General features: G+C 47.0%; 52 protein-coding genes, 1 pseudogene and 1 other annotated feature (1 of these 54 running past the window's edge). Of the genes and pseudogenes, 3 read left to right on the top strand and 50 right to left on the bottom strand.

The features are described from left to right. The 34 genes from aspS to CHK_RS13630 all read right to left on the bottom strand — a co-directional run. Window positions 1–700 carry the start of an aspartate--tRNA ligase gene (aspS, locus tag CHK_RS13800; RefSeq protein WP_046444657.1) on the bottom strand. Its footprint begins 1,085 nt before the window's first position, so the window shows 700 of its 1,785 coding nt (coding positions 1–700); the start codon lies at window positions 698–700; its stop codon lies beyond the left edge, outside the window. Window positions 701–730: 30 nt separating this feature from the next. Further along, a complete protein-coding gene (gene hisS / locus CHK_RS13795; RefSeq protein ID WP_046444656.1) occupies window positions 731–1,981 on the bottom strand; it encodes a histidine--tRNA ligase in 1,251 nt (416 codons plus the stop codon). A gap of 49 nt (window positions 1,982–2,030) precedes the next feature. Beyond that, window positions 2,031–2,259, bottom strand: a binding site (T-box leader). A gap of 50 nt (window positions 2,260–2,309) precedes the next feature. Continuing rightward, on the bottom strand, window positions 2,310–3,806 hold the full coding sequence (gene hemZ, locus CHK_RS13790; RefSeq protein ID WP_046444655.1) for a coproporphyrinogen dehydrogenase HemZ: 1,497 nt from the start codon (window positions 3,804–3,806) through the stop codon (window positions 2,310–2,312). Window positions 3,807–3,810: 4 nt separating this feature from the next. Then, the gene (locus CHK_RS13785; RefSeq protein WP_046444654.1) at window positions 3,811–4,431 is read right to left on the bottom strand and encodes an MBL fold metallo-hydrolase; all 621 of its coding nucleotides are present in this window, start codon (window positions 4,429–4,431) and stop codon (window positions 3,811–3,813) included. Window positions 4,432–4,441: 10 nt separating this feature from the next. After that, a complete protein-coding gene (gene dtd / locus CHK_RS13780) occupies window positions 4,442–4,891 on the bottom strand; it encodes a D-aminoacyl-tRNA deacylase (protein ID WP_046444653.1) in 450 nt (149 codons plus the stop codon). Between the two features lie 10 nt (window positions 4,892–4,901). Beyond that, window positions 4,902–7,037 carry a RelA/SpoT family protein gene (locus CHK_RS13775; RefSeq protein ID WP_330379283.1) on the bottom strand — a complete coding sequence of 712 codons (2,136 nt, stop codon included), beginning with the start codon at window positions 7,035–7,037 and terminating at the stop codon, window positions 4,902–4,904. Window positions 7,038–7,061: 24 nt separating this feature from the next. Continuing rightward, window positions 7,062–7,574, bottom strand: coding sequence for an adenine phosphoribosyltransferase (locus CHK_RS13770; protein ID WP_046444652.1), 513 nt, complete (start codon window positions 7,572–7,574; stop codon window positions 7,062–7,064). Next, window positions 7,558–9,603, bottom strand: a complete 2,046-nt coding sequence (gene recJ / locus CHK_RS15880; RefSeq protein WP_052740615.1) for a single-stranded-DNA-specific exonuclease RecJ — start codon at window positions 9,601–9,603, stop codon at window positions 7,558–7,560. Before recJ ends, CHK_RS13770 begins: the two co-directional genes overlap by 17 nt. Window positions 9,604–9,696: 93 nt before the next feature. After that, on the bottom strand, window positions 9,697–10,644 hold the full coding sequence (secF, locus tag CHK_RS13760) for a protein translocase subunit SecF (RefSeq protein WP_046444651.1): 948 nt from the start codon (window positions 10,642–10,644) through the stop codon (window positions 9,697–9,699). Beyond that, window positions 10,644–11,945: a protein translocase subunit SecD gene (secD, locus tag CHK_RS13755; RefSeq protein WP_046444650.1), complete on the bottom strand. Its 1,302-nt coding sequence runs from the start codon at window positions 11,943–11,945 to the stop codon at window positions 10,644–10,646. Before secD ends, secF begins: the two co-directional genes overlap by 1 nt. 208 nt (window positions 11,946–12,153) lie before the next feature. Continuing rightward, window positions 12,154–16,491 carry a PolC-type DNA polymerase III gene (locus CHK_RS13750; protein WP_052740614.1) on the bottom strand — a complete coding sequence of 1,446 codons (4,338 nt, stop codon included), beginning with the start codon at window positions 16,489–16,491 and terminating at the stop codon, window positions 12,154–12,156. After that, window positions 16,488–17,552, bottom strand: coding sequence for a flavodoxin-dependent (E)-4-hydroxy-3-methylbut-2-enyl-diphosphate synthase (ispG, locus tag CHK_RS13745; RefSeq protein WP_046444649.1), 1,065 nt, complete (start codon window positions 17,550–17,552; stop codon window positions 16,488–16,490). The genes CHK_RS13750 and ispG overlap by 4 nt, the downstream gene beginning before the upstream one ends. A 20-nt stretch (window positions 17,553–17,572) precedes the next feature. Next, window positions 17,573–18,604: a M50 family metallopeptidase gene (locus CHK_RS13740; RefSeq protein ID WP_046444648.1), complete on the bottom strand. Its 1,032-nt coding sequence runs from the start codon at window positions 18,602–18,604 to the stop codon at window positions 17,573–17,575. Beyond that, window positions 18,605–19,771 (bottom strand): 1-deoxy-D-xylulose-5-phosphate reductoisomerase, encoded by a 1,167-nt coding sequence (dxr, locus tag CHK_RS13735; RefSeq protein ID WP_046444647.1) that lies wholly within the window; start codon window positions 19,769–19,771, stop codon window positions 18,605–18,607. Between the two features lie 17 nt (window positions 19,772–19,788). Next, a complete protein-coding gene (locus tag CHK_RS15875; protein WP_052740613.1) occupies window positions 19,789–20,703 on the bottom strand; it encodes a phosphatidate cytidylyltransferase in 915 nt (304 codons plus the stop codon). A gap of 9 nt (window positions 20,704–20,712) precedes the next feature. Continuing rightward, the gene (locus CHK_RS13725) at window positions 20,713–21,462 is read right to left on the bottom strand and encodes an isoprenyl transferase (RefSeq protein WP_059108599.1); all 750 of its coding nucleotides are present in this window, start codon (window positions 21,460–21,462) and stop codon (window positions 20,713–20,715) included. A 47-nt stretch (window positions 21,463–21,509) separates the two neighbouring features. Beyond that, window positions 21,510–21,719: a hypothetical protein gene (locus CHK_RS13720; protein WP_046444645.1), complete on the bottom strand. Its 210-nt coding sequence runs from the start codon at window positions 21,717–21,719 to the stop codon at window positions 21,510–21,512. Next, window positions 21,716–22,279, bottom strand: a complete 564-nt coding sequence (frr, locus tag CHK_RS13715) for a ribosome recycling factor (RefSeq protein ID WP_046444644.1) — start codon at window positions 22,277–22,279, stop codon at window positions 21,716–21,718. Before frr ends, CHK_RS13720 begins: the two co-directional genes overlap by 4 nt. Window positions 22,280–22,400: 121 nt before the next feature. Beyond that, complete coding sequence (gene pyrH, locus CHK_RS13710; RefSeq protein ID WP_046444643.1) at window positions 22,401–23,108, bottom strand: UMP kinase; 708 nt, start codon at window positions 23,106–23,108, stop codon at window positions 22,401–22,403. A 653-nt stretch (window positions 23,109–23,761) separates the two neighbouring features. Further along, complete coding sequence (locus CHK_RS13700) at window positions 23,762–24,274, bottom strand: DUF5626 family protein (RefSeq protein ID WP_046444641.1); 513 nt, start codon at window positions 24,272–24,274, stop codon at window positions 23,762–23,764. 488 nt (window positions 24,275–24,762) lie between these two features. Then, window positions 24,763–25,239: an RNA polymerase sigma factor gene (locus CHK_RS13695; RefSeq protein ID WP_046444640.1), complete on the bottom strand. Its 477-nt coding sequence runs from the start codon at window positions 25,237–25,239 to the stop codon at window positions 24,763–24,765. A 439-nt stretch (window positions 25,240–25,678) separates the two neighbouring features. Beyond that, complete coding sequence (gene tsf, locus CHK_RS13690) at window positions 25,679–26,326, bottom strand: translation elongation factor Ts (RefSeq protein WP_046444639.1); 648 nt, start codon at window positions 26,324–26,326, stop codon at window positions 25,679–25,681. A gap of 21 nt (window positions 26,327–26,347) precedes the next feature. Further along, window positions 26,348–27,181: a 30S ribosomal protein S2 gene (gene rpsB, locus CHK_RS13685; RefSeq protein ID WP_046444638.1), complete on the bottom strand. Its 834-nt coding sequence runs from the start codon at window positions 27,179–27,181 to the stop codon at window positions 26,348–26,350. Between the two features lie 149 nt (window positions 27,182–27,330). Then, window positions 27,331–27,933, bottom strand: coding sequence for a bifunctional phosphoribosyl-AMP cyclohydrolase/phosphoribosyl-ATP diphosphatase HisIE (gene hisIE / locus CHK_RS13680; protein WP_046444637.1), 603 nt, complete (start codon window positions 27,931–27,933; stop codon window positions 27,331–27,333). 4 nt (window positions 27,934–27,937) lie between these two features. Beyond that, window positions 27,938–28,699, bottom strand: a complete 762-nt coding sequence (gene hisF, locus CHK_RS13675) for an imidazole glycerol phosphate synthase subunit HisF (protein WP_046444636.1) — start codon at window positions 28,697–28,699, stop codon at window positions 27,938–27,940. After that, complete coding sequence (hisA, locus tag CHK_RS13670) at window positions 28,699–29,412, bottom strand: 1-(5-phosphoribosyl)-5-[(5-phosphoribosylamino)methylideneamino]imidazole-4-carboxamide isomerase (RefSeq protein WP_046444635.1); 714 nt, start codon at window positions 29,410–29,412, stop codon at window positions 28,699–28,701. The genes hisF and hisA overlap by 1 nt, the downstream gene beginning before the upstream one ends. Then, on the bottom strand, window positions 29,409–30,014 hold the full coding sequence (gene hisH / locus CHK_RS13665; RefSeq protein WP_046444634.1) for an imidazole glycerol phosphate synthase subunit HisH: 606 nt from the start codon (window positions 30,012–30,014) through the stop codon (window positions 29,409–29,411). The genes hisA and hisH overlap by 4 nt, the downstream gene beginning before the upstream one ends. Continuing rightward, a complete protein-coding gene (hisB, locus tag CHK_RS13660; RefSeq protein ID WP_046444633.1) occupies window positions 30,011–30,595 on the bottom strand; it encodes an imidazoleglycerol-phosphate dehydratase HisB in 585 nt (194 codons plus the stop codon). Before hisB ends, hisH begins: the two co-directional genes overlap by 4 nt. A gap of 12 nt (window positions 30,596–30,607) precedes the next feature. Next, window positions 30,608–31,894 carry a histidinol dehydrogenase gene (gene hisD, locus CHK_RS13655; protein WP_046444632.1) on the bottom strand — a complete coding sequence of 429 codons (1,287 nt, stop codon included), beginning with the start codon at window positions 31,892–31,894 and terminating at the stop codon, window positions 30,608–30,610. After that, window positions 31,895–32,530, bottom strand: a complete 636-nt coding sequence (gene hisG / locus CHK_RS13650; RefSeq protein WP_131924964.1) for an ATP phosphoribosyltransferase — start codon at window positions 32,528–32,530, stop codon at window positions 31,895–31,897. It lies immediately after the preceding gene. Further along, a complete protein-coding gene (hisZ, locus tag CHK_RS13645; protein ID WP_046444630.1) occupies window positions 32,527–33,699 on the bottom strand; it encodes an ATP phosphoribosyltransferase regulatory subunit in 1,173 nt (390 codons plus the stop codon). Before hisZ ends, hisG begins: the two co-directional genes overlap by 4 nt. 93 nt (window positions 33,700–33,792) lie before the next feature. Next, window positions 33,793–35,808: an ATP-dependent DNA helicase RecG gene (gene recG / locus CHK_RS13640; protein WP_046444629.1), complete on the bottom strand. Its 2,016-nt coding sequence runs from the start codon at window positions 35,806–35,808 to the stop codon at window positions 33,793–33,795. A gap of 111 nt (window positions 35,809–35,919) precedes the next feature. Continuing rightward, on the bottom strand, window positions 35,920–37,578 hold the full coding sequence (locus CHK_RS13635; RefSeq protein ID WP_052740612.1) for a DAK2 domain-containing protein: 1,659 nt from the start codon (window positions 37,576–37,578) through the stop codon (window positions 35,920–35,922). A gap of 13 nt (window positions 37,579–37,591) precedes the next feature. Beyond that, on the bottom strand, window positions 37,592–37,945 hold the full coding sequence (locus CHK_RS13630) for an Asp23/Gls24 family envelope stress response protein (RefSeq protein WP_046444628.1): 354 nt from the start codon (window positions 37,943–37,945) through the stop codon (window positions 37,592–37,594). A gap of 197 nt (window positions 37,946–38,142) precedes the next feature. Between CHK_RS13630 and rpmB the strand changes: the two genes are divergently transcribed. Then, window positions 38,143–38,334: a 50S ribosomal protein L28 gene (gene rpmB / locus CHK_RS16225; RefSeq protein ID WP_082103577.1), complete on the top strand. Its 192-nt coding sequence runs from the start codon at window positions 38,143–38,145 to the stop codon at window positions 38,332–38,334. Window positions 38,335–38,368: 34 nt separating this feature from the next. Here rpmB and CHK_RS13625 read toward each other — a convergent pair whose 3' ends face one another. From CHK_RS13625 to CHK_RS13605, 5 genes are read right to left on the bottom strand one after another with little or no spacing between them, the layout of a single operon-like run. Beyond that, complete coding sequence (locus CHK_RS13625; protein ID WP_046444627.1) at window positions 38,369–39,007, bottom strand: thiamine diphosphokinase; 639 nt, start codon at window positions 39,005–39,007, stop codon at window positions 38,369–38,371. A gap of 2 nt (window positions 39,008–39,009) precedes the next feature. Then, complete coding sequence (rpe, locus tag CHK_RS13620; RefSeq protein ID WP_046444626.1) at window positions 39,010–39,660, bottom strand: ribulose-phosphate 3-epimerase; 651 nt, start codon at window positions 39,658–39,660, stop codon at window positions 39,010–39,012. A gap of 5 nt (window positions 39,661–39,665) precedes the next feature. Then, the gene (gene rsgA / locus CHK_RS13615; RefSeq protein ID WP_052740611.1) at window positions 39,666–40,550 is read right to left on the bottom strand and encodes a ribosome small subunit-dependent GTPase A; all 885 of its coding nucleotides are present in this window, start codon (window positions 40,548–40,550) and stop codon (window positions 39,666–39,668) included. Continuing rightward, window positions 40,528–42,423, bottom strand: coding sequence for a Stk1 family PASTA domain-containing Ser/Thr kinase (gene pknB, locus CHK_RS13610; protein ID WP_046444625.1), 1,896 nt, complete (start codon window positions 42,421–42,423; stop codon window positions 40,528–40,530). Before pknB ends, rsgA begins: the two co-directional genes overlap by 23 nt. Continuing rightward, window positions 42,416–43,156, bottom strand: coding sequence for a Stp1/IreP family PP2C-type Ser/Thr phosphatase (locus tag CHK_RS13605; protein ID WP_046444709.1), 741 nt, complete (start codon window positions 43,154–43,156; stop codon window positions 42,416–42,418). The genes pknB and CHK_RS13605 overlap by 8 nt, the downstream gene beginning before the upstream one ends. 469 nt (window positions 43,157–43,625) lie before the next feature. Between CHK_RS13605 and CHK_RS13600 the strand changes: the two genes are divergently transcribed. Both CHK_RS13600 and CHK_RS13595 read left to right on the top strand, forming a co-directional pair. Further along, window positions 43,626–45,179 (top strand): response regulator transcription factor, encoded by a 1,554-nt coding sequence (locus CHK_RS13600; RefSeq protein WP_046444624.1) that lies wholly within the window; start codon window positions 43,626–43,628, stop codon window positions 45,177–45,179. 13 nt (window positions 45,180–45,192) lie between these two features. After that, window positions 45,193–46,218, top strand: coding sequence for a zinc-dependent alcohol dehydrogenase (locus CHK_RS13595; protein ID WP_046444623.1), 1,026 nt, complete (start codon window positions 45,193–45,195; stop codon window positions 46,216–46,218). A gap of 166 nt (window positions 46,219–46,384) precedes the next feature. On the opposite strand, the gene CHK_RS13590 is transcribed toward CHK_RS13595, so the two are convergent. The 11 genes and pseudogenes from CHK_RS13590 to CHK_RS16955 all read right to left on the bottom strand — a co-directional run. After that, window positions 46,385–47,050: a dihydrolipoamide acetyltransferase family protein gene (locus tag CHK_RS13590; protein WP_046444622.1), complete on the bottom strand. Its 666-nt coding sequence runs from the start codon at window positions 47,048–47,050 to the stop codon at window positions 46,385–46,387. Beyond that, window positions 47,043–47,285 carry a biotin/lipoyl-containing protein gene (locus CHK_RS13585; protein WP_046444621.1) on the bottom strand — a complete coding sequence of 81 codons (243 nt, stop codon included), beginning with the start codon at window positions 47,283–47,285 and terminating at the stop codon, window positions 47,043–47,045. The genes CHK_RS13590 and CHK_RS13585 overlap by 8 nt, the downstream gene beginning before the upstream one ends. Window positions 47,286–47,304: 19 nt before the next feature. Continuing rightward, window positions 47,305–48,795: an FGGY-family carbohydrate kinase gene (locus CHK_RS13580; protein WP_046444620.1), complete on the bottom strand. Its 1,491-nt coding sequence runs from the start codon at window positions 48,793–48,795 to the stop codon at window positions 47,305–47,307. Window positions 48,796–48,840: 45 nt separating this feature from the next. Then, window positions 48,841–49,890, bottom strand: a complete 1,050-nt coding sequence (locus CHK_RS13575; protein WP_046444619.1) for a 2-hydroxyacid dehydrogenase — start codon at window positions 49,888–49,890, stop codon at window positions 48,841–48,843. Between the two features lie 17 nt (window positions 49,891–49,907). Then, entirely contained in the window at window positions 49,908–50,882 is a 975-nt protein-coding gene (locus CHK_RS13570) for an alpha-ketoacid dehydrogenase subunit beta (RefSeq protein WP_046444618.1), read from the bottom strand. Between the two features lie 33 nt (window positions 50,883–50,915). Further along, entirely contained in the window at window positions 50,916–51,929 is a 1,014-nt protein-coding gene (locus CHK_RS13565; RefSeq protein WP_046444617.1) for a thiamine pyrophosphate-dependent dehydrogenase E1 component subunit alpha, read from the bottom strand. A gap of 10 nt (window positions 51,930–51,939) precedes the next feature. Continuing rightward, the gene (locus tag CHK_RS13560) at window positions 51,940–53,175 is read right to left on the bottom strand and encodes a RuBisCO large subunit C-terminal-like domain-containing protein (protein ID WP_046444616.1); all 1,236 of its coding nucleotides are present in this window, start codon (window positions 53,173–53,175) and stop codon (window positions 51,940–51,942) included. Window positions 53,176–53,371: 196 nt separating this feature from the next. Further along, window positions 53,372–54,370, bottom strand: coding sequence for an ABC transporter permease (locus tag CHK_RS13555; protein WP_235811552.1), 999 nt, complete (start codon window positions 54,368–54,370; stop codon window positions 53,372–53,374). Next, window positions 54,370–55,866 (bottom strand): sugar ABC transporter ATP-binding protein, encoded by a 1,497-nt coding sequence (locus CHK_RS13550; protein ID WP_046444615.1) that lies wholly within the window; start codon window positions 55,864–55,866, stop codon window positions 54,370–54,372. The genes CHK_RS13555 and CHK_RS13550 overlap by 1 nt, the downstream gene beginning before the upstream one ends. A 92-nt stretch (window positions 55,867–55,958) precedes the next feature. After that, complete coding sequence (locus CHK_RS13545) at window positions 55,959–57,068, bottom strand: sugar ABC transporter substrate-binding protein (protein WP_046444614.1); 1,110 nt, start codon at window positions 57,066–57,068, stop codon at window positions 55,959–55,961. A gap of 463 nt (window positions 57,069–57,531) precedes the next feature. Further along, window positions 57,532–57,671 (bottom strand): annotated as a pseudogene (locus CHK_RS16955) (IS200/IS605 family transposase); the annotation flags it as partial.

The raw sequence follows: 57,671 nt of genomic DNA, 5'->3' as shown, positions 1-57,671 counted from the left end.
CACGCAGGTCTTCGTCGCGGAAGCATTTTGTGATCTGGAAATATCTGTCATAGCCGGAAACCATCAATATTTGTTTGAAAAGCTGCGGAGACTGCGGCAACGCATAAAACGCGCCCGGATGAATACGGGACGGTACAAGATAGTCCCTTGCGCCTTCCGGCGTACTCTTTTGCAGCATAGGCGTTTCTATATCAAGGAATCCGTTATCTGAAAGATAAGCACGCGCTGAGTTGGCTATTTTGTTACGCAGGATAAGATTCTTTTGCATATCCGGCCTGCGCAGGTCAAGAAAGCGGTATTTAAGCCGCAGCTCTTCACGGACCTTGGAGCCGTCTTCGATCTCAAACGGGGGCGTTTCCGCCTTGCTGAGTATCTTCATTTCGCGAACCTTTACCTCAATAAGGCCCGTAGGGATTTTCGGATTGACCGTATCCTCGGACCGCTCCATGATTTTACCCTTTACGGCAAGAACAAATTCGCTGCGGATGCTCCCTACTTTATCAAAATCGCCCTCAAACACCGATTCGTCAAATACAACCTGCATAATTCCCGAACGGTCACGCAGGTCAACGAATACAAGCCCGCCAAGGTCCCGGCGCGTATCCGCCCAACCCATAAGCGTAACTTCCCTGCCAACGTCGTCTTTTGTAAACTCTGCGCACAGCGCGGTTCTTTTCCAATCGCCTAATAATTCTCCCATTTCACTCTTCTCCCGATGATATAAAATTGATTATAAATATAACTTGATATCCTTTTGATGCACAACGCGTTCCTCGCCTGTTTCCATTGTTTTGAGGACAACCGTTGCGTTTTCCATTTCGCTTTCGCCGATCACGCCTACTGTTTTCGCGCCGATTTTATCCGCATATTTAAACTGCGCTTTGATACTGCGCGCGCAGTGATCCATATCGGCCTTGATTCCGGCATTGCGCAAATCGCGCACCAATACTGCCGCTGTAAGCCTCGCCTGTTCCCCGTGCGTAACAATAAACACATCCGTAAGCGCTGGTTTTGGAATCTCTATTCCTTCGCTTTCCATTACAAGTAAAAGCCGCTCAATCCCAAGTCCAAAGCCAATACCCGCCATATCCGGGCCGCCAACCTGCTTAATCAGTTTGTCATAACGTCCTCCTCCGCACACCGTTCCCTGCGCGCCGATGCTGTCCGATATGATCTCAAATACTGTTTTTGTGTAATAATCCAATCCCCGTACGATGAGCGGGTTGACCTTATATTCGATTCCAAGTACGCTAAGATACTTTTTCAATTCTTCAAAATGCGCGCTGCATTCATCGCATAGGTGGTCGATCATCAGCGGCGCTTTTTCGATCACGCCCCTGCAGCCTTCCTCTTTGCAATCGAGTACGCGCAACGGATTGCGCTCCACGCGGTCTTTACAGGTTTCGCAGAGCGAATCGATATTGCTGTTCAGATAGTCCTTCAAAAGCGCGTTATACTGCGGCCTGCACTGATCGCAACCGATACTGTTTATATTAAGCTTAAGCTGTTTAAGGCCTGCCTCACCCAAAAGCGTGAGCGCAATATTGATCACTTCCGCGTCTATGCTCGCGTCCGGCGCGCCAAACACTTCCACACCAAACTGGTGGTGCTCCCGCAGCCTTCCGGACTGCGGCTTTTCGTAGCGGAACACCGGCGTGGAAAGATAATACATTTTAGTAGGCTGTGGGTTGGACGGAAGGCCTCCTTCAATAAAAGCACGCACAACACCAGCCGTCCCCTCCGGCTTCAGCGTAACAGAGCGGTTTCCTTTATCCGTGAAGGTATACATCTCCTTCTGGACAATATCCGTCGTATCTCCTACGCCGCGCAAAAACAGCTCCGTATGCTCAAAAACCGGCGTCCGTATCTCCCGGTATCCTGCAAGCGACGTAATCTGCCGTACCAGCTGCTCAATATAATGCCATTTATAGCTCTCCTGTGGAAGAACATCCTTTGTGCCTTTTGGAGCTTTTATTGCCACTTCCTTCTACCTCCGATAATTCTTTTCAAATAAAAAAACGTCGTCCTGAACAAGGGACGAAGTTTCAAAAAATCCGCGGTACCACCCACTTTGAGAAAATAAATTCTCCACTCTCGCCCATAACGCCGGCCCGCGCCCGATACTACCGGCTTTACGCTTTCGCACCGGAAACTCCATGGTGTTCTTCGCCATATCTTAAACGCACAGCCGCTTCCAGCCGCGACGGCCGCTCTCTTTTGCGTAAGGCATACGGTTACTCTCCATATCATCGTATTTCCATTAGGTTTATTATACCCATGAAACGTTTGCCTGTCAACAAACGCAGCGGTTAATTTCCTTGCCCAAACAGTTCCTTTTTCCGCGCGACCATTTCATCCGTCCGCTCGGTATAATGCTTCAAATCCTTCACATTTGCCGCCCGCTCGATACGGTTTTGCGCGCCAAACACCCGTTTGGATATCCCGCCCGCTCCAAATGCCATGTTACTCACGGTTTCTTCCATGATATCTATATTATAAACGCATTCCCTCCCGGGCTTTGCAAAACCAACATTTTCGAGGTTTCCGTTCATATATTTTTGCCGGTAAAGATAATATGGCTCGTATCCATGCGCCAGCAAAAACTCTTGTGCAAAATCCACCATTTCTTCCGCTTCCTGTGCGGAAGGCAGGTCCGATTGCCGTTCGAGCGCAAACTCTGAGGATCTTTTCAGCGCAAGCGTATGCACCGTCACATTTTCCGGTTCAAAACGCATCACATCGCAAAGCGTATGTTCAAGGTCATGGATATCCTCCTTCGGCAAGCCCAGGATAATATCCGTATTAATGCTTTTGAAGCCGGCTTCCTTTGCATATTCAAACGCATGAAAAAAATCGGCAGCCGTATGCCTGCGGCCGATCAGCTCCAGGGTTTCGTCTTTTGTCGTCTGCGGATTGATACTGATGCGTTCTACGCCCGCCTCCTGTAAAAGCGCAAACTTTTCCGGCGTAATCGTATCCGGCCTTCCTGCTTCCACCGTAAATTCACGCTTCTGCGGAAACAATGTATTTACCCTGTAAAGCAATGCTTCCAGTTCCCTTTCACCGAGCGCCGTCGGCGTGCCGCCGCCGATATAAACAGTACGCACGCTGTAGCTGCCCAGCGTCCCGCGCAGCTTCTCCATTTCATAAAAAAGCTTTTGCAAATACACGTCCCGCAGCTGCTCGCTTTGCCTTACGTCCCGCGAAATAAAGGAACAGTATTTGCACCGGGACACGCAAAATGGAATTCCCACATAAATATCCACGTCGTTTTCCGCCACATCTGCAAAAAAAGGCTCCTGCACTTTTGTGATCCTCGCAGCCAGATCGGTTTTTTCCGGCGACACATGATAGGTGTCGAGAAATACCCTGCGCGCCTGCTCCAAGCCGTCCGCAGCCGCAAGCTCGCGCAGGAGTTTTGTGGGACGTATCCCCGTGAGCGAACCCCAGGGCATATGCCGCTCGTAATATTCCTGCAAAAGCTCATAAACCGCCAGCTTCACATGATGCTTTCTCATCTTTTTTGACAGAAGCGTATTGCGTTTGATGTCAATGTCCTGTCCTGTTTTTTGGTCTGCAAATACAGGGTTTGCTTCCTTTTCCAGTACCAATACGCCATCGATATAATATTCCAGTCTTGTATGCCAGCCCGCTTCGTCATGCCAAAAAAAATGCCGAAGCATTTTGCCGGCATCCATTTCATTTTTGTCATCCAACTGCCGGATATGCTTCTCCGGCAAAAACAAGCGGATCTCATCGCAGATATCCTGAAAAAATTCAGGTGTGTCCGTATAAAGTGAAAACATTTTTTTATTCCCTCATAAAAGGATTGTAAGCTTTCTCCCGTTGCAATGTGGTTGCTGCGCCGTGCCCGGGATATACTGTATAATCTCCTTCAAGTCCTGCAAGCCTTGCAAGGGATTCCTGCATCGCCTGTGGACTGCTGTCCGGAAAATCCGTCCTTCCAATCGACTGTGCAAAGAGCGTATCACCAGAAAAAATAACATCGCCAGCTATATAGCATACGCTGCCCTGGGAATGTCCCGGCGTATGCAGTACCAAAAAGTGCATGGAATCCACATCGACCGTTTCGCCGTTCTTTAACACCACATCCGCCGCAGATAAACTGACCGGGCTACCCATAAAATAGGACAGGTTTTTCATGGGAACCCTGAGCATTTCTGCATCGTCTTCATGAATTGCAACCTTACAGTTGAGCGATTCCTTCAATTCATCCACACCGCCAATGTGGTCGGCATGCCCGTGCGTCAGGAGAATATATTGAACCTGCAACCCCAAAGCGCGTACTTTTTCCAATATTACAGCACTGTCGTCTCCGGGATCAATGATGACTGCGTTATTCGTAGCCTCGTCATACGCAATATAAGCATTTTCCTGTAACCCGCCGGTTACTATCGTTATAATTTTCATTGCTACCGTCCTAAAATTCTTTTCTGCTGTCAAGCAGGATCGTAACAGGCCCGTCGTTTACAAGCGCAACGTCCATATCAGCCTGAAACGTCCCGGTCTGCAGCCTGTCGCACCGTTCGCGGAATATATAAATGCACTGTTCAAAAAGATCCCGCGCATCCTCAGGCGGCGCGGCTTTGATATAGCTTGGGCGCCTTCCCTTTCGCGCGTCCCCATAAAGCGTAAACTGTGATACAAGCAACAGCTCCGCGCCGATATCCTTAAGAGAAAGGTTCATTACGTCCTGTCCATCCTCAAATATCCGTAGATTGACACACTTGTCCGCAATATATTCCATATCTTTTACCGTATCGTCCTGCGCGATGCCAAGAAGCACCACAATACCTGCATCTATTTTTGCGACAATGTCGCCGTCCACCGATACGGACGCATTTTTCACACGCTGCACAACCGCTCTCATCTACAGCCCCTCAATAATTCACACGCGATACTTCATGCACGCCTTTCAGGCTCTTCAACTTGTTTATCAGATCGCCTAAGTCCTGCACAGACGTAATATTCGAACGCAACGAGATCGTCGCGCTGCCATTTTTTGCCGAATGTGCATTGATTGCCGTAATATCCCTGCCGGTATTATACATAGCCTGCGATATTTCTACCATAAGGCCCGGCCTGTCGTCCGCGACAATCTGTACTTCGACATTATATGAGGTCGTCTGGTCTCCGGCCCATGCAACGTCGATCAGGCGTTCCTTATCAACATCATGTAAATTTTTACATTCTTTTGTGTGTACGCACACACCCCGCCCACGCGTGATATATCCAATGATATCATCCCCCGGCACCGGATTACAGCACTTTGCAAAGCGCACGGCAAGCCCTGTGCTGCCTTTTACTTTGATATCATCCTCCGAACCTTTGCCCGTGCGTTTGACAATTTTCAGTTCTTCCGTTCCCGTGTCGATATTATTCGCGATCTTATATTGTTCGATCAACTTTAAAAGAATCTGGTTGACCGAAATCGCGCCGTAACCGACTGCGGCAAACATATCGTCCTGCGAATTGAGCGTAAACCGTTTGTATAAAACAGAGAGCCAATCCGGCTTGAGCAGGTCATGGAGCGCATAACCCTGCCGCTTTGCTTCTTTTTCAAGCATTTCGCGGCCTTTTACAATATTTTCTTCCTTCAGCTGCTTTTTAAACCATTGTTTGATCTTGCTGCGCGCCTGCGCTGTTTTAACAAATTTGAGCCAGTCCCTGCTTGGCGTAGCCGAATTAGAGGTAATGATATCGACGATATCGCCCGTCTGCAGCTGATAATCAAGCGGTACAATCTTTCCGTTTACCTTCGCGCCAACGCATTTGTTTCCGATCGCACTATGGATGCTGTACGCAAAATCAAGCGGCGTAGCGCCATTCACAAAATCTTTTACGTCGCCCTTTGGAGTAAACACAAAAACAGTATCGGCAAAAATGTTCACCTTCAGGGTTTCCATGAATTCCTTGGAATCCTTAAGGTCGTTCTGCCACTCCATCAGTTCCCTGAGCCACGCCAGCTTGGAGTCCATCTGGTCTCCCTTGCCGCCTTCTTTATATTTCCAGTGTGCGGCGATACCGTATTCTGCCGTACGGTGCATATTGTAGGTGCGAATCTGTACCTCAAAGGGTTTTCCATCCTCACCCAGCAACGTCGTATGCAGCGACTGATACATATTCTGCTTGGGTACTGCAATATAATCTTTAAAACGCAACGGGATTGGTTTCCACATCGTGTGGACCGTTCCCAAAACTCCGTAACAATCCTTGATGCTGGATACGATGATCCTGATTGCAATCAGGTCGTAAACCTCCTCAAAGACCTTGTGCTTTTCCTTCATCTTTTTATAGATGCTGTAAATATGTTTGGGGCGGCCTTCGATCTCCGCTTTGATTTTCATTTCCGAGAGCTTATCCTCAAGCTTTACAATAACAGAATTGATTTGCTTTTCGCGCTCTGCGCGCGTCGAGGCAATCTTATTGGCAATCTCAAAATATTCGTCCGGATGCAGGAATTTCAAAGATAAATCTTCTAACTCCCACTTAATCGTGCTGATTCCAAGCCGGTGTGCAAGCGGCGCATATATTTCCAGCGTTTCCGTTGCTTTTTCAATCTGTTTGTTTTCCGACTGGTATTTGAGCGTACGCATATTGTGCAGCCTGTCGGCAAGCTTGATAATGACCACGCGAATATCCGACGCCATGGCAAGGAACATTTTGCGTAAGCTCTCCCATTGCTGTTCCTCGCGCGTCTTAAAATCATAATTTTTGAGCTTTGTCACGCCGTCAACGAGCTTTACAATCTCAGGATTGAACTCGCGCGCAATGTCCTCGTTGGTGATAACGGTATCCTCAACCGAATCATGCAGGATGCCCGCAATAATCGTGGTGTTGTCGAGGCCCAAATCCGCAATAATATCCGCGACTGCAAGAGGATGCGTAAAAAAGGGCTCGCCGGAATGGCGCAGCTGGCCTTCATGCGCCTTCTCCGCCATCTGGAACGCTTTTTCCACCATAGGATCATATTCTAATTTATGCCGCCTGATAAAATCCTTATAAAAGTCCGACACCCAATTCTCCCCTGCCTGTCCCGCTTAATATTCCAACAAAGAAAAAAGCTGATAACCTTCGAGTTTTTCCCGTCCGCGTAAATCCTTCAGTTCAATTACAAAATTAAGGGACGCAACCTGCGCTCCCGCCTTTTCCACAAGCTCGCACGCAGCCTTTGCAGTGCCGCCTGTGGCCAGCAAATCGTCAAAAATAGCAACGCGCATTCCTTTTTCCAATGCGTCTTTGTGCATTTCGAGACTACCTGTGCCATACTCAAGCGCGTATTCCACCTGATAAGTTTCCGCCGGAAGTTTATCCTTCTTACGCACAGGTACAACGCCCTTTTTCAGTAGATACGCAACCGGCGATCCAAACAGGAATCCGCGCGCATCAAGCACCACAATCATATCGATATCCTGTCCGCTTACCTGTTCCGCCATTGTTTCCGTCACATACGCGAATGCTTCCGCATCCTTGATGAGTGTTGTGATGTCCCGAAATATAACGCCCTTTTCCGGAAAATCGTTGATATTTCTGATTTTAGATTTCAGGTCCATTATGAGCTCTCCCTAAAAGAAACTTTTGATACGTTCCGCTTTCGCTTAAATCACGCTTTCCAGAGCGTATCATAATGTGTATTCTATCATTTTTTTTGATATCTAGCAAACTTATTTCCTCAAAAACAAGCAAGGCAAAACAAATATTGGGGATTGTGATACCCTGCACATACTTTTGCAGAAAAGCAGTCATCGCTCCTTCGTCCGCAAAAGAAATTTTCTGGTCGCTGATTCCCTTTAAAACCACATAGACCTGAAGCAGCCTGTCTCGTTCCATAAAGTATGTATCAATATCCTGCTGTTTCGCCTTTTTTATGCCCAGCAGGTGCTTTTTCATCGTCCTGACGAGCTCGCCTGCTGTCTCCTGATAAGAAAACGTATTCACGATCATCTGTGGTTTATTGTCGTATGTATTGATGTTAAGCGTTCCCACCGCGTCAGCGCATTCCGGCACATCCACCGCCTGCGTTCCAAAAATAACGCCGTTCACACTTTTGCCACCTTTTCCAAGCAAAAATTTCGCGTGCTTATCCTCGCCGATCGAACGGATATCACTGACTCTGGCATTTCGAATCAGCACCTCCACCTGCTCGTTCTTGAAACCAAACGGCCTTAAACAATCAAATTCCCGAATGAGTGAGTTTGAAATATCTGCCGGAACAATTTCGAGATCGTAAGTCTTTAAAGGCCGGAAAACCTCTTCGTTATAGTGCTCCTTCATATATTCATTCAGCCGATGGCGCAAAACCGGTAAATTTTCTTCTTTAAGCGTAAGCCCCGCCGCGCCGGCATGGCCGCCAAATTTTTCAAATAGTTTTCCCTGCGAGCTCATGGCTTCATATATATTCACCCCAGGGATACTGCGTGCAGAACCGGTATAGACTCCCGGTTCGGATTCGCCAAGCAAAATCGTTGGCCTCGTGTATCTTTCCGATACCTTGGACGCCGCAAGTCCTACGATTCCAATATCCCAGTCCTTTTGATACAGAAGAATCAACCAGTCCTGTTCGTCGCCTTCTTCCTCCTGCATGCCGAGCGCCTCACTCACAACCTTTTCCTGGCGCTGCTGCCGATCCGCATTCAGGCTGCAAAGCTCTTCAGCAAGCCGATCAAGCGTATTCCCGTCTTTTTCCGTTAATAACTCAAAGGCAATCCTTGCCGTTGATATCCGCCCTGCAGCATTGATACGCGGTGCTAAAACAAACGACACAGTCTGTGCGTCCACTTCACCCGCGCGCTTCGCACACGCCTGTTTTATCAGTGCGGCAATCCCCGGATTCGGCTCTTCGTTGATACGTTTTAGCCCCAGCGATGCAATCACACGATTTTCACCGACAAGCGGTACGATATCCGCGATTGTAGCAAGCGCCGCAATATCGATCATTCTGAGCGCGTCATCGCCGATCAGCGCCTGAGACAGTTTAAACGCAACCCCCGCGCCGCACAACGAATCAACAGGATACTTTTCCTTCGGATTTTTAGGGTTGATGATATAATCAGCTCTTGGCAGCACATGCGGGCACTCGTGATGGTCGGTAACGATTGTCTTCATTCCCATTTCGTGCGCGAGGGCGATCTCTTCCACATTGGTGATGCCGCAATCCACCGTGATCAGCAGTGAAATATCCGTAAGGTTTTTAATGTTTTCCGTCGATAGTCCGTATCCATGCTCCATCCTGTTGGGAAGGAACACCTCTACGTTCGCGCCCATTTGAATCAACGTCTGGTATAAAATCGCGCTTGCTGAAATACCATCCGCGTCGTAATCTCCATAAACGCATATTCTGCCGCCAGTTGCAATCATATGCTTAATTGTACTGACCGCATCGCGCATATCGTGAAACAAATATGGATCGTTCAACTGGCTGATGTCCGGATTTAAAAATTCGCGCGCCTGCCCGACATCACAAATACCGCGCGCACACAAAAGCCTTGCTGTAATCTTCGAAATTTTGAGCGCACCGCACAACTCTTTCACAGCATTCTCCTGCGTATTCAGTTGTTCCTTTTGTTTCAGGATATATCGCATACGTTTTCCTTTTAAAAAAGACCTCCTTTTGAGAGAAGGTCTTTTTGTTATCCAATTACGTTTACTTGTTGATATACAAGCAAATCCGCAGAATCATGCTTTCGCAGGCTTTTTCTGCGCCTTTTTCTTTTTCTTGTTTCCGCTTGCCTTTGCCTGATTTTGTTTTTTATCAAAACGGTCTGCCATAAGCGCCCACATCGGAGCCGCGAGGAATACGGACGAATAAACGCCTGCCAACAGTCCGACGATGATCGGGAAGGAAAATTCCTTGATGGCCGGTACGCCAAAAATATAAAGGCATACGATCATAATCAGCGTCGTTATGGAGGTGTTCATTGTCCTCGTGAGCGTCTCCTTGATGCTGATGTCCGCTATCTCCGGCCTTGGCAGCTTTTTTACACCTGCTATTGTCAGATTATCACGCACCCTGTCAAAAATAACAATCGTATTGTTAATCGAATAGCCGACGATTGTAAGGCACGCCGCAATAAACGCACTGTTGATCTGTATTTGCATAATGCACATGATCGCAATCATGATTCCCACGTCATGAATCAGCATAATAACTGCGCTGATACCATTGTAAAGCTGGAACCTGATCCAAATATAAATCAGCATCAATCCACATGCTACTGCAACCGCAAGAAATGCGTTTCGTACAAGTTCGCTGCTTGCCACGCCGCCCACCTTATCTACCGTTACGATTTCCGCGTCAGGATAAGTGGTTTGCAGATCCGCAAGGATTGCGTCGTTTGTCGTGGACTGGAGCTCTTCATCGTTTAAGTCACGCATACGGATTTCCGCCTGCGTATAGCCGTCGCCGGCTTTTACAATCGGCGAATCTCCCATTCCGTTATTTTTAAGCGCATCCTCAACCACATTGGTATCGAATTCGCCCTTCATGTCAATGGTGATTATGCTGCCGCCCGTAAAGTCAATACCGAGGTTAAGGCCTCCATTCACAAAGCCAAACACGATACCCAGTACAATGATCGCAATCGGAAGGATCAGGAATTTTTTGAAATGTTTCGTGATTTTCATTACGCATTTCCCCCTTCCCTGGCAGCCTTTGCCGCTTCCCTGATTTGCTTTGCTTTCGCCATAAACACATTTGGATTTTTGATGTTAAGGTTGATAAACATCTTAAGTATTCCTTTGGTAATCAAGAGCGCCGATATCATTGATACGATGATACTGATAATCAGCGTGTAAGCGAAGCTCTTAAGCGTACCCGTTCCAAATACGGCAAGCACAATCGCGCAGATGAGCGTCGTAACGTTCGAATCGAGGATTGTCACAAACGCTTTTTGGAAACCCGCGTTAAACGAAGTCCTCAAGGTCTTGCCTGTCCGGAATTCTTCTTTAAAGCGCTCGAATATAATGACGTTCGCATCGACCGCCATACCGATACCAAGTATGATACCCGCAATGCCCGGGAGCGTAAGCTGCACGCCCGGAACGCTTGCCAAAAGCAGCATTACAAAGCAAATATATACCAAAAGCGCCATACATGCCGTAAGTCCCGGCAACCTGTAATAGATCAATATAAACGCAAACAGTATGATCAGACCGATGATACCCGCATAAATGCTGTTTTGCAGCGCGCCATATCCAAGCGTTGCACTGATGGAACGCACCTCGATTTCATTCATTTCAAGAGGCAACGCGCCACTTTCAATTTGCATCGCAAGGTTTTGCGCTTCTTCCAGGGTAAAGTTGCCTGAAATCTGGCCCTTCCCGCCTGCAATGATGGACTGCACGGTTGCCGTGGAAATCGTTTCTCCATCAACCGTAATCGAAATATTCTGCCCTAAAAATGTTGTGGTTGCATCCGCAAAAAGCTTCGCGCCTTCTTCGTCCAGTTCAAAGCTGACGATATATTTCTGGGTTTGCGAGTCCTGTCCGGCCTGTGCGCTTTTGATCTTGCTTCCATCAAAAATCGTATCGCCGTTCGGATCTACAAACTCCAGCTTTGCCGGTGTACCAATAAATGCGGCCACCTCATTCGGATCCTGCATCTCACTTGTGGCGTTGATCGGGATTTCCACACGAATCTTATCGTTTCCCTGTTTGGTTACGGTCGCCTCCGTAAATCCCTTCGCATCAAGGCGGTCCCTGAAAATAAGCATCGCACCATCCATCTTGCTGTCAAAATCATCTACAGACGTATCCTGCGCCTGATAGACGGTATAAACTCCGCCGGTTAAGTCCAGTCCCTGTTGGATACCATTCAGTGGCCTGATTTCATAAATCCCAACATCGAAACCGTTGATGACAACAAAACACAACAAAGCGATCAGTATGAACGTAACGATAATTCCAACTAAGCTTCGTTTCTTCATCAATTGTTCCCTCCTATTTTGATTGTCAGACAAAAATCAAGCCTTTGCCCGCAGTGAAAATTCAGCTACACGCGCGCCTTTTGCGCACAGGCAGCTGAATGCTTACGCAATAATAAAAAACAACGTTTCCCCTCTATTGCAGCTAAAAACTCACTTATATATTATATAGCCGCATCGGCGAATAGTCAATTACAACTGTTTTATTCGATTAAAAATCAAACAAACTCAGCTGGTTGGTCTGCGATAATCCGGTAAGCGTTCCCATTTTCTGCATTTCTTCGATGACGGAGGACGAAAGCTTTGCGCGTTTGCGAAGGTCTTCTATCGATAAAAATGCGCCCCGCTCGCGTTCTTCCACAACCTTCGCGGCAGCGTTACCGCCAAGCTTTGGAATGGAAAGGAACGGAAGCCGCAGCCCCCCTTCTTCAATCAAAAATTTCTCCGCGTCGGATTTTTCGAGATCTACCGGCAAAAAGTGAATGCCCCTCAGATACATCTCGCACGCTACTTCAAGCATGGTCGCCATATTCTTTTCATTCGCGGTCGCATTTCCATTGCTTTCCAGCATCTGCCAGTTTTTCTTAATATCATCGAGCCCGCCGGCGACGTAAGACGCGTCAAAATCGCCTGAACGAACTGTGAAATAAGAGGAATAGAAGGCTTGCGGATAATGCACCTTACAATATGCGATGCGGTAAGCCATAATGACATAAGCAACCGCATGCGCTTTTGGGAACATGTATTTGATCTTTTTACATGATTCCACAAACCAGTCTGCGATATGCGCGTCGTCAAGCGCTTTTTGCATATCCTCTGAAAAACCGTTCTTTGCGATCTTTCCTTTTCTGGTCGCCTCCATAATGAAAAATGCCATGCGCTTTTCCACGCCCCTGTCCACCAGATAGTTCATAATATCATCGCGGGTACAAATGGCTTCCTTCAGGGTGCATGTGCCCGCCTTAATCAGGTCCTGCGCGTTTCCCAGCCATACGTCCGTACCATGGGAGAGCCCGCTGATACGAACGATTTCCGACATTGTCGTTGGCTTGGTATCCATCAGCATTTGCCGTACGAACTTTGTGCCAAATTCCGGAATGCCCAGCGTACCCGTCTGGATCCCAAGCAAATCCTTTGATTTGAGGCCAAGCGGCTCCAGCCCGGAGAAAAGCTTCATCGTGGGCTGGTCGTCAAGCGGTATTGTCAGCGGATCGATACCGGTAGCGTCCTGCAACAGCCTTATGATGGTAGGAACATCATGGCCGAGGATATCCAGCTTGATCAGGATGTCGTGCATGGAGTTGAAATCAAAATGCGTCGTAACCCACTCGGCATCCGCGGAATCCGCAGGCTTTTGCACCGGCGTAAAATCATATACTTCCATTTCTTTGGGGACAATAACAATGCCTCCCGGATGCTGCCCTGTGGTCTTTTTTACACCGGAAACGCCTTGCACCAAGCGGTTTATTTCCGCTTCATTCGCATAAGTGCCCGTTTGCTCCAGAAATTTTTTGACGTAGCCATAGGCAATTTTATCTTTGACCGCGCTGATCGTTCCCGCCCGGAAGACGTGGCCTTTTCCAAACAAAACCTCCGTGTATTTATGCGCGACAGGCTGATATTCGCCGGAAAAGTTCAGGTCAATATCAGGCACCTTGTCTGCGTCGATTCCAAGGAATACCTCAAACGGGATATCATATCCGTCTTTCAAATACTGCGTCCCGCACTTCGGGCACTTCGCATCCGGCAAATCAACGCCTGAAGGATACTTTTCCTTATCGACATTGAAATCCGAATGCTTGCAGTTCGGGCATACATAATGCGGCGGCAATGGATTTACCTCCGTAATACCCGTCATGGTTGCCGCAAGGCTGGAACCAACCGATCCCCTTGAACCAACCAGATAACCGTCTTCGTTTGATTTTTTTACAAGCCTGTGGGCGCTGTAATAAAGGACGGAAAATCCATGTCCAACGATTGAGTCCAGTTCGCGTTTTAGCCTTGCCTCAATCATCTCCGGGAGAGGATCACCATATTTTTCCTTTGCCGTTTTAAACGCAAGCTCCGTTATTTTTTCAGATGCGCCTTCAATGCTCGGCATTGCCGTCTCCGACTGAAAAAGTTCGATTTCTTCCGTCATGTCCGCAATCTTATTGGAGTTCTCTACAACAACTTCAAAGGCCGTTTCTTCTCCCAGATAGGCAAACTCCTTGAGCATTTCATCTGTCGTACGCAAATAAAGCGGGGCCTGCTGTGTATCGTCATAGCCCTGTATCTGGAAAATAATACGGCGAAAATATTCTTCGTGCGGATCCAGAAAGTGAACGTCGCAGGTCGCCACAACAAGCTTGCCAAGCTTTTTCCCCAGCTCCACAATCCGCTTATTGCACTGGCGTATGTCCTGCGTGCTTGCAAGGATTCCCTGCTTAACCATAAACTCGTTGTTTGCGACGGGTTGTATTTCCAAATAATCATAAAAGGACGCGATTTGCTCGAGCTTCTTCTCGCCCGCTCCCGCAAGAAGCGCCTGGTAAAGCTCGCCAGCCTCACAGGCAGAGCCGATTATAAGGCCCTCCCTGTGCTCTTCAATCAGGCTTTTTGGCATTCGGGGTTTGCGGTAAAAATAATCCAGATGCGCATGGGATATCAATTTATACAGATTGCGCAGTCCCCGCTTATTTTTACACAATATAATCGTGTGGTAAGTCTTGGCACTTTTGCCATTGCTGTTCTCCAAAAAGAGGTTGTTTACCCCCTGCATATCCTCCGCGCCGAGCTTACGGAATTCATCAAAGCATTCCAGCATTATTTTTGCCGTACAAATTGCGTCGTTTACAGCCCTGTGATGCTCAAGCGGAATACGAAGATGTGCCGCTACCGTATTGAGTTTATGGTTTTTCAGCCGTGGAAAAGCAAGCCTGCACAACGCAAGCGAATCCACTACCTTGTTCTGATAGGTTATCCCAAACGCCTTTGATTTATGGAATATGAACTTCGTATCAAAATCAGAATTGTGCGCCACCAATACGGAGTCGTCCCCGCAAAATTCTTTCAATTCGGCCAGAGCCTGCTCGGGAAGCGGCGCGTCCTTTACCATATCGTCCGTGATTCCCGTCAATGAAACGATTTTAGGCGGAATCGGCTTTGACGGTTTTACAAACGTCTGGAAACGGTCCGTAATTTCGCCGTTTTGCACACGCACAGCACCGATTTCAGTGATATCGCAGTTAATATGGGAAAGTCCGGTCGTCTCAATATCAAATACGACGTACTCGTCTTCAAATTTTTTTGCCTGGTTGGAGTCATATATTTTTTTCGTATCGTCGATCATATACGCTTCTACGCCATATATGAGATGTATTCCATTCGCCTTTGCTGCGTTGGCAGCGTCCGGAAAAGCCTGCACCACGCCGTGATCCGTAATTGCGATTGCTTTGTGCCCCCATTGCGCCGCACGCGCTACAATCTTTTTCACGTCCGAAACACCATCCTGCGCAGACATCTGCGTATGCGTATGGAGCTCAACGCGCTTCACCTCGGCATTATCCTGCCTGTCCTTGTGGTTGGATTTTTCGATTTTTTGTGCTTTGACCGTTTTTTCATGTTCGAAGGTGTCATCCGCACAAAGTCCTGTAACAACAACCCACTGGCCTTTTTTGGGTGCGGTAAGCTTGGTTCTGTATTTGCTGCTTTCAAGGAAAAAACAGGTAATGCTTGATGTATAATCGCTCAATACAAATTTATGTTTTATAAGCTCGCCGTTTTTGAGTTCCTTGTCCTCAGTAAAAACGACCTCGCCCTCAATCGTGCTGCGGGTATCCACCTGTAAATCGCAAATCTTTGTAAGCGCAGCAGTTCCTGCGCTTCGCTCCATGCGTGCGGCAGGCCTCGCCGTACTTTCCGGAATGCCGCCTGTCGCATCCGCTTCTGTCTCCGGAGGCGCCTCGTCCGGCGGCGGCGCGGAAAACATAACAGGCTGTTTTGCATGCCTGCTCTCAGACGCTACGGGAGTTGCAATCGCGTCCTGCACTTCACCGGACGGCTCATACTCACTCTTTGCTTCCCCTGACACCGTCGTCCGGGCAGCAACCTGAATTCCGTAGGTATCGCAAAGAAACCTTTCCGCCAATCGTCCCAGATTCATCACACCGAAAATATTCTCGCCCATTTCTGTCTCAAAAACAATTTCAAGAAGGTTATCCTTAAGCGTAATCTGCGCGCCCTTTACAAAGGGCATGACCGTTGGCTCTGAAAGGATCAAAAAGTCCTTCAAATGCTGCTCGAGAGACACGCTGTTTTCACGCAGCTCCTGCGCATATCCGGACTGGTCAAGGGATATTTTTACTTTTTTGTTGCATTCTTTTGAAAGCTCTTCCCTTATTTTTATAAACTCAACGGGGGAAAGATGTTTTGAGGTTTTGAAAAATGCTTCCAAGGCTCCCTCGTCTGAAAGTAATTCAACCCTGTCAAATTCAATCAAATCCTGAAAACGATTGTTTTTTTTGATTTTGTCCAGCACTTTTGTCAAATCGTTTATGAGAGCGTTCACTTTTCGTTTTTCCTTTCGTCAACCAGTTCCAGAATCATACGCCTAAGCTCTGGAAGTATATCGAATTCATCTACTTTTTTGATAACCTTTCCGTGCGAAAACAGGAGCCCTTCTCCTCTTCCGCCAGCGATGCCAATGTCTGCCTCGCGCGCCTCGCCCGGGCCGTTCACAGCGCACCCCATTACTGCAATTTTAATGGGGATATCTATATTCTGCGTAAAACGTTCCACATTTGCGGCAATTTTTTCAATATCTATCGTGCATCTTCCGCAGGTCGGGCATGATATAATCTCCACGCCTGTTTCCCGCAGTCCGCAGCTTTTCAAAATATCCTTTGCAGCATAAATTTCCTGCACTGGATCGCCTGTGATCGATACCCTGATCGTATCCCCAATTCCATCCAGAATCAACGCGCCAAGCGCAATCGACGATTTAATAACCGCCATTTTATAGGTTCCGGCTTCTGTTACTCCAAGATGCAGCGGATAGTTCACTTTTCTTGAAATACTGCGATAGGCCTCCACGCATACCGGAACATTCGATGATTTTATAGAAACCACAATGTCCTCAAAATGCGCCCGCTCCAAAATGCGGATATTGTTAATCGCACTTTCCACAAGCGCCTGCGCGGTAGGGCCTCCAAAGCGCTCCAGCATTTCTTTTGAGAGCGAGCCTGCATTCGCTCCTACCCTGATCGGAATATGATGCGCTTTTGCAGCGTCCACGACAAGCGCAATTTTATCTGCTCCTCCAATATTGCCCGGGTTGATACGGATTTTGTCGACGCCATTCTCAATCGCTGCGACTGCCACCATAGCATCAAAATGCACATCCGCTACCAGCGGAATAGAAATCTGCTCTCTGACCTCTCTGAGCGCAGCCGCGCACTCTTCGTCGTATACGGCGCACCGTACGATCTCACATCCTGCTTTTTCGAGTTCCTTAATCTGCGCTATCGTCGCGCGGGCGTCCTTTGTGTCCGTATTTGTCATGGATTGGATCGCAATCGGATTTTTCCCGCCGATACAAACGCCGCCGACATTGACTTCCCTTGTTTTCATCGTCTCATTCCTTTCACCAGCTAAACCAGCATTCGGTGTATATCCTGAAACACCAGGAAAATTGCAAGTCCAAATATCAGGACCATTCCAATCATATTCAGTGCGCCTTCCACCTTTGGAGAAGCAGGCTTTTTCCGAACTCCTTCCACAGCGTAAAGCACGATCTTTCCTCCATCGAGCGCAGGAATCGGCAAAAGATTGACGATTGCAAGATTCACGCTCAAAAGGGCAGATAACGACAGCACGCTGTAAAAACCGCCTGATATGGCGACGGTTCCCACCATTTGTGTCACTCCGACGATACCCGCCATGTTTTCAATCCCCTGCCCCATGAAGAACAACTGGCCCAGGGACTGCAGCATCTCCCTCGTCACCATGAAAAGCCACTTAAAACTGAGACCTATCGCTTCAAAAAAATTGAAGGTTTTAATTGGTCCATAAGGATTCACCTCAATCCCGATGAGCTTCTGTCCATCTTCATTTTGCATGTATGGAACATTGAGCGACATTTCCTTTCCATCCCGCTCGATAACAAGCGGCAGGCTGTCGCCCGTTTTTTGTTTTCCAATCGCATCCTGCCAATCGTACTGTAATTGGATATCCACGCCATTGTAGCTTTTTACGATATCGCCTTCCTGTATTCCTGCCTGCGCCGCAGGAGAATCTGCGCTCACGCTGTGAACGGCAATCTGGTTCGTCCCGGCAGCCATCAGTACAACAACCGACAGGATAACCGCTACAATTACATTCATTGCCGGCCCCGCGATGATTGTCAGGAAACGGCTCTTCAGCGAAGCCGCACGAAAATCTCCCGGAACAGGATCCTTTTCCTCATCATCTGCAAACCGGTTAAATCCTCCGATAAAAAAAGGTCGAATCGAAAACTCTGTTTCATTCCGGCGCCATTTAATTAGTTTGGGCCCAAAGCCAATCGCAAATTCTGCGACCTTAATTCCACGTTTTTTCGCAACAATATAGTGTCCGAACTCATGCGCTACAACAAGCCCTGTCAGCACCAATAATGTTACGACAATGCTGATTACAATCTGCAACTATTTTCCTCCCGAATCGTCCGCAAGCATACTTTGCGCATACTTTCGGACGTCTGTATCAAGCTCCATGATTTCCGCAACGCTTTGCGGCCGGATACCACAAAATTTCTGCATACTCTCGTGGATAATCTCATAAATCCTGTAAAATTCCATGCGTCCCCGCAGGAAATAATCCACTGCCACTTCATTTGCCGTATTATAAACTGCCGTCGTCGACGTTTCGATTGCGTCGTATGCAAGCCTTAAACACGGAAACCGCTCAAAATCCGGCTTGATAAACTCCAGCTTGCTGATTTCGTAAAAATCAAGAGGCTCGATGGTTGGATTTTCAAACATCTGCGGGTACAAAAGCGCTTTTTGGATAGGCATACGCATATCCACCGGTCCAAGCTGCGCCGTCACAGAACCGTCTTTCCATTCAACCATGGAATGTATCAGGCTTTGCGGATGTACAAGCACCTTGATTCGATCCACAGGCATCCGGTACATAAAATGCGCTTCAATCACTTCCAGCCCTTTATTTGCAAGGGACGCGGAATCAATCGTTATTTTCTGCCCCATCGACCACTTGGGATGCCTGAGGGCTTTTTCAAGCGGCGCATGATCTATTTGTTCCTTTGTCCAATTCAAAAACGGCCCGCCAGACGCCGTAATCCATAGCTTACTTACCTCAGAGACATCATAACAATTATTCAGACATTGAAAAATTGCCGAATGCTCGCTATCCACAGGCAATACGAGCGTTCCCGTACGGTCGATCATATTCCTTACGACCTGCCCGCCGCAAACAAGCGATTCCTTGTTGGAAAGCGCCACCGGTATCTTCTTTTTCAGGCACTCTTCAAATGCCGGCAGCCCTGCAATCCCAAGCACGGAAAGAGCCACCATGTCAGGCTCCCCTGCTGTGCAGGCATCCACAAGCGCAGTTTTCCCACTAAGCACCTTCGCGTCATAGCACAGCATTGCCTCAAGCTCAGCGGTGCCAGCAACCGTTCCGGTGATCGCCACATACTCCGGCTGCAGCTCGTTTGCTATCCTTGCAAGCTGCTCTATATCCCTGTGTGCAGAGATACAAACAACTTTCATTTCATCCTGATATTGCCTCACCGTGTCCACAGTCTGCTGTCCCACAGAACCGGTCACGCCGAGTATCGATAATTTCTTCAACCTATAAACTCCTAAAGTCAGATAAACATCATCGTTGAAATCAAAAATACGACGGGAATGCAAAACAATACGCTATCCATCCTGTCTACTATACCACCGTGCCCCGGCAAAATCTTGCCAAAATCCTTAATATTCAGTGAACGCTTTATGAACGAAGCGGAAAGATCACCAAACTGGGAAATAATCGCAAGCACCGCGCCGGAGATTGCATAATTGATAAACGGTTGCAGTTCAATATAATGCCCCGCAATATAGACCATATTATCAAAAATCAGCCAGATCAGCACCGCTGCAATTACCCCGCCAACAATTCCCGCGACGCACCCGGCCACAGTTTTTTTCGGACTGATAGACGGACAAAGCTTTGTCTTCCCAAAAGCTTTCCCAATAAAATATGCAACCGTATCCGAAAACATTGCCGGAAGGAACACCATCAGCAAAAGGATTAATGTGCGAATATACCGGTCTGTCAGCATCACCCCCGGAAACCATTCCGCTCCCGTTTGCTGGGCAGGGACATTCAGAATCAAAAAATAGAATAAAATAAAAAACATTTGCGGATACACAAACGTAAAAATCGTATTCGATACGCTTTCTATCGTGTGCTTTTTGGAAAACATTGCCACAATGAAAGTCGCCATAATAAGGATCACGAACAAAGCAATTACAACCGTCGGCGTCAGCCATGTAAAGCTGTAATATTCAAAATTCTGCTGATAAGTCAGCAGGAAAAGCAACGCCAAAATGCCCGTAAAAATGAAACTCATTGTTTTAACGACAGGCTTTCCATTCGAGTCCATTGCCCGTACGATTTCATACTGGCACATACATGCAAGAGCCGCCACAAAAACGGCAAGCACCCACCCCTGTAAAAAAACGGCGAGGGCAACAATGATTACGATTGGGATTGCAACAAGTATCCTTTTTCCCATATATTCTCCTTACAGTCCGCCATAACGGCGCTGTCTGTTTTGATATTCGATCAAAGCGGTTTCATATTCTTTTTCATCGAAGTCCGGCCAATAAACCGGCGTAAAATAAAACTCTGCATAAGCCAGCTGGTAAAGCAGATAATTGGATAGCCGCTCTTCGCCGCTCGTGCGGATCATAAAGTCCGGATCCGGCTGTCCTGAGGTTTCCAGATGATCAGAAATCATTTGCTCATCAATCTCATCAACAGCAATTTTTCCGTCCTTTGTTTCCTGCGCTATGCTTCTCACTGCCTGTGCTATTTCTGTGCGCGAACCATAATTCAGCGCAATATTAAGCGTAAGCCCGGTATTGTTTTTCGTCTTTTTTTTCGCGTTTTCAAGCACTTCGATCACCGGCTGCGGGAGTTTGGTGATATCGCCAATCGTATTAAAAATAACGTTTCGTTCGTGCATCTCGTCAAGCTCGCGCTGTAAATACTCGATCAACAGCCCCATAAGAGCGCCGACTTCCTCCTTGGGCCGCTTCCAGTTCTCTGTAGAAAACGCATAAAGAGTCAGATATTTGATTCCGATATCGCTGCTCATGCGGATGATTGTTTTAACCTTGCTCATGCCCGCGCGATGCCCGGCTACCCTCGGCATCATGCGCTTTTTTGCCCACCTGCCATTCCCATCCATGATGACGGCAACATGCCTTGGCAGCTTATGTAAATCAAGCTCTGTCAATTCAGCCGAACGTTTTTTCGAAAACAACCCCAATGTAATTTCTCCTCAAAATCTCTTTTTAAAAATTGCGTCCCAAGGCATCAGCCCTGAGACGTCTTATTCACCTTTGTCTTAAATTCACTCACAACAAGCTCATAAACCCCGCCTGTTTCCTTCACACGGATAACCCGCCGAGAATCCACATCATCCGAAGGCTTATAGGAATAATACATTTTGACATCATATGGCTGATGTTTCCTTTCCAATATGGATACCGCCTCATTGAGCGGCAGGCCAAGAAGCTCCGTCATATTTCTGTGATTTCCTTTTCCTTCGCCGCGAGTATTTCATCCGCTTCCTTGATTTTCTTATCCGTCAGCGTCTGTATTTCTTTCTCCAGAATATCAAAATCATCCTCGGTTACAACACTGGCCTTTTTGTCTTTTTTAAACGCTTCATTTGCGTCACGGCGAATGGAACGGATCGCTATTTTGGCTTCCTCCGCCCGTTTCTTTGCCAGTTTGACAAGCTCCTGGCGTTTTTCGCCTGTAATCTCCGGGAAAGCAAGACGGATGATCTTTCCGTCATTGGCCGGATTGATTCCAAGGTCAGAAGCCTGGATTGCTTTTTCAACCTCGTGAAGCATGCTCGCATCCCAAAGCGAAATTGTCAAAAGCCTTGGCTCTGGCGCAGCAATATTTCCGACCTGGTTGATCGGTGTCGGCGTACCGTAATAATCGACCATAATTCCGTCGAGAAGCTGTGCGTTCGCCCTCCCCGCACGGATACTAACCAACTCTTTTCTTAAAACGCCCAGCGTTTTATCCATCTTTGTTTCGGCCACTTCCAAAGCCTCATGTTTAATTTGCATAACCACTCATTCCTTTCATCATTTTCAGATTTTTATAAAAATGGCTGCATTCTTAATCTACCATATATTGTATAGCAAAATACTTCAAAACTCAATCCTTACTTCGCCTTATTTTGACGAACTATTTGATCAGCGTGCCGATTTCCTCACCGTTTACAACGCGCCTGATACTGTTTTGTTCATTTACGCCAAATACGATGATCGGTATCTTATTATCCATGCAAAGTGTAATCGCAGTGTTGTCCATAACGCTCAGCCCTTTGTTAATTACGTCCATGTAGCTGATATACTCAAACCGCTTTGCATTCGGATTCACCTTCGGATCACTGTCATACACAGCATCCACATTCTTTGCAAGCATAATGAGGTCCACTTCCATCTCTGCCGCGCGCAGTGCCGCCGCCGTATCTGTGGAGAAGTAAGGGTTTCCCGTACCACATGCAAAAATAACAACCCTTCCCTTTTCCAGATGCTTCATTGCTTTCCTTCGAATATACGGCTCCGCAATCTGGCGCATTTCAATCGCTGTCTGCACGCGCGTTTGCAGCCCCTTTTCTTCCAGAGAATCCTGCAGGGCAAGGGCGTTGATTACCGTTGCCATCATACCCATATAGTCCGCTGTCGTCCGATCCATGTGCTTGCCAACGCGCGCACCGCGCCAGATGTTGCCGCCGCCTACGATAATACCAACCTCGACGCCCTGCTGCGCTACCTCGATGATCTGCTCCGTCACATTGCTGATAATGTCAAAATCAAGCGGCCTGTTTTCCGGGGAGCAAAGCGCTTCCCCACTGATTTTCATAATGACACGTTTATATTTCGGTTCCATGTTATTCCTCCATATGGTTTATTTACCTAAAAAAAAGAGAACACGAATGTGTTCCCTCCATGTGCAAATCTAGTCATCCACAGAATTGAGGCAAATAAATCCAATCATCCTACATTGAATCCATATCATTCTGTCAGTCATAAATCACCTGCTCCTCTGCCTAATAAAGAATATTGGATGCTTTCTGGCAAGCAAAGCCTTCTTTCAGATATCTGCTAGAAACTCCTGACAGATTAAACAGATTATTCTACCTGATTCACTGTAAGACTGCTTTGTTTGCTTTTAAAATTATACCAAATAAAGAATCGTTCTTCAACACTTTTATGTTCTGCGATTCCTGATAAGCAACTTTTAAAATTGTACTATAAAATCCGGCAATCGCGATCAGATAACCTATTTGGTTGCGCCCTAAACTATTTAATTTTTTGCACTTATTCATGTTCTCTTCGCAATACTATTAGTCATTTTTATATCTCAATTCGATATTAGGGAAGAGCAACCATTTGCTCTTCCCTAATAATAATCGTTTATTTTTTATTTAGCAGCTTTAGAATTCGTATTAGGATAACTAAAATAGCTATAACAATCGCAAATCCTAATATGCCGATGAGTGAAGCCAACCACATAATTATCTCCTTTCCTATTCACGATGCTTAAGAGTGCGTCACCTTTATTGCATTGTCTCTTCCTGTTGGCACTGCTCTAACCCAGCATCGCATCATACCAATACCTGTGTATCCAGTATAATCAAATGTTAATTCTGCTTTTTTTGAGTTGCACGTCAAATTAACATTTGAATAAGTACCAAATATTGTTGCTATCCACCAATCATTTGCCCAGACTAATTGATTACTCATGACCAGTACATCATAAGAGCAATTTATAGCTCCACAGTATGCTGTCACATGATGACGGAGTGAGCCTTGAGGACCACTTCGCGTCATCAGAGGAGTGATATCATCAGTAATTACAAATGGAATGCCGTCTTTATTTATCCCGATATCAACAATATTTGCATTATCCGGTACCCTTGACATAACATCTTCTAAAGTAATATCTTGGGGTGACACATTCCCTTGTTGATTTTCCGGGGCTGCCATACCTAACGTTGCAAAAGATAATACTAACCCAACTACCAGAATCATAGACAAAACTTTCTTTTTCATAATCAAACCTTCTTTCGCATAGAAGTATAAGAGATTTAAGTAAGAGAGTTATCGGGTTGAGTTGTGCAAATATTTAGAGAATAATGTGGTTTTTAAATACTTCATATACTTAACTTCACAGAACACATAAATGGGGGATAATTTTTTAAAAAAGATAAATTAGAATCATAACTGCGCGTTGAACGCACAGTTTGCACTCCCCCTGCAAGGGTATCTTGCTCTCACAGCACCTTAAGAAGCTTAGTAGCCGACTTCTATACTAATTACCAGGCGGCTGTTTTATCATTGACATTGACACAATTCACATGCGCTGGTAATGTTCGACTCTTGGTTTTTTTACGAAGCTCCGTCAGGATGAAAACATTGCTGATTCTTTCTAGCTTGTAATTCCCCAAACTCCTTCAAAATGAAACTCTGTATCTGGCTCCCTCTCTACTGCAAATGCCAATACAAGGGTATTGACATACAAAGCACAACTGCCAAGATCATCAATACAATTTTTTTATGGCTTTCTCTAAATATTTTTTCCAGTATCGCATTTTGTCTCTTGGAATACCATATTTCTTGCATATTTGTCTCATAGAAGTCCCATGAAGTATTAGTCCCTTGAAATACGGAATCAATTCTTGTGGTATACCTTTCAGTTGCTCCTCAACTATAATTGTGAAAACAGAGTCTTCTTCTACATTCTTAATTGATACGTTATCGAGCGCATACTGTTGTTCCCGGGCCTTATCCTTTTCCCGTTTTATAACAAATGTAATTGCCGTATTTTTACAGACGGTAATAAACCAACGCTTCATATCCTCGTTTTTTATTTTCTGTTTATCAGTTGTAAATGCTTTGAGAAATGCAGTTTGCAAGATATCTTCAGCATCTGTTATATTTTGGGCAATACTAAATACAATAGCAAAATAATATCTGTAATTATTCTCAAAAAGATTGATTAAATCATCATTTGTCATAAAAATTACCACCCAATCAATCAAGAGAACGTTAATAGCTTTAATTTGATTTTAACACAGAAAATCATATTAAGCTCATATATTTATCACGATAATCTATTGTTTGTTGATAGCATTTTTAAAGCCCCCATTTTTCTTCCCAGCAAAGTTATATAAGTAGATTGACATTATAGAATAGAAAATCTTTAGAGGGGAGTGGTGTCAATAGCGGAGTAAAAATGTATGTTTATGGCGGATAAATATTATAGGTAAAAGGCAAACGGGAGTTCAACCGAACTCCTAATGAATGAATAAATTACTCATTGAAATAAATCAATATTTTCGCTTTATTATACCGTTTTTTAGTCATCCAGCCACTTAACTAATACAAAAAAAGAGTGCTTAAATGCTTTTGCAAATAAACACTCTTTGACTAACTTTTTTGACCGATTTTAACGAATCAAAGGCCAGCCTGTTCCATAACTTCCTTCTGGAAATCGTCTTCCCTCTTCTGGAGGCCTTCGCCCATTTCATATCTCGTAAATCTGCGAATCGAAATCTTTTCGCCAATCGTGCCAACCTGATCGTTCACAAGGTCTGCAACCGTCTTGTCCGGATCCTTTACAAAAGGCTGGTCAAGCAGGCAAATCTCTTTTTTGAACTTCTTGATCCTGCCTTCGACCATTTTTTCCACGACGTTCGCAGGCTTTCCTTCATTCAACGCCTGCGCCATCAGGATTTCACGCTCTTTTTCCAGTACGGCGGGATCTACTTCCTCTTCGGAAACATACAGCGGATTTGCAGCTGCAATGTGCATTGCAATATCCTTAACAAACGCCTGGAAAGCGTCTGTCTTTGCCACAAAGTCTGTCTCGCAGTTCACTTCCACCAAAACGCCGATTTTTCCACCCATGTGGATATAGGAACCAACGACGCCTTCCGCAGCAATTCTGCCGGCTTTTTTCACAGCGGCAGCAAGGCCTTTTTCTCTCAAAAGCTCGCTTGCCTTCTCAATATTTCCATCCGCTTCCTGAAGCGCTTTTTTACAATCCATCATCCCCGCGCCGGAACGTTCGCGCAGGGCTTTTACATCACTTGCTGAAACCATGAATTCTTACCTCCGAATGATTTAATTTTCTTCTACAGCAGCAACAACTTCCACTGTTTCGCCCGGCATCATTTCTTTTGCGATATCTTCCGCAATTTCTTCCGCCGCAGCTACTTCAACTTCCGCCTCAGTGAGCTCAGCAACAGCTTCTTCTGCCGCTTCTTCCATCTGCTCACCCTGTTTTCCTTCAAGGACCGCATCCGCCATTTTGGATGTGATCAGCTTCACGGCGCGAATCGCGTCGTCATTGCCCGGAATCGGGTATTCCACTTCGTCGGGATCGCAGTTGGTATCTACGATTGCAACAACCGGAATGCCAAGGTTCCTTGCTTCGGCGATTGCAATTCTTTCTTTTCTGGGATCAACGATAAAGAGCGCTCCCGGCAGGTCCTTCATCTCGCGGATGCCGCCAAGGTTCTTCAACAGCTTCTCTTTCTCGTGCATGAGCTGGATTACTTCCTTCTTGGGCAGTAAATCCATATCGCCGTTCTGCTCCATATCTTCAATTTTGTTCAGGCGCGCAACACGGCTCCTGATCGTCTTAAAGTTTGTGAGCATACCGCCAAGCCATCTGTTGGATACATAATACATTCCACAGCGTTTTGCTTCTGCCTCGATGGAATCCTGCGCCTGTTTTTTTGTACCGACAAAAAGCACCGTTTTGTTATCCATAGCGATGTCGCGGATGAAATAATATGCTTTTTCTACTTCTTTGACTGTTTTCTGAAGATCAATAATGTAGATGCCATTTCTCTCCGTGAAGATAAAACGCTTCATCTTCGGATTCCAACGGCGTGTTTGGTGTCCGAAATGAACACCTGCTTCTAAAAGTTGTTTCATTGAAATAACTGACATAGTAAATATACCTCCTCGTTATATGCCTCCCCGCGCTTCTTACTTTTGACAGAACCCAAATTTGGGCACGAGTATCAAAATCTGCGCGAGTGCGTTATCGGTTGATATTATAGCACATCCCCACTGCCGATGCAAGAATATTCTTTGACTTATCTCCTGCTTTGAAGCTCTGTAAAAAGCTCTGTCAGGCTCAGGCCCTTTTCGTTCATCAGAACCAGCAGATGGTAAATGAGATCGGCAGCTTCGTAGCGCAGTTCATCCGTACCCGGATTCTTTGACGCAATGATCACCTCTGCGTTCTCTTCGCCAACCTTTTTTAGTATTTTGTCAATCCCTTTCTCAAACAGATAGTTTGTGTAAGAACCTTCCTTCGGATTTATTTTCCGGTCGGCAATTACATCGTACAGCTCATAAAGCAGGGATGAATTTGCAATACGTTCCTTTTCCTGTACCGTATTAAAAAAGCAGGAGTATTCTCCCGTATGGCATGCTACGCCTGTCTGCTCTACCTGCAAAAGAACGCTGTCCCCGTCGCAGTCCAAACTCACGCTTACAATCTTTTGCACATTTCCGGAGGTTTCTCCTTTTTTCCACAGCTTCTGACGCGAACGGGAGTAATAATGCGCATATCCCGTTTCGAGGGTTAAATCATATGCTTCCTTGTTCATGTAGGCCTGCATCAGCACTTTTCCTGTGCGCGCATCCTGCGCGATCGCGGGCACAAGCCCGTGGCTGTTAAATTTCACTTCCATTTTTTTATTTACTCCTTACCGCAATTCCATTTTCTTTCAGATAATCCTTTACCTGTTTTATCGTCAATTCCTTATAGTGGAACAAAGACGCCACCAGCACGGCGCTCGCATCCGCTTCCCGGATGACTTCCACAAAATGTTCCAGTCTTCCCGCGCCTCCTGATGCGATCACCGGAACATTTACGCTTTCTGACACAAGCTTCGTAAGCTCAATATTATATCCTGCCTTCGTTCCATCCGCATCCATGCTCGTGAGCAATATTTCGCCCGCTCCGCGCTTCACTGCTTCCCTGGCCCATGCTACCGCATCGATCCCTGTATTGACGCGTCCCCCGTTCAGGTAAACGTCATACCTGCCCTCCGGATTTTTTTTCGCGTCGATCGCTACCACGACGCATTGGCTTCCGAATCTTACCGCCGCGTCGCTGATCAGCTTCGGATTTTGAAGCGCTGACGAATTGACCGATATTTTATCCGCCCCCGCCTTGAGGATACGCCGAAAATCTTCCACCGTGCGAATGCCGCCGCCTACTGTGAGTGGAATAAACACCTGCTCAGCCGTACGCGCAACGACCTCCTCCATAATTCCCCTGCCATCCGAGGAGGCTGTAATGTCGAGGAACGTCAATTCATCCGCACCCTGTTCGTTGTATGCTTTTGCAATTTCAACGGGATCGCCCGCGTCCTTCAAATCGACAAAATTAACCCCCTTTACCACGCGTCCGGCATGGACGTCCAGACAGGGGATGATTCTTCTTGTCAACATTATTTTGCCGCCTTCATCGCATCCTGAAGCGTAAACGCGCCGTCATAGATCGCCCTTCCGACAATACAGCCGCACGCGCCTGTCGCGCGAACCTTTTTGATATCGTCTACGCTGCTGATGCCGCCGGAAGCAATCAGGTTCATCCATGTTTCCTTCACGATGTGCTCTGTAATGTCAAGATTTGGTCCTTCCATCATGCCATCTTTGGAAATATCCGTATAGATGATATTCGCAACACCCATTTTGTGCATTTTGTGTGCCAGCTCCACCGGATCGATATCCGTATTGTCGGCCCATCCCTTAATCGCTACTTTGCCGTTTTTCGCATCGATGCCAACTGCAATGCGGTCTTTATATCTGGATACGGCCCATTTCACAAGATCCGGATCTTCGACTGCCGCCGTTCCAAGAATCACACGGGAAATACCAACATCGTCAAGACGCACGCTGATGTCTTCCCTGGTTCTCACGCCGCCGCCCATTTGTACTGGAATCTTGATCGATTGAACGAGCCTAGCAATGACATCCTTGTTGACAAACTCACCGGAAAAGGCCGCATCAAGGTCTACGATATGTAAATAATGAGCCCCTTCTGCCTCCCAGCGCTTTGCCATTTCAATCGGATCTCCAAAATCTGTAGAACGCTGCAGCTCTCCCTGCATTAAGCGTACACACCTACCATCCCTGATATCAATCGCAGGATAAATCTTCATAGTTTCAAACCTCCAAAAGATTGCAGCATTGCAAGTCCTGTTTTCCCGCTCTTTTCGGGATGAAACTGCAAGCCGTATATATTTTCCTTCTGAACCGCGGAAACAAAATCATATCCATAATTTGTTTTCGCGATAATGTATTCCTCCGGTACGTTGTCGGCGTGATAGGAATGTACAAAATACACGTATTTCTCTTTTCCAGCATCTACAAACAACCGGTTATCATTGACAATAAGTGAATTCCACCCCATATGCGGAACGCGCATATCTGCAAGTTCAAACGGCTTTACCTCGCCCGGTATCAGTCCAAGAGCGTCATATTCACCGTTTTCATAGCTCTTATCAAACAAAAGCTGCATGCCAAGGCAAATCCCCAAAAAAGGTTTTCCTGATGCGGCCTGTTTTTGTATTTCTTCAACGAATCCGCGTTCTTTAAGGTGCCTTACAGCATCGGCAATCGCGCCAACGCCCGGCAGTACAATATGGCTTGCATCACGTAATATCTGTTTATCGGCAGTTACCCGCGCGTCAAATCCGAGGAACGTAAACGCCTTTTCTACGCTGCGCAGATTGCCCATGCCATAATCGACCACTGCAATCATAGCACGCCCTTTGTGGACATCACGCCCGTAAGCTCCGGATCGATCGAAGCCGCTTCCCGCAACGCTTGTCCAAACGCTTTAAAGCACGCTTCAATGATGTGGTGCGTATTTTTACCATACTGCATGTTTAGGTGCAGCGTAAGCCCCGCGTTCACTGTAACCGCACGAAAAAATTCCTCGCATAACTCCGCGTCAAAATTACCCGTCCTGCCTTGTACGAATTCAACGTTATAAACAAAGTGCGGCCGTCCGCTGATATCAAGGTTTGCCATTACGAGCGCTTCGTCCATCGGCACAAATTTTGTGGAGTACCGCCTGATTTTTTCTTTCTTGCCAAGCGCAATCCTGATTGCCTCGCCAAGCGCAATCCCGCAATCCTCAACGCTGTGGTGAGCATCTACATAAGTATCCCCTTCACAGGACAGCGTCAGGTCTATCATTGCATGTTTGGCAAACAAATCAAGCATGTGGTCAAAAAAACCAACGCCTGTTTCAATCTTATAGGCGCCTTTTCCGTCAAGGTTTAACTGCAGTTTGATATCTGTTTCATTTGTTTTTCGTGCAACTGTGCTTTTACGCATCTTTTTACCCCTTTAATCTTCAAAACGGATCGCCGCAGACCGCGCATGGGCAGTAAGCCCTTCCGCCGCCGCGAATGATTCCACCTTTTTGTAGACCTTTTCAAATTCTTCCTTGGAATAGTATATCACACTGGATTTCTTTTGAAAATCGTCAACATTGAGCGGTGACGAAAACCGCGCCGTACCATTTGTTGGCAGCACGTGGTTCGTCCCTGCAAAATAATCGCCCAAGGGCTCCGGGGAATATTCTCCCAAAAAGATCGAACCCGCATTACGGATTTCAGGCAATACCTTTTCCGCATCCCGCACACATATTTCAAGATGCTCAGGAGCAATCATGTTTGAGATGCGAACCGCTTCCCGCATATCCTCCGCCAAAATGATCGTCCCATAATTCTCAAGCGATTTCTGAACGATATTTTTCTTGGGCAGCAACTCAGCCTGCCGCAAAATCTCCGCTCTTACCGCTTCCGCCATTTCCCTGCTCGTAGTCACCAGCATACAGGCCGCCATTTCGTCGTGCTCCGCCTGTGAAAGAAAATCCGCCGCAATAAATCGTTCATTTGCCGTTTCATCAGCGATCACAAGCACCTCGGAAGGTCCTGCGATCATGTCGATTCCCACTTGACCATACACGCTCTTTTTGGCAAGCGCCACATAAATATTTCCCGGGCCGGTAATTTTGTCCATTTTAGGCACTGTCTGCGTACCGTATGCAAAAGCGGCGATTGCCTGTGCTCCGCCCATTTTATATATATTGTGCGCTCCTGCAATTTTTGCCGCCGCAATCGTTACCGGGTTAACCGCGCCGCCCTGCGCCGGAGTTGCCACCGAAATATCAGGCACTCCCGCACATTTCGCTGGAATGATGTTCATCAGTACGCTTGAAGGATAGGCCGCCTTTCCGCCCGGTACATATACTCCCGCATGCTCTACCGGCAAATACAGCTGTCCCAGATATTTCCCACCGCTTTCCATAAACCAGTTTTCACGCTTCTGGTGATTGTGGAACGCTTCTATATTTTCCGCAGCCTCACGCATCACCGAAAGCAATCCTTCGTCAACCGATGAAAACGCTTCCTCGATTTCCTGTTCCGTCACAAGCAGGTTTTGTGCATTCGCAGGATATCCGTCAAACCTCGCTATGTAAGAAAAAAGCGCTTCATCCTTTTTCTCACGGACGCTTTTTATGATCTCATCCACAGTCTTTTGCTGCTTGGTGTAGTCGGTATCCGCGCGCTCTAAAAGCCGCTTTTTGATCGTTTCTGTTTCCTTTGAAGATAAAATTGGAAGTAACATCTACATCTCCTCCAGAGCAAGTTTCATTTTTTCGATCAACGGCTGAATTTTCTCCGCTTTTGTTTTCAGGCTGACCTGGTTTACAACAAGGCGCGCGCTGATATCACAAATTTCTTCCAGTACCGTAAGCCCGTTTTCACGGATCGTCGCACCGCTCTCCACAATATCCACGATCACATCCGAAAGATCGAGAATCGGCGCAAGCTCTATACTTCCATGCAGCTTGATGATTTCTATTCCCTCGCCCTTTTCATCGTAATACATCTTTGCAACGCGCGGATATTTTGTCGCAACGCGCGTTATATTGGACGTGATGCGTTCCTTTGGCTTTTCATAGCCCGCTACGCATATTTTACATTTTCCGCATCTGAGGTCCAGCATTTCATAAAGCGGCAGCCCTTCCTCGAGCAGCGTATCTTTGCCGGCAATTCCAATATCCGCAACGCCGCGGTATACGTATACGGGAACATCGGAGGGCTTTACCAGCACAAACCGCAGTTCATTCTTTTTGTCGTATACTACAAGCTTTCGCGTATCTTCTTTCAGCTCGGATACGTCAATCCCGCATTTTGAAAATAATTCTATGGCAAATTTCGCAAGCCGCCCTTTTGCAAGCGCTATCGTAAGTTCCATTATACGTTCATCCCTTCGTCAAATTCCACAACGTCATATCTTGCGCGGTCGTAACCCCGGTAGCCATTCAGCTCGAGAATCACTTTATTCCCTGATTTCCGCAGCTTTTCGGCATAAGCGAACGCATTTGCCCTGCCTGCCGGGCTGCAACAGATGACGGTTGCCTTTTCACCGGAAACGGGCAGCTTCTGTAGCTGCTCCAGAACCACCAAAAGCTCTTTTATTCCAATCGCAAACCCTGTTGCCGGCGTATCTGAGCCAAACTCACGCAACAGCTCGTCATACCTCCCGCCGGAAAGGATCGCAGTACCAATTCCGTCTGAAATTCCGCGGAATATAATTCCTGAATAGTAATTAAAATTGTTCAGGATACCAAAATCGATCGAAAGATACTTTTCATATCCAAAATCACAAAGAATATCATACACCTCGCGGATATTGTCTACCGCAGCCGCGCAAAGCTCATTCTGCGCCATTTCGCTTGCCCTTACAAGCGTTTCGCGCCCGCCAAACAGAGTTCCGAGGGCAAGGAGCGCTTCCTTTGTATCGTCATCCATATTAAGGCGGGATAACTCATATTCAAGCTCTACATTATTTTTGGTATCGATCAGCAGCCTTATTTTTTCAACCTGCTCTTCTGTGAGGTCCATGCTGCCAATCAGCCCTTTGAAGTACGCCACCTGCCCAAGATCAATCTTAAAGCCAGTCAGGCCAATTTCAAGCAATGATCGTATCGCAAGGGCAATTACCTCTGCGTCCGCATCCGCTCCCCGCTTGCCGATCAATTCTACGCCAGCCTGCGTAAATTCTGTTTTTCCTGCAATTCCCCGTTCCAGGAAGCCAAACGCATTCTGGATATAGCAAAGCCGCAGTACGCTTTCGCCGGAAAGCAGCTTCGTCGCCGCCGCTCTCGCAATCGGTCCGGTAAGGTCCGGCCTCAAAGCCAGTATCCTTCCCTTCTGGTCAAAAAATTTCATCATGTTTTCCTGCACGTACGGCACGGAATCGTGCATAAAAACTTCGTAATATTCAAACGACGGCGTTTCAATTTCCAGATAGCCGTTTTTGGTAAAACATTTTCTGATTTCTTCTTCGATCTTTCTTTTTGCCGCGCATTCCTCCGGCAAATAATCCCATGCGCCGGCGGGAACCTGTAATTTTAATTTTTCCATTTCAGTACTCACTCAAAAAATAATTTAGCGTAGTAAATCGCTATCACATTACCATAATAATACACATGTTTGCTTCCTGTCAAGCATTCTGTTTTAATTAAGCGCTATTTCAATCAATTTTTCCTTCAGGTTTTCTTCAGCAATCCGCGTAATGGAAGCGTATTCCAAAGCAAACCGCTCTGTTTGCTTCATTGCCTGCAATACATCTCTCGTCGCTATGAGCAGCTCCATGTCCGCAATCAGGTTCGCAACCTTTAACGTGCCCATTCCGTGCTGCCTTGTACCAAGCATATCGCCCGTTCCGCGAAGCTGCATATCCTTTTCTGCGATTACAAATCCGTCGTTCGTCTTTACAAGCTCGCGCAGGCGTTCGTAGGCGTTCTGGTTATCTGAAACAAGGAAACAATACGCTTGCTCCCTGCCGCGCCCCACACGGCCCCTGAGCTGGTGAAGCTGGGCAAGCCCAAAACGCTCTGCGTTCATCACCGCCATCACCGTCGTATTCGGAACATTGATGCCCACCTCGATTACCGTCGTCGAAACCAGAATATGAATCTTTCCCTCGGCAAAGCCCTCCATGACCGCCTGCTTTTCAGCATTTTTCATCTTGCCATGAATCAGCGCCATCTCGAAGCCCGGATAGCATTCTTTGAGCTCCTCAAACATCTGCTTTGCAGATTTTGCATCCATTCCCTCGCTGTCCTCAATCAGCGGACAAACGATATAAGCCTGCCTTCCCTTACGCAGCTCGTTTTGGATAAAGCCGATCATATCCTTATATTTATTGTCATGGATCAGGTAAGTCTTTACCGGCTTGCGCCCTGCCGGAAGCTCGTCGACAATCGAAATATCCGTCTGCCCAAAAAGCACAAGCGAAAGCGATCTTGGGATCGGCGTTGCCGACATAATCAGCGTATGCACATCGTTTCCCGCTCCCGAAAGGGCAGCTCGCTGCTTCACGCCAAAGCGGTGCTGCTCATCCGTAATAATAAGGCCCAGGTTTTGGCAGGCGATATCTCCATATAACAGCGCATGCGTGCCAATGATAATGCGGGCTTTTCCGCTTTCGATCAATTCACGCTGTTGCGCCTTTTTTTTGGCTGTACCCGCTCCCGTAAGGCATACGATTTCTTCTTCGTCAAAAAGTTCCCGCGCCGTCTCGTAATGCTGCTTTGCCAATATCTCTGTCGGCGCCATCAAAATGCTTTGATATCCATTTTCGCGCATACAATTCATCGCATAAAACGCGATCACAGTTTTTCCGCTTCCCACATCCCCCTGCACCAAACGGTTCATATAAACTGTTCCCTGCAAATCATCCCTGATTTCGCGCATAACCCGTTCCTGCGCGCGTGTCGGCGTAAAGCCCAGCTTCCGGGTAAAACAATCGCTCTCCCCCGGTTTAATGATCACCCTGCTTTCCTGCCGCTGCTCTTGTCCAAGCAAATCCAGCATACGGTTAAATACCAGAAGCTCATCAAATACCACGCGTTTACGTGCCTTTTCCACCACTGACAGCTCCGAAGGAAAATGAACTGCCTGAAGCGCGCTTTTCAGGTCATACAGCTTAAACTCACGCAAAAAAGCATCGGAATACGGCTCGTTCACTTCCATATGGCGCAATGCCTCTTTGGAAAATTTACGCATCATATTCTGATTGAGGCCCGCCGTCAGCGGATAGATCGGCAAAAAATTGTCCTCCGGCTTTTTGAAATAAATTTCAGGTGAAGAGAGCTTCATCTTTCCGTATTTAAATTCCAGCTTTCCATAAAGATACAAAGTCTTTCCCTGTACGATATTATTTTTGATATAAATCTGATTGAATATATCGACTGTAACGATACCCGTTGCATCTGTTACCTGAAATGAAGTAATTTCAAGCCCCCTGCGTATCCTCTTTACCTGTGGCGGTGTAAAAACCTTAACCTCAAAAAAAGCGGTCTCGCCAAACTTAACGTCCCCTATTTTCTTACAAACCGAAAAATCCTTATATGCGCGCGGCAAATAATAGACCAGATCGCGAATCGTGCCTATTTCTACCTTTTTTAATGTTTTCGCCGTTTTCTCCCCAATGCCTGTGAGGCTCGTAACCGGCTCCGATAATTTCATATAATACTCCTGGTCAATATGATCCCAAACCTTTTTTGACCGCCGCATAAGCGAATGCCGCGTATGAAAAAGCCGACACGTTTTTCATGCCGGCTTTTGTCGCGATTTTGATTATTCCACCGATAAAATATACGGATAAACCGGTTGGCCTCCATAGTGCATTTCTACATCGCACCCGTCAAACAGTTCTTCCGCTTTTTCCGCAAGCCCCTGTGCCTGTCCTTCATCCGTGCCATCGCCATAATAGAGCGTGATAAGCTCAGAATCCTCATCCGTCATTTTTTGTAACAGCTGCTCAAATACCTTAGGAAGCTCTTTGCCGTTCGCTACGATATCGCTTTCATAAATACCAATCAAATCATCCTTTTTGATGCTGTTTCCGTTCATTTTGGTATCGCGTACAGCATTTGTAATCAGGCCGGTTTTAACCTGCCCCGTCACGCGCTCCATCTTTTTTACGTTGACGTCGATATCGGCGTCCGGATCATAAGCGACAGCTGCTGCAATACCCTGTGGGATTGATTTCGTTTTAATAACCTTTACATTTTTGTCGCTCATTTCAGCCGCTTGATCCGCAGCCAGAATAATATTTTTATTATTTGGCAAAACGATTACATTGCGGGACGGCGCATTTTTAATTGCATGCAGAATATCGTCCGTCGACGGATTCATCGACTGTCCGCCCTCTACAAACGCTTCAATTTGCCAATCGCTGAAAATCGTCCTGATGCCATCGCCCGCTACAACGGCTACTACAGCCACATCCCGTTCCGGTATATCCGCAGGGATCGCCACCGCCTCTGCGGCCGCCTGCGGATCGATTTCCGAAAGTTCCCTGTGCTGCTCGCGCATATTATCGATCTTAATATGACTGAGTTCTCCCAAAATCTGCGCATATTGAAGCGCAAGCCCGGGTTCATTGGTATGCACGTGCGTTTTCACCAGGGAAAGATCGCCCACCACAAGTACGCAATCCCCAATTTTTGCGAGATTACCCCTGTACGCGTCGATATCACGTTCCTTCACATCAGGGTAAAGGTTTTTAATAAAAAATTCAGTGCAATATCCAAATTGTATATCGTCCTTTGAGTTGTCAAGATTTGAAAAATCCACGACAACCTTTTGTTCGTCAAGGATTGCACCGCTATCGATCACATTCCCGTCCAGGACAGCCTTCAGTCCAACCATAATGACAAGGAACCCTGCGCCGCCAGCATCTACCACCCCTGCTTCCTTCAGCACGGGAAGCTGCTCAGGCGTTTCCTTAAGCGCTTTTTCGCCCTCCTGAATCACATAGTCGATCTGCTTGTACAAATCGTCAGATTTGGTGGCAATGAGCTCCGCCGCGTCTGCCATCTTGGTTGCAACGGTGAGAATCGTACCCTCCTTGGGTTTCATCACGGCTTTATACGCATAATCCACGCCATTTCGCAAAGCACCTGCAAAAATAACCGTGTCTATATGGTCTGCCTTTGCCATCGCATCCGCAAAACCGGCAAATATCTGCGACAGGATAACGCCGGAATTACCCCGCGCACCCTTAAGTGCCCCAAGACTCAGCGCCTTCACAACAGAGTTGATACTGTCGTCCTGCACAGCCGCCACTTCTTTTGCGGCAGTGATCATCGTAAGAGACATATTTGTTCCCGTATCCCCATCAGGAACGGGAAATACGTTGAGCGCATCAAGTGCGTCCTTGTTTTTTTCGAGTGTCGCGGCAGCGCCGAGGATCATCTCCTTCAGCCGCTGACCGTCAAGCGCTTCAATCAATCACTAAACCCCCTTAGATCTGAATGCCCTGCACAATAATGTCTACGCTCTGCACATTCAGTCCGGTTTCTTTTTCAATAGAATATTTTACTTTATCAATGATGTTTTCCGCTACCGCAGCAAGGGAAACGCCATATTTTACAGTAATGTACAGCTCAACGATCACATTTTCCGAGCCGTCTGTCTTTATTTTTACGCCCTTTTTGAGATTGTCGCCTTTAAAAAGGTTCGAGATCATTTCCGTTATATTTTTTTGCGACATTCCAACCAGTCCATAACACTCTAATGCGCTGTATCCCGCGATTGACGCAATATAGGGTTCGTTATACTCGATTTTTCCTAAATCAGTTTTTAAAGTTGCACTCATGGAATGAACCTCCTAATGGTTTATTATAAGTATTATATAACATATTTATTACAATATCAAACGAATATCCATGTCCGGCCTCATAAAAAATACTTACAGGCAATCTGAATTGTTTCAAAAAAACTCTTGCGCGCGGTTCCCTTTCATGGTAAAATAAATGCTGTTTGAACGTATACACCAAGAGGGAGGTGTTTTAGATGGCAAGATATTGTGAAATTTGTTCCAAAGGCGTTTCTTCCGGCAACAAGGTCAGTCACTCACACAGAACGTCAAAGAGAATTTGGGCTCCAAACGTACAGCGCGTCAGAGTCATTGAAAATGGTACTCCTACCAGAAAATATGTTTGTACACGTTGCTTGCGTTCTGGAAAAGTAGAGCGTTACGTATAATTTTGAAAACAAAAGGACAGATTTTGTATCTGTCCTATTTTTTTATCTCTTTATCCCTCATGATAAATACAAAATCGCTGCTCTGTATCTGTGCGCGCGGTCTTGTAAAAATATTACTCACGCCCCTTGGTTTATCATTGCGAAGCTCGAGCTCATCCAACGGATAATAAAGCCCGCTTGCATTTACGACGGCTTTTTCATTCACCGGAATGATTGATACGGTTTGTCCCACCTGCCCGCATATTTCAAAACGGCCTGTATAAAGTTCTATTTCCTGCAGATCGTCCTCAATCGTAAGCGGCACACTTTTTTCATAAGCACGCTTAAGCAGCATCAGATTGGAAAGCAAATGATCAATTCTGCCTCCTGTCGCGCCCAGAAATATAATTTCCGATGCGCCACGCCCGATTGCCTCATCAAGAGCAAGCATTGCGTCTGTTTCGTTTTTCTCCTCCTGTGCGGTCAGGAACTCACACTCCATACGCCGGTATTGGAAAACCAGCTCCTGATCAACCGAATCCAGGTCTCCTACAATAAGCTGCGGCAGAATTCCTGCGTCATGAAGCGCATGGAGCCCTCCGTCGATTGCAACCACATAGTCTGTTTCCGCAGCCCTTTTAAGCAATAAGCCGCGCCCGGGCCGCTGCCCGGACGCAACCATCAATACCTTCATTACTATTTGCTCTCCCGCAATCTTTTTACGGCCAACGCCGGATCCGGATCATTAAATACGCTGCTGCCCGCAACAAGCACATTTGCGCCCGCCTCGATAAGCTTTGGAGCATTTTCAAAGTTTACCCCGCCGTCGATTTCAATATCAATCTCCTTGCCATGCGCGTCGATCATCGCTTTCAGGTCTCTTACCTTCTGCAGAACGACAGGAATAAAGCCCTGTCCGCCATAACCAGGGTTCACGGACATCAAAAGAACCATATCCACATCGTCAAGCACATATTGAATCATGTCAAGAGGAGTCGCCGGATTCAGAACCACGGCCGGTTTCCTGCCGCATTGTTCAATTTGTTTCAGCACTCTTTGCAGGTGCTTTGTTGCCTCTGCATGCACGGTAATGATATCCGATCCCGCCTGCGCAAACCGCTCGATATAACGCTCTGGCTGGGTAATCATCAGATGAACGTCAAGCGGGATATCCGTAATCTTTTTGAGTCCTTCAATCATCTGGAAGCCAAACGAATAATTTGGTACAAATACGCCGTCCATGACGTCGCAGTGCAAATAATCCGCGCCCGCCTCTTCCATTTTCCGTACGCCTTTTTCCATGTTACAGAAATCGGCTGCCAATAACGATGGTGCTACTTTGATCATGTCTCTTATCTCTCCTTCAGTGAATGTATAATCCGTAAATAACGGTCATATCTCTCTTTGTTTATTTCTCCCGCCTCTACCGCATCCTTTACGGCGCAATCCGGCTCCCTGTCGTGCAGGCAAGAAGTGAAGCGGCAATTTCCGGCAAACTTTTGAAGCTCCGGATAATGTGCGGATATTTCATTTTTCTGCATCCCTTCGATTTCATACATCGAGAAACCCGGGGTGTCGACCACATATCCATGAATTGCAGGAACATACAAAAGCTCAGCCTGGCGGGTTGTATGCTTTCCCCTGTCTGTTTTTTTACTGAGTCCGCCGGTCTCCTGTTCAAAATCCGGATCAATCGCATTGATAATCGATGATTTCCCCACGGCAGACTGGCCTGCAAAGCATACGCATAATCCGGAAATCATTTTCTTGAGCGCTTCAATGCCCGCTCCCGTGCGTGCCGATACCACGAACGTATCATAATAACCACAGTATTGATTTGCCAGACGATCGATTCCCGCTGTATTCTCATCCGATTTATTGATCACCACTACAGGTTTAATTCCGGCGCAACCGGCCTGAATCAACAGCTTATCGCACAAAAAAAGGTCCGGCGCGGGTTTTCCCGCAGAAATCACCAGCAGCATACTGTCTACATTCGCTACTGCGGGACGGAGTAAAAAATTGCGGCGTGGTAAAATCTGTTCAATCGAGCTATAACCTTCAAGCTCGACAAACTCCACAATGTCGCCCACCATCGGCGTCATCTTTTCCTTTCGGAATTTTCCGCGTGCTTTACATTCATGTACGCGCCCATCCTGATCGCTTACATAATAAAAGCCGCTAATTCCTTTTACGATCCTGCCCTGAATGTTCTTAACCTCCCCTGGTAAATTCAACGGTTTCCGATTTCAGTTGAATATCGTTCAAAAATATAATCAGCTCAGTTTCCACCGATTCTTCATCCGAATCGATTACAATCTGCGTCGCCTTTTTCAGGTCTATCTCCTGCTCGCCTGATTGTACAATCGTATCATAAATAATATAATAAACCGGAATCCCGTCAATTTCTCCCTTTACACCGACCTTTAATTTCGTCCCATCCTTGGGGATAACAAGGTCCAGCGCTTCTCCGTTGTAGGAATAACGCGTTCCGCTGCTTCTTGAAACGGTCAGCGTCATGGGTTTGTTCACTGCAAGTTCAATGTTTTCCTGTGGAGATTGTGAAATCACAGTACCCTTTTTTTCGTCAGAGCTCTTTTCGTAAAGGAAAAACGTTGTAAGCCCCTGTGCCTTAAGGCTTTCAAGCGCAGTGGAAACATCGTCGCCCTGCACATTCGCCACCTTTACCTTTTCAACATTTGGCGACGCCTTCACCGTAAGCCATACGCTTCCGCTTGCGGAAATCGATTCCCCCGGAAGCGGATATTGGCTGATTACATAGTTGATAGGCTGCTCACCGTTAATATCATCTACAATCTGGTTGACCTCAATGCCATTTTCTGCAAGAATTTTCTGTGCCTGCGTAATATCAATATTCGTCACATCCGGCATTGTATCCGTACCCGTTCCATTGCTCACAACAATACTCAGCGGATCGCCCGGTTTGACCTGCACGCCCGGTTCCGGTTCCTGACCTATTACAATTCCCTGCTCTGCCTGCGAGGAATACTCGTATGTGACCGTAGTCGTGGGCGTTATGTCCTTAACCGCCTCCTGCGCGCTTTTTTGTGTCATCCCAACAAGGCTTGGCATAGAGATCGGCTTTTCCGCATTATAATTGATCACAGCGCTTGCGACCGCAATAATCGCAAAAACGATCACGGCAGCAATCCCAAACATGATAAACAGCCGTTTCAGGCTCCTTTTGGAGCGTTTGGCCTGTTGCTCCTCCATATGCTGCTGCACGCGCTTGCTTTCCGTATATCTGATATATTCCCCATCCGGCTCCGAAAGGCAACGCTGCAGATCTTCGTACATATTGAATGCCGATTTGTACCTGAAATGCTTATCCTTTTGCGTCGCTTTCTGAATGATTTTATTGATACTCTCAGGAATATCCGGCATTTCATCCCGCACGTCAGGCATGAGCTCATTGATATGCTTTAATGCAATCGCAACGGAAGTGTCCGCGTCGAAGGGAACGTGTCCCGTCAGCATTTCATAAATCAGTATCCCCAGTGAATAAATATCCGAACGCTTATCTACGCGCTCTCCGCGCGCCTGCTCCGGTGAAAAATAATGCACCGAGCCCATCACGTTGTTATCTTCCACTGTAATTGTATTCTGTGCGATATTGCGCGCAATCCCAAAATCCGCGATAAACGGCTCGCCTGTCATGTCGATCATAACATTATGCGGCTTGATATCCCTGTGGACAAAACCTTTAACGTGCGCGTATTCAAGCGCCAGACAAAGTTTTTTGGCCACATTGACCACATACTTTAATGGCAGCGGCCCATTGATATTGATCAAATGCTTGAGCGTTTTACCATGGATCAGATCCATCACAATGTAATAGGTCCCGTCGTCCAGACCGGCGTCATATGCCCGGATGATATTGGCATGACGAAGCTTCAGCGAGGCCTGCACTTCCTTTTTAAAGCGTTGGACAAACTCCTCGTTTTGAGTCAGCTCCGGCTTTAATATTTTGACGGCAACCTCCTGCTTGGTGCGCTCGTCAATCGCTTTATATATGTATGCAGATCCGCCGGCGTCAATCTGTTCAATCAGGCGGTACCTGCCCGCGAGTAAACGGTTGGGCTCAATCATCCGGCAGCCCTCCATCCCCTGAATACTGTGCGAGAATCACTGAAATATTATCCTTGCCCCCACCCGAAAGCGCAATCTCCACAAGCTCTTTCGCCTTATCTTCAAGGCTTATCTCTTTGGAAAGCACACGGTTGAGCAAATCCTCGTTTGTATAGTTTGAGAGTCCGTCTGAGCACAGCAGGATAATATCGTCTTTTTCCCATTTTTCAGTAAAAAAATCCACACTGATTTCTTTCATTCCAACGGCGCGCGTAATAATGTTTTTAAAAGGATAATCTTCAGCAGCTCCCTTTTTGATTACGCCGCTGTCAATCAGGTGCTGGACGTACGTATGATCCTTGGTCACCTTCCTGATCGATCCGTTTTGTTTATGGTATGCACGGGAATCCCCTACCTGTGCAAAAGTAATCACATCGCCGCAAAAAGCCGCGAGCGTCAGGGTTGTTCCCATCCCCTCCAGCTCAGAGTTTTTCTCCATTTCGTCACGCAATCTCTTGTTGGCAAATTCAACCGCCTTGCGAATCTGTTCTTCATTGAGCTCGTTAACACCAAGCCTGTCAATATACTCTTGGATTGCGCTGCACGCCGTCCCGCTTGCAACCTCTCCCGCCGCGTGGCCGCCCATTCCATCCGCAACCAGCATATAGACCGGAGCACTTTTTTCGTGCACCAGTACAGAATCCTCATTGACTGTCCTGACTTTGCCCACATGGCTCAACGCCGCAACTTTCATCTTTTCACCTTCACAGTAGCTTGTTTTTGTTTTTACGCAGCGTTTCTGTTTTTTGATACAACGCCGCGCGTCCTGCAAAACGGTTATTTGCTCACATTCCACAAACCTGTCTTGCGTGATGCAAATTTATTATACAATATTTACAGAATAAAAAGTAGGTGCTATCCATATTCAGATACAAATTTTTTTATATCTTTTATATCGTAATATGCGAGCAGGCGCAATTCCAGGATGTTTCCCGGCATTTGCAGCAGGTTTTAATTATGATCAAAATGCACTTTACTTCCCGGGTTTTGCTTGTACCTTTTTCCGGTTCGTGATAATCTATAAATATACTTTTTTATTGGCATTCTGCCTTGTTGTGTTGGATTTTCGTTCAATGAAAAAACAAAAAGAGCCATGCGGGTAAAAATGCTCCTGAAACGGCTGGACGAAAGTCTTAAGATTTTTAAGATACCGGAGAACTATAATGCTGAAATTACAGATTCTGATGAATAATTATAGCGCTGTTTCCTTGCTATGCGATATGATCTCCCGTTGCGGTCTTCCAATCGACATTGTAGGCGCAGAATATAACGGAGCTCTTGGCCTGGAACAGTTAAAACTGTACAAGCCACAAATTATTATTCTGGACCGTTCCCTTCCCGTTATTGGCGTTGAACGGTATCTGACGCTGATTGGCGAAATCTACAATCATTCCAATGAATTTGTTGTCCTTCTTGTCGAGCCTGACGCTCGCTGCCTTCCCATGCAATACCAGTATGTATTTAATACGGTTTGTTTCAACGACATCTCACAGGAATATCTGAAAAGCACTTTTTCCGATATCCTCGGCATCCTGCAAAGGCAATCGGCACCATCCCCGTCGAAGGATGACGCTGATTATAAACTCAGCGCACAGCTTTTGGGCGACGGCTCTTTTTCCCCTGCTGCGCTGGACTATCTGCGCGGGAAATACGGATTTCATTCCGAATCCAAAATCAGCCTGCTTCTCCCACGTCCTTTCCGGCCTTTTTTGCAGTTTGATACGTCCTTTAAAAAATCTCTGCTCTGGCAAATTGAAGATATTTTAAAACAATATGGTAGAGGCGCGGCGTTTTTTATAAACGACGGCCCACTCTGCATCATGCTCGACCATGCAGAGCAAATCGATCAAGCATCCAGAGAAAAGCTTTTATTCGAGATTAAATATCTTCTGGAGGGTAAAAGCAACGTGTCATTCACTTTTTTCCTGAGCAATCCTTCAGCGCCAAATGTCTTAGGCAGTAAATACCGCCAAATTATGAAACAATACCGGTATGGCTATTTTGTCGGCAATCTGGACCTTATTACGGAAGCCGACCTTGTGGTAAAATGCTCTGATTCCATTTCTTCAACCGATGGTTTGCTTGCAGAGCAATTTCACGCCATTCGCATCTTACGCCTTTTTCCTGCGGATGTAGATTCTGCCGCACAGTTGCTAAACGAGCTTTATATCTGGAATTTAAAGCCTTCCCGCAGTTTTTCAGAGCTCTTTTATATCAGGCACAAGCTAGAGCTGATATCATCCACAATCCTCTTTCTATATCATTTGGAGGAGGTTGAAGGCAGCAGCCCCTTCATTCTTGATTTTGAAACGATCGAGGATGAATGCTCCGCAATCAAAAGCTGGTTTTATGCTTTGGGAGAAAAATGCTCCGGTTACCACCACACGGTTAATGAGCTGATCCTGAAAGCTTCAGCAGAAATTATAGACAATTTTTTATCTTCCGTCTCCCTGACACAAATAGCATCCGGCGTTCATGTTACCGATACTTACCTGAGCCATCTTTTCAAAAAAGAAACGGGGACTACCTTCACCGGTTATCTTACGCTTCTTAAAATTTGCAGTGCAAAGAGCTACATCCGCAATACGGAAAAAAAGATCGCAGATGTCGCATCAGCCCTTGGTTTTTCAGATTACCGCTATTTCAGCCAGATTTTCAAGAAAATCGTCGGTATGACGCCAACAGAATATAAAGGTTACTGCCACTCCATCAAATAAAAGAGGAATAATAATGAAACAAGTCTCTATTACACATAGCCGAAAAGTCGAACTACTTGAAAAGCCGGAGCCGGAAATCCAGGCTCCCGACGATGTAAAGATCAAGGTATCCTACGCAGGTGTTTGTTTTGACGATCTTCCATTTTTTGAGCGCAGTGATGAAATGCTGGCCTGGGGGCCTATCCTTTATCCAACCGGGCATGAAATGTCCGGCACAGTCGTCGAATGCGGAACAGAAGCGAAAGCACTTGGTTTTTCTGAAGGAGACAGAGTCAGCGGTTACGCATGGCAGCCATGTGGTCATTGTTTTTACTGCCTGAGCGGAAAGGAAGCGCATTGTTTGAACTTGCGTATGACAGAGGGCGCGATGTCCGAATATATCGTCTGGAAGGCTCGACAACTGATTCATCTTCCAAAATCAGTCCCAATGAAAGCAGGTTGCCTTACAGATCCTATCGGCTACGCACTTCATGGTATGGACCGCGCAAGTATTAAAATGGGCGACAAAGCGATGGTAATCGGCGCAACAGTACCCGGCCTGCTAATCCTCCAGTTGGTAAAAATGCAAGGCGCTACCTGCATCACAGTAATCGATTCAACCGAGGCAAACCGTGACCTTGCGCGAAGATTCGGCGCCGAATACATAATCGATCCTTCAAAGCAGAATATCGCCGCCGAGGCAAACGGGATTACAAACTATCTTGGCTACGACGTTATTTTCGAAACCTCGGGCAACATCAAAATGCTCAGGCTTTCTTCAAAGCTATTGGCACGTGAAGGAACAATCGCGTTTTCGAGTGTTTACGGGCTAAATACGGATATTCCGATTACCACCTCCGAGCTTTACCTGAAGGAGGCAACTCTCAAACCCTTTTATATGGCTCCTTATATGCTTCCGCGTATCCGTGAGATTATGCCGAGGCTCGACCTGGAGCCAATTATATCAAAGATTTTTTCGCTCAACGACGCTCAGGAGGCATTCGAAGCAACCGAAACGGGCTTTTACCCAAAGGTGCTGATTGAATTTGCCGGAGAATAGTGACATTTCAATCATGTGTATGTAAAGATCATAACAAAACAGGCCGTGAGTTTCACGGTCTGTTTTGCAAAATGCGGTACTGGCAAACATTTTCAGGACATAGGAGTTTAAGTGTCGATATTAATACTATGGATTTTCGCCTGCCGTACCGCACGCTCCAGAAAGCTCAGCCAAGATCCTGGGGCGCCTCCATAAGAGCCACAAAATCCTGGAGCATGCGTGCTCCGCTTGCACCGTCTGTTACCCTGTGGTCGATGCTTAATGATACGCTCATCACTTTTCCCGCTTCAAGCTTTCCATCTGCTACGACGGGCGTATCGGCAATTTTGGAAACTGCCAAAATCGCAGCCTGTGGAGCGTTAACAATCGCCTGAAAGGAACGTATGTTAAACATTCCCAGATTGCTGAGCGTAAAGGTTCCCCCGGAAAGCGCGTCCATTTTAAACTTGCCCTCCTTTGAGGCTTCCTTGATTTCTTCCATTTCCTGATGAATTTCCTGCAGCGTCTTATTGGACGCGTTGCGGATTACCGGCACAAGAAGGCCTCGCGGCGTATCGACCGCTACACCCATATTGACCTCATCATGTTCGACGATATGGTCTCCCGCCCATGCGGAATTCAGCTTCGGATGGTTTTGGAGCGTATCCGCCATCGCCTTCACCATAATCGTCGTAAATGAAGGCTTATATGGAACCAGCCTGCGGAACGCCATGACCGCCCCACAGTTGATTTCTGCGACCAACTGAAATTGCGGAACCTCAGTCCAGCTCGCGAGCATTTGCCTGCTCATTGCCTTTTGCAGCGGCGTCAGCTTCAATTCACGGTCATTCATCGGTCTCTACCCATCCGATTGTCTTGGTGATTTCTACCGTATCGCCATCCCCGGCAACAATCTCCACAAGTGTTCCGCTGACCGCGGCTTCTACTTCCGTTACAGCCTTATCCGTCTCGATTTCCAGAATAGACTCGCCTGCCTCCATGTGGTCGCCCACTTTTTTTAGCCACTTATTGATTGTTCCCTCTTCCATATCGAGGCCAATCTTAGGCATAATAATTTCTTTTTTCATGATGATATCTCCTTTGTTATTAATATTCCATATCCCATACATCCCATAATCTTCTGCAAAGCTCCGTATACACCGCATAAATACGGTCATACTTTTCGCATGCCTCTTCGTTTGGTTCAAAGGTGCGCTTGACCTTAACCATCTCGCGGATTCCTTCGCTCACATCCGAAAAAAATCCAACGCCTACTCCGGCTGCAATGGCCGCTCCTCTTGCGCCCACTTCGTTTCCGTAGATCGTTTCAACGGGGCGTTTTGCACAGTCTGCAAATATCTGGCACCAGATATCGCTGGCGCTTCCCCCGCCAGAAAGCCTAATACTGGTCGGTTTCTCCGGGAAGTGCTCATAACAGTCTTTCATGGAAAGCGCAACCCCTTCATATACCGCGCGCAGCATATGATCTATGCTGTGATGCGCTTTCATTCCGTAGAACTGGGCGGATGCAGTTGATTTCACGAACGGAGCCCGTTCTCCTCCCTCCGCAAGGAAGGGTAGGAATATAATCCCGTCCGAACCTGCCGCTATTTTTTTGATACGGCGTTCCGCGTCTTCAAATGAAAGCTCCCCATGAAACATCTCGCGCATGAACCAGTCAACGTTCGGCGCGCCCATCATCGTACCATACGCAAGCAGCCACCGCTCCTTTGCTGCATGGCAAATGATGGAAGGCGGGGCATCCCCCGCATCCTCCATCAGGTCAAGGGAATCTGTTGCCATTTCACTGTATACTGTCGTACCCACAATCGATACCGCGGTATCCCTCTCATAAACTCCGCTGCCTACGGCTGTGCAAACCACATCAATCGCGCCGTTTACAACCGGGATACGCGCCTCAAGTCCCGTTGCTTCAGCCGCCGCCTCCGATACATAGCCAATTACATCCGTGCTCCCTGCAATGGGCGGCAGCAGCTCCAAAAGCTGCTCTGCATGGAACTTTCCAAGCAGCTCTCCATTGTACTTCCCCTCGCTCGCACGAATTAACGACGCGTCTGAAAGATCGGTTGGATCTGTTACGATTTTTCCTGTGAGGCAATATTTGATCCAGTCCTTACAAAAAAGTACATGTTTTGCCTTCTTCATCGTATCCGGCTCGTTGTCATAATGCCATACGGAATAAGGAAGCGTCGATCCGGCAAATACAACTCTGCCCGAAGCATTCAGGATACCCTCGCGGTTCCATCTGTCGATATACGAGGTCGCCCGTCCGTCCAGCCACAGCACCGCCGGGTGAAAAGGTTTTTTATCCTTATCAAGCATCCAGAGTCCGTCTCCCTGCGCGGTAATCCCTATCGCCTTGATTTCCCCAAACTGTTTGCTGTCCTGCGTGACCTCGCGAATCGTTTCAACCACCATGTTCCATACTTCGTTCATGTCAGCAAGCACATTTCCGAAATCATTATAGACCGGCGCCATTTGCCTTCGGGCGAATTTCAATTCGTTCCCTTTCTGATCAAACAGCACCGTTTTTATTTTTGTCGTACCGGCGTCGATTCCTAAAAAGAGCGCATCCATTCCCATTCCACCTATCTTAAGTCGTTTTGTTTTGTAAACCGGCGTTCAATCCTTGTATACGTCAGGATTATACACCTTCTCAGGACGTTCCCCTGCCAGGAACCTCTGCGCATCCACCGCGAGCTTTTTGTAAGACCTTACATAGGGATCGAGGCTGCATCCCGCAATGTGGGGTGTAAGAACCACGTTATCCATCGCCACCAGAGGATGGTTATCCGGAAGCGGCTCGATCGGATAAACATCCAGGGCTGCGCCCGCAATTTCATTCTTTTGCAGCATATCGATCAGCTTGTCATAATCGAGAACCGCAGCACGCGCATTGTTAATGAGGTATGCGTTCGGCTTCATGAGCGACAGCATCTCAGCAGATACAAGCCCCCTTGTGGATGGCGTAACCGGCACGTGGATCGAAACAAAATCCGCCTGTCGCATCACGTCTTCAAGCTCCATCAGCTTGATGCCATACTTTATATTTTCCGGCTTCAGGTATGGATCAAATGCAATCACTTCCATGTCAAAAGCCACGGCGCGCTTTGCTACCTCCATGCCAATCGCCCCGCATCCCACAAGGCCAAGTGTCTTTCCTGCAAGCGTCGGCCCTTTGTATTGCAGATATGCAAACTTTTCAGGAGTCGAGCCAACCCAGTTAATATCGTTTTTGCAGAACCCGTTTTCAAAATGCTGTTTTTCGTCGGTCATCACTTTGTTTTTGATCAGGTGGTTTCCCTGTGCAAGCCCCCTTGAAACAGCAATCATCATACCAATCGTGAAATCCGCTACCGTATCGCCATTGCGCCCGGGAACGTTTGTAATTGGAATCCCCATCTCTGTCGCTGCTTCTATATCGATATTTGCGTGCGCGCCCCCACGGACCGAAAGGATGATTTTAAGATCCTTTGCCTGTTCAAGGACTTTGCGGGAAAGCGGATCAAATTCAATGACAACCGCGTCCATTCCCTGAAGTGCCTCTGCAAGCTCGTCCTCCGTAAGAAGCCGTCCAAGTTCCATCATCCCTTTATAATGGACCTCATCGAACATTTTCTCGAATACCTCTTTGTATTCGTCTACCATATATGTCGTAACCAAAAGTTTCATGTCTTGTCTCCTTGTTATTATTGATTCAGGCATTCCTTTACGGCCCCGATGATATTTTCATCATTCGGAACAAATAGCTTTTCGAGTACCGGCGCAAATGGAACCGGCACGTTTGGCGCGCCAACGCGCAATACGGGGGCCTTTAAACTTTCCCATGCCGCTTCCTGTATCTGCGACGCAATCTCGGCTCCAAATCCGCCTTTCCTGCATGCCTCGTGCACCACGACCGCCCGGCCAGTTTTCTGTACGGATTTTACAATCGTTTCCGTATCAAGCGGCTCTAAAGAGCGTACGTCCACGATTTCCACATCGATATTTTCCTGTACCAGCTGTTCCGCGGCCTTAAGCGCCTGATTTACCATTGCCGAATATGCCACAATCGTAATATCTTTTCCTTCGCGTTTAATGTCGCAGGTATAGTCGCATTCGTATGCCTCCTCCGGCACCTCGCACTTCACCTTATAAAGCGCTTTGTGCTCAATAAACACAACCGGGTTGTTGTCCCTGATTGCCCGCAGCAGCAAGCCTTTCGCATCATATGCGTTGGAAGGCATGAGCACGCGTATTCCGGGAATATGGCTTAAAATCGCTTCCAGCGACTGCGAATGCTGCGCCCCGTTACCAAGGCCCGCTCCGCCTTCCGTCCTGATTACAAGCGGAATATTTACCGCTCCGCCATACATATAGCGTATCTTTGCCGCCTGGTTCATAATCTGGTCAAAACAGGTGCCGATAAAGTCAATATACGACAGCTCCACAATCGGCCTCAGGCCAATCAGCGCAGCACCTACTCCCGCGCCCACGATTCCCGTTTCCGAGATGGGCGTATCCCGTACGCGCTCCGCGCCAAAATGGTCGAGCAGATCGTAAGAGCACCTGAGCTGTCCGCCGTATACCGCGATATCTTCACCGATTGTAAAAATCCGCTCGTCACTGTTGAACGCGATATGCAGCGCTTCGTTTACTGCTTGTCTCATAGAGATTTTTCTCATAAAAACGCCTCGTCTTTCTTTTTTGCTGTTTTATCAGGAAACCGGCTGAAACGGAACCCATTCTATCGTTTCAAAATCGGGATCGTAAAGGTCCTCCGTCAGGTCCGTCGCACCGGGTTCCGGCTCCAACTTTGCTTCTTCGGAAGCCTTCATGACTCTTTCATGCTCTTCCTTGCGAATCTGGTCGAGCTGCTCATCCGTCATTGCATATTCCGATTTCAGGACTTCTCTTACCCGCACAATAGGATCCTTTTTCTTCCATTGGGCGACCTCTTCTTTGGTACGGTAGTTTTCATTATCCCCATAATAGTGCCCGCTCAGACGGTAGGTATCCATTTCAAGGAGTACCGGGCCATTCCCTGCGCGTACATATTCCGCTACCTCGGCAAAGGTGTTATATACCTCTATAAGGTCGTTCCCGTCGATCGTCATTCCTTTAATTCCATATCCCTTCGCCCTGTCTGAAACATGCGTTACATTCATGGACTTTGAAATATGCGTGGAAATTCCATATTTATTGTTTTCACAGATAAATACCACCGGCAGTTTCCATACGCTTGCAAGGTTGAGCGATTCGTGGAACGAGCCTTCATTGGACGCGCCGTCTCCAAAGAAGCAAACCGCGATATTATCGCCGTGCTGCAGGTCGATACCAAGCGCCGCGCCTGTTGCAATCGGTATTCCGCCGCCTACGATACCATTTGCGCCCAGCATACCGATTGCGAGGTCTGCAATGTGCATAGATCCGCCCTTTCCCTTACAATAGCCGGACTCACGTGCCATAAGCTCCGCAAACATCTTTTTGAGATCCGCGCCCTTGGCGACGCAGTGCCCGTGCCCCCTGTGTGTTGAGGTAATATAATCCTGATCGGTCAGGTGAGCGCACACACCTGTTGCAATCGCTTCTTCACCGTTATAGGTATGGACTGCCGCACGCGTCAGGTTTTGCTTCGCAAGCTCAATGGCCTCGTTCTCAAATTCACGGATACGAACCATCGTATGAAGCATTTCCAGCAGCTTTTCCTTTGTCAGTTTTGTTTTTGCCATTGTTTTTCTCCTATTTGCACCAGAATTTTAATGCCGCATCAAGCTCCTCATGTTCCTTTGCAGCTTCTGCAAGGTCAACCCCTGCTTTATAAGCCTTCATTGCCTGCAGGATTGCCTTTGCGCCTGCCGTTGCGCCCATCGGATGGCCATAAATTCCGCCGCCTGCCATCAGAATGGTATCCTCGCCGAGCAGGTCCATCAGATAAGGTATTGTTCCCGGATGTACGCCGCCGGCAACCGTATCAAAGGATTTTTTGATCACACCCATATCTGCCGAAAGCGCATTGTGCGTTTCCACTAGCTCGTTTGTGGAAATACCAAAACGTCCGCTGTCCGGATATACAAGCGACATATCCATACCAATCAGTCTTGGAAGCTTGCCGCATGCAAGCGATGTAGACATCCCGTTTGTTTTGGAAGTATAATATGCTCCCATTCCAGCACAATGGCCAAAGATCGGTATTTTGATTCCTTCCCGTTTCAAATGACGTACAAGGTCCTCCACATCACCCCAGCCAAGCGCCTGATAGTTGACCATGATAGAGTTTGCACCCGCGTCAATCGCCATATGCGCGCGGTCTATCAGGTTTTCGCCTGTGATATTAACCGCATACAGGCAGCTCTTATCCTTTCCGATATCCTTCAAATATTTCATCACTGTGGATACGCGTTCCACCATTGGCGAATATGCCGGATCCGCAAGCAGTTCGTCATCCTTGATCACATCTGCGCCGCCGGCTGCCGCTTTTGCAGCACCGCTTGCCGAAAGCTCCGGCCCAACGCCGATGCAGGGCTTCAATATTGCGCCGACAAGCGGCCTGTCATAAACGTTCAAAAGGCCGCGAATACCGTCGATTCCCATCAGCGGCCCGGGCAGTTGCTCCAAAACCGGATCGGGCAGTTCAATGTCCACAAGACGCACGCCGGATTGTCCCAACACATTTCCTGCAACCGTGCTCAGTATCATGGGCATATAAATCTGGAAGTTCGCTACCGGAAAAGCAATCCTTGCGATGCAGGCGTGCTCCTGCGCCATTGGATAGATACCAATGATCTTTGCGCCGTATTTTTCAATAATTTCCGGCGTTTCGCCTTCCACGTGCGTCCATGTGCCTGCGCTCTGATCCGCCGCAATCAGTTTTACCCAGCTGTATAGATCCGGCTCTTTTTCAGAGTTCAAATAGTATGTTGCGATCAAATAGTCGTCCTTGATGTGCTCCGATAGTGTCATAGTTTCGATTTTCATGTTACCCTCCTGAATAGTTATAATTGTTTTGCCCCGTCCTCGTCCGGACGGTATTTCACCTGTTTATTTGCGGTTTTTTCCCTTTTTTTGGCAACAGGAAACCAGGCCCCCGTAAAACGGGGCCAAATTCCCTCTATTCATACCGCTTATGAAACCTGTATCAATTTATGCCATGCGGGCATTTACCCGCTGTGGCCTATGCTTTTTTGATCTTTTTCTGCTCGCGCAGCCTCCGTGCAATGTCGAGGTATACGGCGAACAGAATAATAATTCCCTTCACAACGTCCTGCCAGTAGGAATTGACTCCCAGAAGGTTTAACCCGTTGTTGATTACGCCGATAATCAGCGCACCGATTAGCGTACCCCCAAGCGTCCCCGAGCCGCCTGTCATCATGGTGCCGCCAAGTACAACCGCGGCGATTGCGTCCATTTCCGCCCCATTGCCCATGGTAGGTTGTCCGGAATAAAGCTTGGCTGCTGTCATAACGCCCGCAATGCCGGCAAGCGTGCCCTGGATCATGTATGCGATCCACGATACTTTTACAACATTGATACCGGAAAATCTTGCGGCCTCTTTGTTGCCGCCCGTGGCATACAGGTGTTTCCCATACCTTGTATAATTCAGCACGATGAACAAAATCACGAATATGATCAGCATATAAATGACCTGAAGCGGGAACACATTGCCAATCCTCCCGTTTCCAATATAATTAAGACGTTCATCTGTGACATATACTGGTTTACCACTCGTAACAACAAGCGCAAGGCCGCGTATGATCATCATGGTTGATAACGTAACGATGAATGCGGGCATATTGCATTTTGTTACAAAAAATCCGTTTACAATTCCCACTGCAAGCCCAATCGCCACCGCAACCAGTATTGCAGGCAAAAGGTCAAATCCGGATTTTGACATAAGTGCCACGAGAGCAATGCCGGATAACGCCACGACCGATCCGACCGAAAGGTCGATGCCGCCGAGCAGGATGACATACGTCATACCAAAGGCAATTACCGCATTGGTCGATATCTGCAATAAAACATTTGATATGTTTACCGTCGTAAAAAACGATCCTGTTACAACGCCCAATACGACACAAAGTACAATCAGGCTCATTAAAATGCCGAAATTCTCTTTAAAGGGCTTCGCCCATTTTTTATCCAAAAAAGATTGTTTTGTCATTTCCTGTTTCATTATGAATTTCCCCCCATGGTAGCATGTTTGATAATTACTTCCTCATCGAGCTGTTCCTTTGGAATCCTTGCGACGGTTTCTCCGCGGCGCATCACATATACCGTATCGCTCACGCGCATAATTTCAGGCAATTCTGAGGAAATAATGATTACCGCCATGCCTTTCTTCGCGAGCTTATCGATCAGGTCATAAATTTCCGCTTTTGCGCCTACGTCAATTCCGCGCGTAGGTTCATCCAGCAATAATATTTTGGGGTTTGTCGCAAGCGCTTTTCCAATAACCACCTTCTGCTGGTTCCCACCGGAAAGCTTTTGCGTCGTCATCTCGCCGGATGTGACCTTAATATTCAGTTCTTCGATCATGCCGTCGCAAATCTGACGTTGCTTTTTACTGTTTATTCCAACTACGCCGATAAATTCTTTGAGGACGCAGAGGCTCAAATTAAAATCCACCGTCTGCGACAAAACCAATCCTTGTTTTTTTCTGTCTTCTGGCACGAGAATGATCCCATGCTTCATTGCTTCGACCGGATTATGAATCCTGATCGGCTTTCCTTCCAATGTGATCTTTCCCTTGTAATCCGTATCGATTCCGGCTAACACGCGTGCGAATTCACTCCTGCCCGCGCCCACAATGCCGGAAATGCCAATTACCTCTCCCTTATGAAGCTCGAGATCGACATTTTTTACCATATCCCCACAAGATATATTCTCAACTTTAAGAATTACTTCGTCCGAGGGCTGATGCGTCGTATAGTGCTCTGCTATCGTCCGTCCAACCATCATGGATACAAGGTCGTCCTCCGTAATATCCTTGATTTCCCTTGTTCCGACATATTCCCCGTCGCGCAGCACCGTTACCCTGTCGCACAACCGGAACAGTTCTTCCATCCTGTGGGATACATAAATGACCGATATCCCCATTTCCTTGAGCTTGTCAACCGTTTTGTACAGGTTCTCCACTTCCTTTAGGGATAACGAAGCCGACGGTTCGTCCATTACAACAATTTTTGCGTTATTGGATAGCGCTTTGGCTATTTCAACTACCTGCTGGCGCGAGATACTGAGCGCATTCATTTTTTTGTCCGGATCGATATCGGAGCCAAATTCGCGCAGGATTTTTTCGGAGTCGCGATATACTTTTTTGGAATCAACGAGACCGAATTTTCCCTTCGGTTCTTTTCCCATAAAAATATTTTCTCCCACCGTCATATCCGGCGCAAAGGACAGCTCCTGATGAACGATGCTGACGCCATATTTATCCGCGTCGTGCACGCCTTCGATCTCAGCTTTTTCACCATCGATGAAAATCTCTCCCTCTTCGGCTTTGTGGATTCCTCCCAAAACCTTGATCAACGTAGATTTTCCGGAGCCGTTCTCGCCAAGCAGGGCATGTACTTCGCCCCTTTTCAGGTCGAAATCAACTTGGTCTAATGCTTTTACACCCGGGAAAATCTTTGTGATGCCTTTCATTTCTAATATCGTATCGCTGTTCATATTCCCTATTCTCCCTTGTAACAAGGCCGATTAACCATTGATGGCTGCAGGCAGGATTTTCCTGCCCGCACCATCGTCTGTGAAATCAAATACTACTCGACATATTTGATGTTCGGATCCCCTTCATAGTAATACTCTGCAGCTTCATCTGCGTTTTCAGAAGTGATGATCTTGTATGTGGTATATTTCACCGCGTCGCCAACAGGCTCGCCCTTCATTGCTTTGTAAAGGTCAAGTGCGGACTGTTTGGCCATTGCATACGGCTGCTGTCCAAGGGACGCCGTTTCTTTACCCTGCTTTACAAAATCGAGCGCTTCAGGAGCTCCGTCAAATCCATAGCATTTTACCTGGTCTGCAATACCGGCTGTTTCAGCCGCTGTATGTGCGCCGATCGCCTGTTCGTCGTTCGAGCAGATAACTGCGCTGATATCCGTATTCGCCTGGAACTGGTCCTGCATCACAGAATTTGCTTTCTCGACCTCGCCGCCGCCGTCTCCGTCATATACAAGTTCAAGTCCTTCATATTTCTCGATAACCGAACGGAATCCATCCGCCCTCGCCTGCGGGCCTGTACCCGGATTTGCGAGGATGACGATTTTCCCTTCATAATTAAGGTCTTCCGCCATTTTTTCAGCAAGCGCAGCACCCGCTTCTTCATTCGGCGTCATAACCTGTGAGCAAATCAGGTTTTCATAACCTTCCGCAAACGGAAAGTCTGCCGATACGACCATTACTCCCTGATTTACAGCATTCTGCGTTACAGAAATGAGTGCCTGCCCGTCGATTGTCTCGCATACGATGCCCACGCATCCCTGTGCCACAAAGTCGTCGATATTGTTTGCCTGTACCGCTGCATCAAAACCGGGATCAAGCACAACCGGGATATCCCCATTGGCTTCAATCACTTCCGAGGCCCCGTTTACGAAGGCCTGGCAATGCGGGATGGTATTATCGATAACCGTGATGCCGATCTTGTTTCCGCCGCCTTCCTTGTAAAGGGTGCTTGGCGCGCCATAAATTGAGTCTGCCGCAGCCGCTCCGGAAGCAGCCGAGCTCTCTTCGGATGCGGCAGATGCGTCTGCAGATGCAGAACCCGCTGCCGAAGATGACGATCCGGTTTCAGCTGCCGGCTGAGCGCAGCCAAACATTGTAAACGCAACCATAAGTACAACAACCATCAATACCAATAATCTTTTTTTCATTTTTTTCCTCCTTGGTTTTTTCATTCTTCAGGGTTCTCTTCCCTGAAACCGCAAATATATAAACTTATAAAAAAACATTACTTTAAGACACCGACGAATCGGTTTGTTTTTGTTTCATCTTTTTTTGTTCTGTGAATACAATCTATCAGTTCTGTCTGGTTTTGATTTGTCTGGTCGATTATCGAATTTCTTTCACCGTTGATCTCATTATACAGTTAATCAAAATAAAGTGTGATAGGATTTCTTGTTATAATTTTTGTTATGGGGGAGTTTATTTTTTTCTATTCCATGCCCCGCGCAACAAAAATTTATACATTGTGTTAATTTTTTGTTTTTAAAATGTTTTTTCAAAGTCATGACCACCCGTAAAACGGGTGGCATGAAAAGCCCTAAAAGGGCATGATACAAGCCAGCGTCTAAAGACGCTGGCTTTCTCTTCGTTCAAGCCACATGGCATTTGTTCTTATCTACCCCTAAAGGGGTCTTCTATTTCCTGCACGCTTACTTTATCTATCACCTGATCTTGTAAATATTGTTCCCTTACATATTTTGCTATCGTTGCTTCATTCAGCCCTACTGTGCTTGCATAATATCCTATTGACC

This window comes from Christensenella hongkongensis, from assembly GCF_000981035.1.
GTDB lineage: Bacteria > Bacillota > Clostridia > Christensenellales > Christensenellaceae > Christensenella > Christensenella hongkongensis.
This window is presented reverse-complemented; position numbering and strand designations above follow the sequence as displayed.

Bases quoted from the DNA above. Each gene is read 5' to 3' on its own strand.
- hisH (WP_046444634.1), bottom strand. From the start codon at position 30,014: ATGATTGCAGTGGTCGATTATGGCATGGGCAATCTGCGCAGCGTAGAA.
- secD (WP_046444650.1), bottom strand. From the start codon at position 11,945: ATGAAGAAACGAAGCTTAGTTGGAATTATCGTTACGTTCATACTGATC.
- rpmB (WP_082103577.1), top strand. From the start codon at position 38,143: ATGGCAAGATATTGTGAAATTTGTTCCAAAGGCGTTTCTTCCGGCAAC.
- tsf (WP_046444639.1), bottom strand. From the start codon at position 26,326: ATGGTTTCAGCAAGTGATGTAAAAGCCCTGCGCGAACGTTCCGGCGCG.
- CHK_RS13570 (WP_046444618.1), bottom strand. From the start codon at position 50,882: ATGAGAAAAATCTCTATGAGACAAGCAGTAAACGAAGCGCTGCATATC.
- CHK_RS13720 (WP_046444645.1), bottom strand. From the start codon at position 21,719: ATGACGGAGCTTCTTGGCCTGCCGCTCAATGAGGCGGTATCCATATTG.
- hisB (WP_046444633.1), bottom strand. From the start codon at position 30,595: ATGCGTAAAAGCACAGTTGCACGAAAAACAAATGAAACAGATATCAAA.
- hisZ (WP_046444630.1), bottom strand. From the start codon at position 33,699: ATGGAAAAATTAAAATTACAGGTTCCCGCCGGCGCATGGGATTATTTG.
- secF (WP_046444651.1), bottom strand. From the start codon at position 10,644: ATGAAAATCACGAAACATTTCAAAAAATTCCTGATCCTTCCGATTGCG.
- hisA (WP_046444635.1), bottom strand. From the start codon at position 29,412: ATGAAGATTTATCCTGCGATTGATATCAGGGATGGTAGGTGTGTACGC.
- CHK_RS13575 (WP_046444619.1), bottom strand. From the start codon at position 49,890: ATGAAACTTTTGGTTACGACATATATGGTAGACGAATACAAAGAGGTA.
- CHK_RS13550 (WP_046444615.1), bottom strand. From the start codon at position 55,866: ATGAACAGCGATACGATATTAGAAATGAAAGGCATCACAAAGATTTTC.
- CHK_RS13595 (WP_046444623.1), top strand. From the start codon at position 45,193: ATGAAACAAGTCTCTATTACACATAGCCGAAAAGTCGAACTACTTGAA.
- recJ (WP_052740615.1), bottom strand. From the start codon at position 9,603: ATGCGATATATCCTGAAACAAAAGGAACAACTGAATACGCAGGAGAAT.
- CHK_RS13545 (WP_046444614.1), bottom strand. From the start codon at position 57,068: ATGAAAAAAAGATTATTGGTATTGATGGTTGTTGTACTTATGGTTGCG.
- frr (WP_046444644.1), bottom strand. From the start codon at position 22,279: ATGCAAATTAAACATGAGGCTTTGGAAGTGGCCGAAACAAAGATGGAT.
- pyrH (WP_046444643.1), bottom strand. From the start codon at position 23,108: ATGGAACCGAAATATAAACGTGTCATTATGAAAATCAGTGGGGAAGCG.
- CHK_RS13700 (WP_046444641.1), bottom strand. From the start codon at position 24,274: ATGAAAAAGAAAGTTTTGTCTATGATTCTGGTAGTTGGGTTAGTATTA.
- CHK_RS13630 (WP_046444628.1), bottom strand. From the start codon at position 37,945: ATGAGTGCAACTTTAAAAACTGATTTAGGAAAAATCGAGTATAACGAA.
- CHK_RS13605 (WP_046444709.1), bottom strand. From the start codon at position 43,156: ATGAAAGTTGCGGCGTTGAGCCATGTGGGCAAAGTCAGGACAGTCAAT.
- CHK_RS13585 (WP_046444621.1), bottom strand. From the start codon at position 47,285: ATGAAAAAAGAAATTATTATGCCTAAGATTGGCCTCGATATGGAAGAG.
- hisD (WP_046444632.1), bottom strand. From the start codon at position 31,894: ATGTTACTTCCAATTTTATCTTCAAAGGAAACAGAAACGATCAAAAAG.
- hisF (WP_046444636.1), bottom strand. From the start codon at position 28,699: ATGTTGACAAGAAGAATCATCCCCTGTCTGGACGTCCATGCCGGACGC.
- dtd (WP_046444653.1), bottom strand. From the start codon at position 4,891: ATGAGAGCGGTTGTGCAGCGTGTGAAAAATGCGTCCGTATCGGTGGAC.
- CHK_RS13580 (WP_046444620.1), bottom strand. From the start codon at position 48,795: ATGGATGCGCTCTTTTTAGGAATCGACGCCGGTACGACAAAAATAAAA.
- CHK_RS13600 (WP_046444624.1), top strand. From the start codon at position 43,626: ATGCTGAAATTACAGATTCTGATGAATAATTATAGCGCTGTTTCCTTG.
- hemZ (WP_046444655.1), bottom strand. From the start codon at position 3,806: ATGTTTTCACTTTATACGGACACACCTGAATTTTTTCAGGATATCTGC.
- rpe (WP_046444626.1), bottom strand. From the start codon at position 39,660: ATGATCAAAGTAGCACCATCGTTATTGGCAGCCGATTTCTGTAACATG.
- ispG (WP_046444649.1), bottom strand. From the start codon at position 17,552: ATGAAAACAAGGGAAGTCAATGTCGGCGGCGTTTGTATCGGCGGGAAA.
- CHK_RS13590 (WP_046444622.1), bottom strand. From the start codon at position 47,050: ATGAATGACCGTGAATTGAAGCTGACGCCGCTGCAAAAGGCAATGAGC.
- hisIE (WP_046444637.1), bottom strand. From the start codon at position 27,933: ATGGAAGTGAAATTTAACAGCCACGGGCTTGTGCCCGCGATCGCGCAG.
- CHK_RS13785 (WP_046444654.1), bottom strand. From the start codon at position 4,431: ATGAAAATTATAACGATAGTAACCGGCGGGTTACAGGAAAATGCTTAT.
- CHK_RS13560 (WP_046444616.1), bottom strand. From the start codon at position 53,175: ATGAAAATCGAAACTATGACACTATCGGAGCACATCAAGGACGACTAT.
- recG (WP_046444629.1), bottom strand. From the start codon at position 35,808: ATGAAATTATCGGAGCCGGTTACGAGCCTCACAGGCATTGGGGAGAAA.
- CHK_RS15875 (WP_052740613.1), bottom strand. From the start codon at position 20,703: ATGGGAAAAAGGATACTTGTTGCAATCCCAATCGTAATCATTGTTGCC.
- CHK_RS13695 (WP_046444640.1), bottom strand. From the start codon at position 25,239: ATGACAAATGATGATTTAATCAATCTTTTTGAGAATAATTACAGATAT.
- CHK_RS13770 (WP_046444652.1), bottom strand. From the start codon at position 7,574: ATGGACCTGAAATCTAAAATCAGAAATATCAACGATTTTCCGGAAAAG.
- CHK_RS13565 (WP_046444617.1), bottom strand. From the start codon at position 51,929: ATGGCAAAAACAAAACTGACAAAGGAAAAGCTGCTGGAAATGCTTCAT.
- pknB (WP_046444625.1), bottom strand. From the start codon at position 42,423: ATGATTGAGCCCAACCGTTTACTCGCGGGCAGGTACCGCCTGATTGAA.
- rpsB (WP_046444638.1), bottom strand. From the start codon at position 27,181: ATGTCAGTTATTTCAATGAAACAACTTTTAGAAGCAGGTGTTCATTTC.
- CHK_RS13625 (WP_046444627.1), bottom strand. From the start codon at position 39,007: ATGAAGGTATTGATGGTTGCGTCCGGGCAGCGGCCCGGGCGCGGCTTA.
- CHK_RS13555 (WP_235811552.1), bottom strand. From the start codon at position 54,370: ATGAAACAGGAAATGACAAAACAATCTTTTTTGGATAAAAAATGGGCG.